This window comes from Streptomyces tuirus, assembly GCF_014701095.1.
GTDB classification, from domain to species: Bacteria; Actinomycetota; Actinomycetes; order Streptomycetales; family Streptomycetaceae; genus Streptomyces; species Streptomyces tuirus.
In genome coordinates, this window is record NZ_AP023439.1 from 2,234,401 (window position 1) to 2,289,796 (window position 55,396).

A 55,396-nucleotide genomic window follows, 5' to 3' on the forward strand; every position below is an offset into this window, starting at 1 on the left:
GCGCACTGGCCGGAGTGGGTGGAGCGGATCACGGGGGTGTCCGTTCCCGAGCTGCGGGAGACCGTACGGCTGTTCTGCGAGCCGGAATCGGCGATGGTGCTCACCGCGCGCGGGCCCGAGCAGCAGTCCAAGGGCACGGACACGGTGGGCGCGTGGATCAACCTGTGCCTGGCGACCGGCCGGGCGGGCCGCCCGCTGTCCGGGTACGGCTGTCTGACCGGGCAGGGCAACGGGCAGGGCGGGCGCGAACACGGGCAGAAGGCCGACCAGTTGCCGGGGTACCGCAAGCTCGACGACCCGGCGGCGCGAGCGCATGTCGCCGAGGTGTGGGGAGTCGACCCGGACAGCCTGCCCGGCCCGGGGCGCAGTGCGTACGAGCTGCTGGACGCGCTGGGCACGGGCATCAGGTCGCTGCTGCTGATGGCGTCCAACCCGGTGGTGTCGGCGCCGCGAGCCGCGCACGTCGAGGAGCGCATCAGGTCACTGGACTTCCTGGCGGTCTGCGACGTGGTGCTGTCGGAGACGGCGGCGCTCGCGGACGTGGTCCTGCCCGTCACCCAGTGGGCCGAGGAGACGGGCACGACGACGAACCTGGAGGGCAGGGTGCTGCTGCGGCGCCGGGCGGTCACCCCGCCGGACGGCATCCGCAGCGACCTGGAGGTGCTGCACGAACTGGCCGCCCGCCTGGGCGTGGAGAAGGGCTTCCCGACCGACCCGGAGGAGGTCTTCGAGGAACTGCGCCGGGCGTCGGCGGGCGGGGCGGCGGACTACTCGGGGATCACGTACCGGAGGCTGGCGGAGGAGGACGGGGTGTTCTGGCCCTGTCCGGCACAAGAGGTGGAAGAGGCGGAAGAGGCGGAAGAGGCGGCGGGTCCGGGAAGTTCGGACGGCCCGGGGAGCCCGTCCGGTGCGGATGGCCCGGGGGGCCGTTCCGCGGTGACGGAGTCCGGGGACCCGGCGCCCGGCCCGGCCGAGCGGCTCCTGGCGGGAGAACCGGCCGAGCCCGAAGACGCGGCGGGTGGCCCTGGCGCGCAAGGGAGCGCGTCGGGCCGCCCGGCCGTCCCGGCGGACGGGCCGGCCCGGGTTCACCCCGGCACGCCCCGCCTGTTCCTCGACCGTTTCGCCACGCCCGACGGCCGCGCCCGCTTCGTCCCCGTCTCCCACCGCGCGACCGCCGAGGAACCGGACGAGGAGTACCCGGTGCTGCTGACCACCGGGCGGGTCGTGGCGCAGTACCAGTCCGGGGCGCAGACCCGGCGGGTGGCGGAGCTGAACGCCGCCGCGCCCGGGCCGTTCGTGGAGCTGCACCCGAGGCTGGCCGCCCGGCTGGGGGCGGCCGAGGGCGATCCGGTGGCCGTCGTGTCGCGGCGGGGCCGGGCGGTGGCGCCCGCGAGGATCACGGACGCCATCCGGCCCGACACCGTCTTCATGCCGTTCCACTGGCCGGGCGAGGGCCGCGCCAACACCCTCACCAACCCCGCGCTCGACCCGGTCTCGCGGATGCCGGAGTTCAAGGCGTGCGCGGTGCGGCTGGAGATCGAGGCGTAGGGGTCAGCTCACGGCGACGGCCTTCCAGGCCGCCGCGACCGCCTTCTGCTCGGTGCTGTCGGCGCCGTAGAGGTCCTTCGCCGCGCTCAGGGTCGCCGTGCGGGCGTCCGCGTACGTCGTCGAGGACGTCATGTAGACCGTCAGCGCGCGGTACCAGATCTTGCCCAGCTTGGCCCGGCCGATGCCGGTCACCGTGGAGCCGTCGCAGGTCGGGGCGTTGTAGGCGACGCCGTTGAGGGACTTGGCGCCGCTGCCCTCCGCGAGCAGGTAGGCGAAGTGGTTGCCGACGCCGGAGGAGTAGTGCACGTCGAGGTCGCCGAGCTTCGCGTTCCAGCAGTCCGCCGACTTGCCGTCCTTGGACGGCTTGTCCATGAAGCGCAGGGCCTCGCGGCCGAGGCCGGAGCGGACGACCTTCTCACCGATGAGCCAGTCGCCCGGGTCCTCGGCGTTGGCCGCGTGGAACTCCACCAGCGTGCCGAAGATGTCCGACGTGGCCTCGTTCAGGCCGCCGGACTCGCCCGAGTAGGTCAGCGCCGCCGTCTTCGACGTCACGCCGTGAGACATCTCGTGCCCGGCGACGTCCAGCGACACCAGCGGGCCCATCAGCGTGCCGTCGCCGTCGCCGTAGGTCATGCAGAAGCAGTTGTCGTCCCAGAAGGCGTTGTTGTAGTCCGTGCCGTAGTGGACGCGGTTGAAGGAGCCCTTGCCATCGCCTGCGATGCCGCTGCGGCCGTGAACGTCCTTGTAGTAGTCCCAGGTGACGTCCGTGCCGTACTGAGCGTCCACCGCCACCGTGGACCGGTCGGCCGTCGCGCCCGTCCCCCACTGGTTGTCGGCGTCCGTGAAAACCGTCGCGGGGGCGCGGGTCAGACAGATGGTCAGCAGGCACTTGTCCGTCTTGTTCTCGGCGTCGCCGGTGTACGTGCCGCCGCGCGTCGCGTCCTTGAGCTGGTACGACGAGCCGGCCGCCGTCGTCTCCAGCGGGACCGTGCCGCCGTAGAGGGACTTGCCGTCGCCCGACGCCGACTCCAGGGAGTCCCAGGCGTCGATCCGGGCGCCGGTCGTCGCGTCGGTCAGGACCGTGCGCCCGACGGGGTTGCCGATCTCGTCGTGGGCCACCGCGTCGGTCTGCCAGGCCAGCTTCGGGGCGCCGTGCAGGGCGTCGACGACCAGCCGCGGCTTGGCGGTCAGCCCCTTCAGGGTCTCGCCGAGGTGGGCCGCGCGCAGCAGGTTCGCCGCGAGGTCGGCGGCCTTGGGGGCGCTCACCTTCGGGGTGACACTCGCCAGGGAGAGCGCCGACTTCGTCGCCCGGCTCGTGCCGCGGTACGTGCCGTCCGGGTTCAGGTGGAGGACGAAGTCCCCGCCGAGGACCGGGAGCCGGTGGTAGGTGCGGTCGTAGCGGACGTGCCGGGTGCCGTCGTCGTCGACGACGACGTCCCGGACCTTCGTCTCCTGGGCCGAGGTGAGGCCCAGGGCTCCGGCCCGGTCCGCGAGCACCGCCTCCGCGTCCTCGATCGCGGCCGACCTGGTCGGCAGGTCAGCCGCTCCGGCGGCCGGGGAGAGGACGGCGGCCAGCAGGGCGGTGGTGCCGGTGACGGCCACACCGGCGAGGGCGAGACGGGAACCGCGGACATGACGTATCCGACTCATCGGTCTCCTCATACGGGCGCACCCGGTCGCGTGGGGTCGACCGGGTGCGGCGTTGATGTTGACCGAGAGTTAAGGCGGCACGGACATGGCATGTCCATAGCGCTGCTGTGGAGGTGTGTGAGGGTGGAGAATCGTTCCTGTGACCCTCCCCTTCTTCGTCTACGGCACCCTGCGTCCCGGGGAGGCCAACCACGACCTCTTCCTGCGCGGCCGCACCCGTTCCGAGGAGCCCGGCAGGCTCGCGGACGCGGTGCTCTACGACGGGCCGGGCTATCCGTACGCGGTCGAGGAGCCGGGCGGCGGCGTGGTCGGCGGGGAGCTGGTCACCGCGCTGCCGGAGGCGTACGAGGGGCTGCTCGCCGAGCTGGACCGGCTGGAGGAGTACGTGCCGGGGGATCCGCGCAGTCTGTACGTGCGCGTCGAGCGGCAGGTCGTACGGGAGGCCGACGGGGTGGCCGTGCCGGCCTGGGTGTATCTGGCCGCGCCCGCCGTCGCCGCGCGGCTGCGGGCCCGGGGGCGGGCGATCGCGGGCGGGGACTGGCGGGCGCGGGTGTGAGAGGCGAGAGGTGAAAGGGGTGCCGAGCCGGCCTCAGCCCCCGTACGGCCGGCTCGCCCGGGCCTCCCGCAACGCCGTTCCCCACCACACCAGTTGGTCCAGCATGGTCTTCGCCGCCGCGTCCGGGCCGGACGGGTCGCGCAGGGCGCCCCGGTCGTCGAAGGCGGCACCGGCGTTGTGGAAGGAGACGGTGTCGCGGACCGTGACGGCGTGGAGCTCGGCGAAGACCTGACGCAGGTGCTCCACCGCGCGCAGGCCACCGGACAGACCGCCGTAGGAGACCAGGCCGACGGGCTTGGTCTGCCATTCGGTGAAGTGCCAGTCGACGAGGTTCTTCAGGCCCGCCGGGAAGGAGTGGTTGTACTCGGGGGTGAGCACCACGAAGGCGTCCGCGCGGGCCAGCTTCGGGGTGATGCCGGACAGCGCGGCGGTCGCCTCCGGGGTCGGTTCGAGGGACATGGGCAGGGCGGCCTCGGCGACGTCCACGACCTCGGCGACCAGGTCGTCCCGGTCCCGGATGCGGTCCAGGAGCCAGTCCGCGACGACGGGGCCGAAGCGTCCGTGCCGGTTGCTGCCCACGACGAGGGTGAGGCGGAGGGGGTCGGCGGCGGCTGGTGCGGTGGTGGTCGGGTTCATGCGGGACAGCCTTGTACCTCAACCAAACTTGAGGTCAAGCGGTGGCGCGTGAACCCGGGTCACCCGTTCACACGCGCACCCCGCGCATTTCCGCACCCCGCCCTCCGAACGCCCGTGACCTGCCGAAACGACCACGAGTGGCCACCGGTGCATCTCGCCCTGACACCCATTCACCCCAATTCTGACGCCCCCTCAGGGGGCGCGGTCGTCCCGCTGCCCGTTACCTCGGAAGGGCAGGCGCACGACCGACCCGCTCGAAGGGGGAGCACCGATGCGACGTACCGCCCGGCCGCTGACCGGCATGGCGCTCGCCGTCGCCGCCGCGGCTCTCGGCGCGGCCCCCGCGTACGGCTCGTCCGCCGGTGGCCTGGAGGTGTCCCCCGCCTCGGTCGTGCCCGGCGGTCAGGTCACGGTGCGCACGGCCGCCTGCGGCGACGGCGGCTCGGCGACGGGTGACGCCAGCGCGGTCGGGGCCGGTTCCCTCAGCCTGGCGCCGGACGCGGCCGGGCAGGACGCGACGGGGCGGTTCAGGGTGCCGCCGAGCGCGCAGCCGGGGACGTACGAGATCACCGCCACCTGCGGCGGCAGCGGCCGGCGGACCACCGGGGACCTGGTGGTCACGCTCACGCCGATGCGCGGGCAGGTGCATCCACGGGGGAGCGTGAAGACGGGGGTCGGCGGCGCACTGGGCCCCGATCCCGTGCAGACCGCGGCCGGCGTGGCGGCCCTCGCCGTCGCCGCCGCGGGCGGTACCTGGCTCCTGCATCGCCGGGCGAGAGGCGACGGGATCTGACGGACACCCTCCGCTGTCCGTCGCCGGTACCGCATGTCCCCTCCCCCTCCGGGTCCGACGCCCCTCGCGGCCCGGAGGGGGGTACGGGGGCCGAAGCCCAGAAAGGGGTGAGTGTGCGCAGGTTCCCCAGGCCCGGCAGCGGCGTCCGCGATCCCGCGAACGCGGCCATGGCGGCCGTCACGGTGTTCGCCCTGTGCTCCGGGGTGTGGCTGCTGCGCGACGGCGCCGTCACCCACGCCCCGCCCCAGCCGTCCGCCGCGCAGGCCCGGGCCGGACTGGACGGCCGCGCCGGGGAGCGGCCCGCCGTGCCCGCGCTGCCGCCCTCGCCGCCCGACCGCATCCGCATCCCGGCGATCGGGGTGAACGCCCCACTGACCGGGCTCGGCCTGACGAGGACCGGCAGCCTCGACGTACCGCCCGCGGCGGACGAGAACCTCGCCGGCTGGTACGAGGCCGGCACCACCCCCGGGGAGCCGGGCACGGCGATCGTCGCCGGCCACGTCGACAACGCCGACGGCCCCGCCGTCTTCTACGACCTGGGCGCCCTGGCCCGGGGCAGCACCATCGAGGTGGACCGGCGGGACGGCGGCGTCGCGGTGTTCACCGTGGACGCCGTGGAGGTCTACGCCGCGAAGGACTTCCCCGACGAGAAGGTCTACGGCCCTGCCCGCCGCCCCGAGCTGCGGGTCATCACCTGCGGCGGCGGGTACTCCCGCGGCACCGGGTACCAGGGGAACGTCGTCGTCTTCGCGCATCTGACCGGCAGCCGGTGACACGCCCAGGACATGGGCCCGCCCCCAGGCCCCCGACAGGCGCTAGGCCGGCCACTGTTCGTACGCCAGGTTCCCGACCAGGGCGAAGACGACCGTCAGCAGGACGACGCGGACGAAGCCGCTGCCCCGCTTGAGGGCGGTGTGGGCACCGAGGGTGCCGCCCGCCAGGTTGAAGACGGCCATCAGGGCGGCCAGTTGCCACAGGACCGCGCCCTGCCAGGCGAAGGTGGCGAGGGCGCCCGCGTTGGTGCAGCAGTTGACGATCTTGGCGGTGGCGGAGGCCGTGACGAGGTCGAGGTGGAGGATCGCGGTGAGCGCGAGAACCAGGAACGTACCGGTGCCGGGGCCTATGAGTCCGTCGTAGAAGCCGATGCCGAGGCCGGCCAGGCCGATCGCCGCGAGGATCCGGCGGCGGGTGGCCGGGCCGGTCGCGGGGGCCGTGCCGAAGGCGGGCCGCAGGATCACGAAGGCGGCGACCCCCAGCAGCACCACCATGATCACCGGCTTCAGGACGGCGGTGCTCATCCCCGCCGCGAAGAACGCCCCGGCCGAGGATCCGGCGAGGGCGGCCAGCCCGATGCGGACGGCGGTGCGGACGTCCACGGGAGCCTTGCGGGCGTACGTCACGGCCGCGCCGGTGGTGCCGACGATGGCGACGGCCTTGTTGGTGCCGAGCGCGTGCGCGGCGGGTGTGTTCCCCGGCAGCCCGAGCAGCAGCACGGGCAGCAGCAGGAGGCCGCCCCCGCCGACCACGGCGTCGATCCAGCCGGCGGCGAGGGCCGCGACGCAGAGCAGGACGATCATGGTCAGCGATATGTCGGGCATGATCGCGACCCTATGCGAGGCCGGCCCGCCGCCTCTGCGACGCCCCTCACAGCCCACGGGCGTCGCGCTGCGGAATCCCTCACAGCCCATGGGCGTGGTGCTGCGGGATCCCTCACAGCCCACGGGGTCGGGCTGCGGGATCCCTCACGGTCCGCCGTCCTCGCACCTCGGGAAGTCTCACACTCCCCGGCTCCGGCCGCTGAGGGCAGCGTTCCCCGCGGGAAACAGAGGTGATGCTGCCGGGTAACACCGGCACCGCACGCTCAAGTACATGACCTCGAACGAGCGTGTGGTGGTGATCGGCACCGGCCTCGCGGGCGTACGGCTCGCCCGGCGGCTCGGTGAGCTCGGCACGCCCGCGCTGCTGATCGGCGAGGAGGAGCACCGGCCCTACAACCGGGTGCTGCTCGCCGAGGTGCTGGCCGGACGGTACAGCCCCGAGGTGATCGCCCTGCCCTCGCCCACGGCACTGACCCGCGGCCGGGTCACCGGAATCGACCGCGAGGCGCGGACCGTGCGGTGCGCGGACGGCTCGGTGGTCGCATACGACACGCTCGTCCTGGCCACCGGATCCAACCCCGTGCTGCCGCCGCTGCGCGGCCTGTTCACCGCGAACCACCAACTGCCCGAGGGCGTGCACGCGTTCCGCACCATGGACGACTGCCTGGGGCTGTCCAAGGCGGTCCGGCCGGGCGCCAAGGCGGTCGTCATCGGCGGCGGGCTCCTCGGCGTCTCCGCCGCCCGCGCCCTCGCGCTGCGCGGCGCGCAGGTCGTACTCGCCCAGCAGTCCGAGCGGCTGATGGAGCGCCAGCTCGACCCGGCCGCCTCGAAGCTGGTCCGGCGTCACCTCACCGGCCTCGGCGTCGAGGTGCACACCGAGCTGCGCGTGCGCGACGTCCGCTGCGTCGGCGGTGCGGTCCGCTCGGTGGAGATGGCCGACGGATACGCCCTCGACGCCGACCTCGTGGTGCTGGCCTGCGGGGTCCACCCGCGGGTGGGTCTGGCGCAGGCGGCCGGCCTGGAGGTGCGCAAGGGCATCGTCGTCGACGACGAGCTGCGCACCTCCGACCCGCACATCCACGCCCTCGGGGACTGCGTCCAGCACCACGGCACGGTGTACGGCCTCGCCACCCCGGCGCTCGAACAGGCCGACGCGCTGGCCGAGTTGCTGGCCGGTGACATCACCGCCCGGTACACCGGCACGCGTTCCCTGACGCGGCTCACGCTCAACGGGCACGACAGCCCCTTCGACCTCGCCGCGTTCGGCGAGACCGAGGCCCTCCCGGGCGACGACGTCGTCCAGCTCGCCGACGCCACCCGCGGCACCTACCGCAAGGTCGTCGTCCGCGACGACCGCCTGGTCGGCGGGGTCCTCGTCGGCGAACTCGGCACCGTCGGCGCACTCGCCCGCGCCTGGGAGGGAGCAGAGCCGCTCCCCTCCGACGGCGGCCCGCTGCTCCACCTGCTCACCAACGATGGAGGCTCCTGATGACCGCCACCCCGGAGGCCACGGAGGCCACCCCCACGATCGTGCTCGTCGGCCACGGCATGGTCGGCCAGCGCTTCCTCGAGGCGCTCGCCGAGCGCGGCCTCACCGCCACCCACCGCGTGGTCGTGCTCTGCGAGGAGCCGCGCCCGGCCTACGACCGCGTCGCCCTCACCTCGTACTTCTCGGGGAAGACCCCCGAGGACCTCTCCATGACGGATCTGGACTTCATCGCCGCGCACGGCATCGAGCTGCGCGTCGGCGACCCGGCGGTGTCCGTCGACCGTGAGGCCCGCGAGGTCACCGCCCGCTCCGGTGAGGTCTTCGCCTACGACACCCTCGTGCTCGCCACCGGCTCCTACCCCTTCGTCCCGCCGGTCCCGGGCAAGGACGCCGAGGGCTGTTTCGTCTACCGCACGATCGAGGACCTGCTCGCGATCGAGGAGTACGCGAAGTCGAAGGCCACGGTGGGTGCCGTGGTCGGCGGCGGTCTGCTCGGGCTGGAGGCCGCCGGGGCGCTGAAGGGCCTCGGACTCACCTCGCACATCGTGGAGTTCGCGCCCCGGCTGATGCCCGTCCAGGTGGACGACGGCGGCGGTGCCGCGCTGCTGCGGACCATCGAGGAGATGGGCCTGAGCGTCCACACGGGCGTGGGCACGCAGGAGATCCTCGTCGACGCCAAGGGTGCCGTCACCGGCATGAAGCTCTCCGACGGTTCCGAACTCGCCGCCGACATGGTGGTGTTCTCCGCCGGTGTGCGCCCCCGCGACCAGCTGGCCCGCGACTGCGGTCTGACGGTCGGGGAGCGCGGCGGCATCACCGTCGACGAGCAGTGCCGTACGGTCGCCGACCCGCACGTCTTCGCGATCGGCGAGTGCGCGCTGGCCTCCGACGGCCGGGTGTACGGCCTGGTGGCCCCGGGCTACGAGCAGGCCGAGACGGCCGCGGCCACGATCGCCTCGGACGAGGCGTCCTTCACCGGCGCCGACCTCTCCACCAAGCTGAAGCTGCTCGGCGTGGACGTGGCGTCCTTCGGTGACGCGCACGGCACCGCCGAGGACTGCCTGGACGTCGTCTACTCCGACTCCCGCGCGGGCCTGTACAAGAAGCTGGTCATCGGCCGGGACGGCACGCTGCTCGGCGGCATCCTGGTCGGCGACGCGGAGGCCTACGGCACGCTGAAGGCGTTCACCGGATCGGTCCCGCCGGTCTCCCCCGAGTCGCTGGTGCTGCCCGCCGGGGCCGGGGAGTCCGTGCAGCTCGGCCCGTCCGCGCTGCCCGACGAGGCGGTCATCTGCTCCTGCCACAACGTCTCCAAGGGCACGATCCGCGGCGCGGTCACCGACCACCAGTGCACGACCGTGCCCGAGGTGAAGAAGTGCACCAAGGCCGGCACCGGCTGCGGCTCCTGCGTCAAGGTCCTCGGCCAGCTCGTCAACGCCGAGCTGGAGGCGAGCGGCGTCGAGGTCGACAAGGGCCTGTGCGGCTGCTTCGGGCAGACCCGCGAGGAGCTCTACGAGATCGTCCACGCCCTGCGCATCACCACCTACCGGGACCTGCTGGACCGGCACGGCCGCGAGGAGGCCCGGGGCGGTGACGGCTGCGAGGTCTGCAAGCCGGCCGTCGGCTCGATCATCGCCTCCCTCGCCCCGACGATCGGCGCGAGCGGCTACGTCCTGGACGGCGAGCAGGCGGCCCTCCAGGACACCAACGACCACTTCCTGGCCAACCTGCAGAAGAACGGCTCGTACTCGGTCGTGCCGCGGATCCCCGGGGGCGAGATCGCCCCGGAGAAGCTGATCGTGATCGGCGAGATCGCCCGGGACTTCGGCCTCTACACGAAGATCACCGGCGGTCAGCGGATCGACATGTTCGGCGCCCGCGTCGAGCAACTGCCGCTGATCTGGGCCCGGCTGGTGGACGCCGGCTTCGAGTCCGGCCACGCCTACGGCAAGTCGCTGCGCACGGTGAAGTCCTGCGTCGGCCAGACCTGGTGCCGCTACGGCGTCCAGGACTCGGTGCGGATGGCGATCGACCTGGAGCTGCGCTACCGGGGGCTCAGGTCGCCGCACAAGCTCAAGTCGGCGGTCTCCGGCTGCCAGCGCGAGTGCGCCGAGGCCCAGTCGAAGGACTTCGGCGTGATCGCCACGGCCAACGGCTGGAACCTCTACGTCGGCGGCAACGGCGGCGCGACCCCGCGGCACGCGGACCTCCTGGCGCAGGACCTGTCGGACGCCGAACTGGTCCGCCTGATCGACCGGTTCCTGATGTTCTACATCCGCACCGCCGACCGGCTGGAGCGCACGTCGACGTGGCTGGAGCGGATCCCCGGCGGCCTCGACCACGTGCGGGACGTCGTCGTCCACGACTCGCTCGGCATCTGCGACGAGCTGGAGCAGCTGATGCGGGCGCATGTCGCGCACTACCGCGACGAGTGGGCCGAGACCGTCAACGACCCCGAGAAGCTCGCCCGGTTCGTGTCCTTCGTGAACGCGCCGGACACCCCGGACCCCGTCGTCGCCTTCGTGCCCGAGCGCGACCAGATGAAGCCCGACCTGCCGCTGCTGTCCATCGGCATGCGACCCGCCGCTGACGTACTGGAAGGAAGCGCCCAGCGATGACCCTGGCACCCGAGACCACCGACCTCAAGATCGAACTCGCCCTGGACGGCGACTGGTTCACGGTCTGCGACCTGGCGGCGCTGCTGCCGGGCCGCGGGGTGGCCGCACTGCTGCCGGACGGCCGGCAGGCCGCGATCTTCCGCGACCGCTCCGGCGAGCTGTTCGCCATCGACAACCGCGACCCCTTCACCGGCGCGGCGGTCCTCTCCCGCGGCCTCACCGGCACCCACCAGGGCCGCCCCTTCGTCGCCTCTCCCCTGCTGAAGCAGCGCTTCGACCTGGCGTCGGGCGAGTGCCTGGACGACGAGACGGTACGGGTGACCGCCTACAAGGTGCGGACGGCGTAACCGCTCGACCGCGGCCGTCCAGGAACAGGAGCACCCCTCGTTCGCGGAGGGGTGCTCTCCGCGTCGCTCACGTCCCGGAGGGGGCTGTCGCCGGGGAGCGGGGGGCGTCGGCGGCGCGTTCGCAGTGGGGCCAGTCGCCGAAGTCGCGGTCCCGGCTCCACAGTTTCCGGGCCGCCCGGATGTTCCACTCCGGGTCCAGGGCCTCGCGCGGTGTGCCGCCCAGCTCACGCAGCCGGGCGTCGGAGATCTGGAACAGGCCCCAGTTCCTGGTGCCGTTGGTGTTGGGGAGGATGTGCAGCGGGTCGAGGAAGGACTGGCAGTCGGCGATGGCCACCGCCTTGTCCGGCACTTCGGGGAACACCTCCCGGACCCGTTTGCGCACCTTCTGCGGCGACCACACGCCCATTCTGACCCGCGAGGTGTACAGCGCCTTCTTCGTGGGCTCCCCGACGACTCCGTTGGGCTGGAGTCCGGCAAGCACCTGGAAGGCCGTGACGCGGCGCAGGGTCTGCGGCCCGAAGTCCCCGTCCACGCCGATGTCCGCGCCCTTGGAGTGCAGCAGGCGCTGCACCTCCCGCACGCACTCGTCGTGCTGTCCCATCGCGATCACGGGCGAGCAGCCGGCCGAGAACAACGGCCGGTCCTCGCCGGTGCCGGTGCCGCGTCCCGCGCCGCCGTCGGACGGTGACCGGCCGTTCGTCAGGGCCCAGGCGGAGACACCGACGGCGGCGACGACCGCGGCGGCGACGACGGAGGTACGCAGTCGGCGCCGCCGGGACGCCCCGGTGGAGCGTGGGCTCGGCCGGCCGCCCGGGCCTGCGTCCCGGCCGGGGACGGCGTCCGTGGCGGGCAGGGTGCCCCGGCCTGGTGTCTGATCCGTGCCGGCCCCGGCGCGGCGGCCGGCTGTCGGATCCGGACTGGTCTCAGCGCGCCGGCCGGCTATCTGATCCGGGCTGGTCTCGGCCCCCCGGCCGGGTGTCCGATTGGGGCTGGGCTCAGCGCCCGGGCCGGCTGTCCGACTGGGGCTGGGCTCAGCGCCCGGGCCGGCTGTCCGACTGGGGCTGGGCTCAGCGCCCGGGCCGGCTGCCTGATCCGTGCCGGTTTCGGCGCGCCGCCCAGCTGTCCGATCCGGGCTGGGCTCGGCCCCCTGGTGCTGGGCCGCCTTCGGGGTGGGAGCGGCGTCGCGGCTCGTTGCCGTATCCGTGGCGGCCTCGGTGCCCCGGCCCCGGTCCGCACCTGTGGTGGTTTCGGCGTTCACGCCCTGAGCCGTATCCGCGCCGGCCTCGGCATCCGGGCCCTGCACCGCACCCGAGGCGGGCTCGCCGCCGCGGTTCTGAGCCGCAGCCGAGGCCGTCTCGGCACCCCGATCCTGGGCCGCACCCGAGGCCGTCTCAGCACCCCGGCCCTGCACCGCACCCGAAGCGGGCTCGGCACCCCGGCCCCGGGCCGCACCCGAGGCCGTGGCGGCGCCCGGGCCCTGGGCCGCACCCGATGCCGTCTCGGCACCCCGGCCCTGCACCGCACCCGAGGCGGGCTCGGCGCCCAGGCCGGGGGGCGCCGGCGTCACGTCGGCGGCCCGGCCGGGGGTCGCGGCCGTCGCGTCGGTGGCCCGGCCTTCGGTCTCGGGTTCCGCTCGGTCGTTCCCCCCTTTCCCGGCGGCAGCCGTCACCGCGGCAGCCGTCGCCGCCCGTGCCGCGTCGGCCAGGGCCCACAGGCGGTGCAGGGTGCGCAATTCGTCCGGGGTCGCGCCGCAGACCGTGGCGAGCCGGTGCACGCTGCCGTAGTCCTGCGGCACCGACGTACCACGGCAGTAGCGGTGCAGGGTCGAGCCCGCCAGGCCGGACTTCCTGGCGAGGGCCTCGTAACTCAGTCCGGACCGGCTCTTGAGTGAACGCAACAGCGCGGCGAACCGCTCCGTTTCAGGGCATGCCGACAACGCCATTCCCCCCTCGGGAATCCCCAACGGACGCTGGTCGGGCGTCTCGTGCCGACACTGTGCCACCAATGGCGTCCCATGGCCGTCCCAACGGTCCCGGAACGCGCCAGGCAGGCGCCGGGACGCCGTCCCGGCATCCCAGACGGCCCCCGCCGCCTTGCCCGGCCCGGTCCTGCCTTGCCAGCGTCGGGCCGTCCGCTCCACCGTCCCCGACCTCCGAGGAGACCAGGCTCATGCGCCTTTCCGTACGCCGGCACTCTCGTACGAACTCGCTGCTCGCGGTTCTCACCGTCAGCGCCGCCGCCGTCACCGCCCTGGCCGTGCCGAGCTCCGCGTCGGCGGCCCCGGCCGCGCCCGCCGCGGTGGACTGCGCGTCCGGGCACATCTGCTTCTGGACCGGAGCCAACTTCACCGGCAGCAAGTGCGCGTGGGACGTGGCCGACCCCGACTGGCAGAGCGGTGCCGTCAGGTGTTCCTGGGCCGCCACGACCAACGTGAAGTCGGTGTGGAACGCCGGCACCAGCAGCTCCACCGGTGTCGCCTACTACCGGGGCGCCGACTACTCCGACCGTGTCGGCTGCACCCGTCAGCAGCACGGCGGCAATCTGGCCGGTACGTACAAGGTCCGCTCCCACCGGTGGATCTCGGGCAGCTGCGGCTGATCCGGCCCCCGGCACGAACGCGGTGGCGTGCACGCCCGCTCGGCGTGCACGCCACCTCGGCAGGTCCCAGGGGGTGGGTCAGCCCACGAGGGGTGAGCGCGCGTACTCCTCCGGGAGGGGCCGGGTATCGAGGTAGAACCACTCGGCGTCCGCGGTGGGCCAGGGCGGTGGTTCCGCCACGGCCTGCTCGGCCGGGGTGACCCGGCGCCTGGGCAACGGCGCCGCCGGCGTCCCGGAGGCGGACGGCGCGGCAGCGGCCGGCTTCGCCTCCCCGGGCATCAGCAGCTCCACCCGCAGCCCCAGCCCCCGCTGCTGGGCGGTGAACTCCTCGACCTGCTGGCGGCAGGCGTGGTCCAGGTGGGTCACGCCGGTCAGGTCGAGCCGGATCCGCGGCTTCCCGGACGCGGCGGCAGCCTCCAGCGCGTCGATCACCTTGGGCAGCCGCAGGAACGTGGCGTTGCCCGCCATGACGACCTTCGCCGTGTCCTGCTCCACGTGCTGGCGGATCACGGTCTGCGACATGCGCAGCGCGGCCAGCACGATCCCCGCGGCGAGACCGAACAGCACGCCCTCCAGCAACGCCGTCGCCACGATGACCAGCATGGTCAGCGTCATCACCGCGAACTCGCCCCGGTCCTGCCGCCACATCTTCGGGAACTCGGCGGGCCCGAAGAGCTTCCAGCCGCTGTGCACGAGGACGCCGGCGAGCACGGAGATCGGGATCAGCGCGAGCACCTGCGGAAGCAGCAGCGCGAACAGGAGCAGCCACAGGCCGTGCAGGGTGCGCGAGAGCCGGGTCTTGGCCCCGGCCTGGACGTTCGCCGAACTGCGCGCCACCACCGCGGTGATGGGGAGCGCGCCGAGGATACCCGCGACGGTGTTGCCCGCGCCCTGGGCGATCAGCTCGGTGTTGTAGCGGGTGCGCGGGCCGCTGTGCATCCGGTCCACGGCAGCGGCCGTGAACAGGCTCTCCGCGGACGCGATGACCGTGAAGGTGAGGATCGCGGTGATGATCGTGCCGTCGGCGAGCGCGGCGAACTGGGAAGCGCCGGGCACCTGCACGGAGTTGAGCAGGTTGCCCACCTGGAGCGTCTTGACGTCCACGCCGGGCAGCGCGGCGACGACCATGCCGATGCCCACGGCGACCAGGGCGGCGGGGATCTTCCCGGCCGGCCCGGGCACCTTCTTCCACACGAAGCTGAGCACGATCGTGGCGACGCCGAGCAGGGTGGCGATCATCGCCTGCGGGTTCGTCAGGACTCCGGCCAGCAGCCCGGGGATGCCGGCCATGTTCTCCAGCGCCGTGCCGGGGGCCTTGGCGTCGGCCATCGGATAGGCCTGGCTGAACATCAGCGGCACACCGATGCCGGCGAGCATGCCCTGGACGACGGCGACGGAGATGGCCTGGAACATCCGGCCGAGCCGGACCAGCCCCAGGATGATCTGGAGGATGCCGGAGAACAGCACGATCACGCCGAGCATCGCCACGCCGACCTCGGCGACGGTCTCGGCGACCAGCGCGGCGAGGCCGGCGGCCGGGCCGCTGACCTGGAGCGTGCTGCCCCGGACCGCGCCCACGACCAGGCCGCCGATCACCCCGGAGATGATCCCCAGTTCGGCGGGGACGCCGGAGGCGACGGCGACACCGATGCACAGCGGCAGGGCGACGAGGAAGACGACGAGGGAGGCGGTGATGTCGGTGGCGAGGTCGCCCCTGGCCCCCGTCCTGCCACCGGCACCCTTGCCGCCGGGCACCTCACCCCGCAGGTCCGTGCCGACGACGCCCTTGCCCCCGGGCCCCTTGCCCCCCAGGCCCTTGGCGCCGCTCATCGCTCCGCGGATCAGCCCGCCCAGGGCACCACCGCCCGCACGGCCTGTGCCCGGGCCGCCAGGAGGGTTCCCGCCCGTTCGGCGGCCCGAGCGCCCCCCTTCTGCCGACCCGCCGCTCCCCCAGCCGCCCACCCCACCGGCCGGGCCCGCCGGGCTTCTCCCGGTGCCGACGCCGGTGCCGACGCCGCGGGTGCCGACGCCGCGGGTGCCGACGCCTCCGATGCCGGCGCCTCCGGTGCCAATGCCGCCGGTGCCGCCACCGGAAAGATCCCCGGAGAATCCCCAGGCATCGCCCCCGGCACCACCCCCTGAACCACCCGGCGCACCCGCCGGCGTCTCGCCCCCCGACCCCCAGATTCCCGCGCCCCCCGCGGGATCACCCGCCGGCCGGCCCCCCGTACCTCCGGCCCCTCCGGCCCCTCCGGCCACTCCGGCCGTCCCCCACCCCCCGGCCCCCTCCAGGGCATCTGGTGGTCCCCAGCCCGCCGTGTCGGCCGTCCCCCAGCCCGCGGTGTCGTGGATCCCCCGGACCGCCGTGCCCTCCGCCGGATGGGCCGGCCTCCCACCCCGTCCCCTCCCCCGCGCATGCGCCCCGCTCACGCGGCGTGCACCCGGAAGTCACCCTCGTCGCCGAGTTCGTGGACGAAGCCGGTGTCGACCTCGTAGTACCAGCCGTGCAGCCGGAGCCGGCCCGAGTCGAGGCGCTGCCGCACCACGGGGTAACTCCGCAGTGCCGCCAGCTGGTTGACGACATTGCCCTGGGCGACCTCCGGCAGGGACGGGTCGTCCGGCGCGGTCTCCAGTACGGAGGCCAGCTCCGGGCGGGCGAGGCGCAGCCAGGCGTCCACGCCGGGCATGGACGAGAGGTCGTCACCGGACTTCAGCGCACCCATCGCACCGCAGTGTGAGTGACCGCACACCACGATGTCCTGAACCCCGAGCACCTCCAGCGCGTACTCGATGGTGGCCGCCTCCCCACAGGCTCCGGGCCACCCGTAGGACGGCACGATATTGCCCGCGTTCCGTAGCTCGAATATCTCCCCGGGCTGTGCGCCCGTGATCATCGCGGGTATGACACGCGAGTCCGAGCAGGTAATGAACAGCACCTCCGGATATTGCCCTTCGGCCAGTTTCCGGTATGCGGCGCTGTCAAAATCTACGCGTGTCCTGAACGTGCGGGCACGATTCAGCAAAGTCTTCAAGGCAACCTCCTGAGCTGGGAGTTCATCTTGCGCACTCCACCGTAGACCGCCGACCTACAGCAGAAGGTTAAGCAAACTCCAGAGCCCGGCCAGCAATTGAACATTCTTTGCCCGGATTCCCAGACGCAGCGTCTTCTTGTAGCGTGTGAACTCCGTGGCAGGGAATGTGAATTCACCTTGTCCGGATTCATGCCGGCTTCACGGAGAGACAGGACCTATGGGCCTACGAGTGCTGCTCATCGAAGACGACGAGACGATCGCCGAGCCGCTCATGGAAGGGCTCGGCAACTTCGGACTGGCGGTCGACCACGTCGCCACCGGCACGGACGGTCTGAGGGGCCCGTACAACGACGTCGTCCTCCTCGACCTGGGGCTGCCGGACATGGACGGCATCGACGTCTGCCGCGGCATCCGGCAGGTCTCGGACGTGCCCATCGTCATCCTCAGCGCGCGCGGCGAGGAGGCCGACCGCGTGCTGGGCCTGGAACTGGGCGCCGACGACTACCTGGCGAAACCATTCAGCGTGCGGGAACTGGTCGCCCGGGTCCGCGCGGTGACCCGCCGCACGCAACGCGCCCACCAGGCGCTCCCCGACGCGACAGGCGCCCGGAACCTCCCCGAGCCGCCGTACGAGCCGGCTACGGCCCAGGCGTACGACCCGGCTCCGGCCCCCGCCCACGAACCGGCTCCCGCCCCCGCGTACGAACCGGCCCCGGCCCTCTCCTACGAACCCCCCGCGACCGCCGCACACGACCCCGCCCCCGAAGCGCCGCACGACCCGGGCCCGCTCGTCGTGGACCGCCGCACCCGCCAGGTCTGGGTCGGCGACGCCCCCGTCCTGCTCACGCCCAAGGAGTTCGACCTGCTGGCGCTGCTCAGCGAGGACCCGGGCGCGGTCTACTCACGGCAGCAGATCCTCGACCGCGTCTGGGACCCGCACTACGACGGCCCGACCAAGACCCTGGACGTCCATGTGGCCGCGCTGCGCCGCAAGTTGGGGCACCCGGCGTGGATCAGGACGCTGCGGGGCGTCGGCTTCCGGCTGGCGGTGCACACGGGGCCGACCGCGCAGGTGGCCTCTCCGTGACCCGCCGGCTGCTGCTCAGCTACCTCAGCCTCGCGGCGCTGGTCCTGCTCTGCCTGGAGATCCCGCTGGGTTTCGTGTACTCGCGCGGTGAGCGGGAGCGGGTCGTCAACGCGGCGAAGGACGAGGCCGAGTCGGTGTCCGCGTACGCCGCGCTGTCCCTCGCGGCGGGGCGGGCCGAGCGGGACCTGCCCGGGCGGGTGGCGCACTGCGCACAGCGCATCGGGGGCAAGGTCGTGATCGTCGACGCCGCGGGCACACTGCTCGCCGCCTCGCACCGGCTGGACCCCGCGATGTCCGGCACCCTGGCCGCCCGGCCGGGCATCGCGGCAGCGCTGCGCGGCACGTCGACGGTGGACGTCCGTACCTCCACGATCGGCGGGGTGGAGTACCTGTCGGTGGCCGCGCCGATCGGCCAGGAGGCGCGGCCGGTGGGCGCGGTGTGGCTGACGGTGCCGACGAGGACGGTCCACGAGCGGGTGCACCATGTCTGGCTGCTGCTCGCGCTGGGCGGGTTCGCGGTGCTGACGGCGGTGGCCGTGCTCGGTTTCGCCTTCGCCCGCTGGGCGAGCCGCCCCATCTGTGAACTGGAGCAGGCCACGCACGACTTGGCCGAGGGCGGCCGGTTCGTGCCGGTGACCATCACGAAGGGGCCGCCCGAAGTACGCAGTCTGGCCGCCGCGTTCAACCACACCGCGGCCCGGTTCGCCCATCTGCTCGCGTCCCAGCGGGCGTTCGCGGGCGAGGCCTCGCACCAGCTGAAGACCCCGCTGGCGGCGCTGCGGCTGCGCCTGGAGAACCTGGAGCCGGACGTCGCCGCCCGGGCCCGGGGCAGCCTCACCGCGGCCGTCACCGAGACGGACCGGCTGGCCCGCATGGTCGAGCACCTGCTGGCCATGGCCCGGCTGGAGGAGCACGCGGCCATCCCCGCCACCGTCGACCTGGGCGCGGTCTGCGCGGAGCGGCACCGCACCTGGCAGCCCCTGTTCGCCCGGGAGGACGTCTCCCTCGTGCTGTTCGCGGGCAGCGTGGGCCCGGTGCTCGCGGTGCCGGGGGCCGTCGAGCAGATCATGGACAACCTGCTGTCCAACGCCCTGCGGGCGTCCCCGGCGGGCAGCACCGTCACGATCGAGCTGCGGCTGCACGCCCCGCTCCGGCGGGCGTTGCGCGACAGCCGGCCCCGCTGGGTCGACCTGCACGTCACCGACGAGGGGCCGGGCATGACCGAGGAGCAGCGGGCCCGGGCCTTCGACCGCTTCTGGCGCGCCCCGGGCGCCCCCAAGGGGGGTACGGGTCTCGGTCTCGCCCTGGTGCAGCGCCTCGCCCACGCCAGCGGCGGCGAGGCGGCGCTGCGCGAGGCGGCGACGGGCGGTCTGGACGTGGTGATCCGGCTGCCGTCCGCGCGACCGCCGGGCGAGAGCACGCCGGGGCCGGGCGGCGACCGCCCGAGGAGGCCGAGACGGCAGGCCCCGGCGCTGCCGGCGTAGGCACGCGCCCTCGCCCTCGGGGCCCAGGCGGTACACAGCATGCCGCCCCACGGCCACGCGTTGTCCACACCCCGTCAATCCGGCACCCCTAGCGTCCTTTCCGCCTCCCCCCCCACGCACGACCCTGCCGCCGACCGGCGGCGGGGCGGTACGGCACCTCTTGGAGCGAGATGGAACGTCGTAGCCTCCTGCGTGCGGCCGTCCTCGGCGGCACATCGGCCGCCCTGGGCGGAACCCTGTGGCGCGGCGCCGCGTACGCGGCCCCGGCCCAGCCCGGCACCGGCCCCTACGGGCCGCTTGGTTCCCCGGACGCCAACGGCATCAGACTCCCCGCCGGCTTCACCAGCCGCGTCATCGCGCGGTCGGGGCAGCGGGTCGGGACCACGTCGTACACCTGGCACAACGCCCCGGACGGCGGCGCCTGTTACGCCGACGGCACGGGCTGGATCTATGTCTCCAACTCCGAGATCAACCCCTCGGGCGGCGCGAGCGCGGTGAAGTTCTCGTCGACGGGCGCGATCACGGCCGCGTACCGCATCCTGTCCAACACCCGCCAGAACTGCGCGGGCGGCAAGACGCCGTGGAACACCTGGCTGTCCTGTGAGGAGGTGTCCCTCGGCTACGTCTACGAGACCGACCCGTGGGGCACGAACGCGGCGGTGCAGCGGGCGGCGATGGGCCGCTTCAAGCACGAGGCGGCGGCCGCCGACCCGGTGCGCAAGGTGATCTACCTGACCGAGGACGAGTCGAACGGCCGCTTCTACCGCTTCGTCGCGACCACCTGGGGCAACCTGTCGTCCGGCACACTCCAGGTGATGGTCGCGGGCAGCGCCACCAGCGGCTCCTTCACCTGGACCGACATTCCCGACCCGGACGGCTCCCCGACGGCCACCCGCTCCCAGGTCTCCGGCTCCAAGTCCTTCAACGGCGCCGAGGGCTGCCACTACGCGAACGACACCGTCTGGTTCACCACCAAGGGCGACAACCGCGTCTGGCAGCTCAACCTCCTCGACAACACCTACGAGCTGGCCTACGACGACTCCCTAGTCAACGGCACGACCCCGCTCACCGGCGTGGACAACATCACCGGCACCACCTCCGGCGACCTCTTCGTCGCCGAGGACGGCGGCACCATGGAAATCTGCGTGATCACCCCGGACGACGTCGTCGCCTCGTTCCTGCGCATCGACGGCCAGTCGGCCTCGGAGATCACCGGCCCGGCCTTCTCCCCGAACGGCACCCGCCTCTACTTCTCCAGCCAACGCGGCACCAGCGGCTCGTCCTCGGGCGGCATCACCTACGAGGTGACGGGCCCGTTCCGCTCGTAGCCGACCATTCCGGCTTCACGTGACCATCACAAGTTGGTCACCTCTCCCTCACGACGGACCGGCCGGTCCTACGGTCATCCCCTCACGTACCAGTCCTGGGGGGATGACCATGACCAACCCGTACACCGGCCCGCACAACGGCCCGTACCCCGCACCGCCGGCGCCGGGGCCCGGCCGACCAGCGCCACGCTGGGCCCGGAAGCGCTACGTGCTGCCCGCCCTCGGGCTCGCCCTGTTCATCGGTATCGGCATGGGCGCGAGCGGCGGGGAGAGCACGGACGACGCGAAACCCGCGTCCGCCGCGCCCCGGCCGACCGTCACGATCACCGCGACGACCACCGCCACCGCGACGCCGTCCGCGAAGGAGCCGGAGCCCGCTCCCACCGTCACCGCCACGAAGACGGTCAGGGTGACCACCACGGTCACCGCACGACCGGCGGCCGGCGGCGGGGCCGACGACGGCGGCTCAGGAGGCGGCGGCAACGTGTACTACGGCAACTGCAGCGAGGTCCGTGCCGCCGGTGCCGCCCCCATCCACCGGGGTGAGCCCGGGTACGCCTCCCACCTGGACCGGGACGGCGACGGGGTCGCCTGCGACACCTGAGCCGGACCCGTCGGTGACCATCGGCGGGTCCGGCCGTTCCACCGTTCGGGGCAGCTCGTTCCGGGCTGCCCAGCCGACGGAAGGAACACCACCGTGGACACGACCGTGCCCGCCCCGAACGCGCCGCGTGTGCTGCCCCGTGCCGAGTGGGTCAAGACGCTGCCGCAGACCGTCGTCGCGTCCTGCGTCCTGCTGCTCGACGCCGAGGACCGGATCCTGCTGCTGCGCTACGCCGGGGGCCAGCCCGCCGCGGGTCTCTGGGGGCTGCCGGGCGGCATGCTCGACCACGGCGAGGACCCCGTCGGGGCCGCGCGCCGGGAGCTGCACGAGGAGACCGGCATCGCCCTCGAAGGGGACCTGCCGTTCATCGGCTACGACCACCGGGCCGACGTGCTGGGCACCGGGCCGGTGATCGACTTCTACTTCCACGGTGGCCGGCTCCCGGCCGGGCAGCCCGTCCGGCGCAGCCCGGAACACGACCACCACGGCCTCTTCGCCCTCGCCGACCTTGAGTCCACCCCGCTGGCCACCGGGCTGCCCACGCTCACCGCCCTGCTGACGGCGGCGCGTACCGGCACGACCGTGTGCCTGCGGGACGGCCTGCCGCGGTGACCGTCGCCGGGCCTTGAAGCGAACGCGCGAGAGCGGGGCGGCACCCCGCACAAGGTGCCGCCCCTATCTGCATGATCAGCCCTGTTACGTCAAGTAGGCCCGTGACCTGCAAGTATGGCCATGGTTACGCCCGGACGCACCCGGTTGGGCCCGATCAAGGTGTGCCCTCGTTGTGCCCTGATGCGGACGACGGGGGCACCTCGCTTTCCGTGACCGCCTTCACGATCCGGCGCACCTGCTGGCGGGTGTAGCCGGTCGCCTCGCAGATGTCCTTCTGAGCGACGCCGTCGACATCCGCCTGCCTGATGGCCGCGGCCAGCTCTTGACGCAGGATCTCGGTTCGCGCCTCGGCGTCTCTGAACCGGCCTGCGAGCTGCGCCAGTGATCGCTTGTCCATGGCACATAGTGTTCCACTCGTCATCATGGAACATGACGTTACCTAGATCGGCGATGAATGACTAGGTCCCTCTCCGTTGACAGGGAACACCATGTTCCCTACGGTTGTCCGTGTCGCCGAAAACGGCGGCGGCCCCGCCCGGTGCGTCAACACCAAACGGGGCCTCACGGATCACCTGCGTACACAGGAGACCGCTGTGCAGAAGTCTGCCATGCCCAAGCCGTCCGTCGACCGTCTGATGGACACCCCGCTGCCCGTGCTCATCAACGAGCTGGGCGTCACCCTCTTCGACTCCTCGATCACCGACGCCGAGTTCTTCGGCGCGGTCGTCGAGCGGAAGACGGGCGAGCTGATCCTGTCGATGCCGACCGGCCGGAGCGAGCTGGAGCACGACACCGTCGCCCGCTACCTCCTCGCCCAGGCGCTCGGCGTGCCGGTGCCGACGATGCCGGCGCCGATCGTCACCCACCGCGTCGACGAGGACGGCGACTCCGGCCAGGCCGACGAGGCGCTGCGCCGGGTCCGGGGTGGTCGGGCGTGAGCGAGCGTGACGAGGACCGGGCGGCGGCGGAGTTCGTCGCCCGGCACTTCCCGGAGACGACCCGGTTCCTCGCCGACGACCGGCGCGGGGAGCTTCCGGTGTTCGGCCCGTTCGAGGTTCAGGGCGGTGTCGACGAGCCGGAGCCGCCGGTGGCGGTGGTGCAGGTGGCGTTCGCGCTGACCCGCACGCAGCTGCTCACCGTGCTGGCCATGTCCTTCGCCGGTCTCGGCGACCGCACGCCGGAGTCCCTGACGGACGACGAGGTGCGCCGCGAGGTCGAGGGCCAGTTGGCCGCTGAGGCGATCATCGAGATCGACCACCTGATGGAGGCCAACGAGCAGGCGGTGTTCCCGCCCGAGCAGCAGCGCGCCATGGACCTGCTCGGTGCCGCCGTCGACCGCGCCTTCCGGGGGGCGTCCCGGTGACCGCCCGCTGGCCTATCCGCCGGCCGACCGAGCACGCCGCCCTGCGCGGCGTCGCCCGGTCGGCGCGGCCGACCCCGTCTATCCCCGCCCTGATGGCCGCGCTCGTCGACAGCATCGAGCGCCGGGACCGTGAGGGCATCTGTTTGGCCGCGCACCGTGTGGTGCGGGCCGCCGCCCCGGAGGTGGGCGAAGCATGAAGACGAACCCGACTCGTGCCCTGGCCATCGCCGCGGGCCTGGTCATCGTGGCGCTGACCGCCGCCGCGTTCTGGCTGTCCTACGCGCACCTTGCCGAGGTGGCCCTGGCACACGGCATGCGCGGCAAGGAGATCCGCGCGTGGGCGTGGCCGGCGACGCTGGATCTGTTCATCGTGGCGGGTGAGCTGCTGATGCTGCGGGCCGCCCTGGCGGGCCGTGTCGACCGCTGGGCGATCGGCCTGACCGTGGTCGGCTCCGGTAGCTCGATCGCCCTGAACGTGGCGGGTGTCGGCTCCGCTGCTGAGCCACTGGACTACGTGGTCGCCGCCGTGCCGCCCACGGCCGCGCTGCTGGCGTTCGGTGCCCTCATGCGGCAGATCCACCAGGCCCTCGCCGGTCAGGTGGCAGGTGCGCAGAATTACGCACCTGATGCACAGCCCGTAACCGAGGTGACCGCCCCGGTGACCGTCGAGCGGGTCGAGGATGACCAGCCGAAGCCCGCGCTGGAGCCTGCCCCGGTGGTCATCCCGGCTGATCGGACCCTGACTGCCGCGCCGTTCATGTGGGACGCGGTGAGCGCCCCCAAGGTGACCGCTGCGGTGCCTGCCGCACAGCCCCGGGAGGTGGTCACCGAGGTGATCGCCCTCAGCCCCGCTGAACTGCGGCGTAAGGCCCGTGCCCTGCACCGGCAGGCGGTCAGGTCGACGTCTCGGCCGGTGACCATCAAGACGCTGCAGGACGAACTCGGGCTGAGTCGCCGTGAGGCGACTGAGCTGCGCCGAGAGGTGGTCACGTCGTGAGCGACCTGGAGAAGGCCGCGCGGGATGCGGTCGAGGCCGCCGACAACACGGAGCTGACCCGGCAGATCGCCGCGATCCTCGCCGCCCAGCAGCTCCTCAACCAGCAGCCGCAGCAGCCGGCGCCGGTCCGGCAGGAGTTCAACGCCACGAAGTGGCTGGTGATCGGCGGCGTGGTCGTCTCGGCTGGTCTGGTCGCCTCTCTGTTCGCCGTGGCCGTCGCCATCGGCGCGACCTGCGCCACCGTCTGCTTGCTGATCCTGCGCGGCCTGTGGGCCGACTTCCGGAAGGGAAAGTGACCATGGCCGATGACCTGAGCCCGAGCGACTTCACGTTCGGGGAGAAGGCCCGCCTGGCCGGCCTGGTCGCCCGGATGGCGAAGCGCGGCGTGGCCGGCATGGACGTCGACATCTCCGACCTGCAACGCAGGGTCGAGCGCATCGAGAACCAGGCCCGCCGCCGCAAGCACAGCAAGTAGCACCCCACACCAGAGGAGTCCAATCTCATGACCGAGACGCTCGAGACCATCCGCTTCACCGCTGACGTCGTCGTCACCACGACCGACGGACACGTCCTGCTGATCGAGCGCGGCTGGGACCCCCACAAGGGTCAGTGGGCGCTGCCCGGCGGGCACGTCGACCCGGGCGAGACGAGCCGTGAGGCCGCCGCCCGCGAGCTCGCCGAAGAGGCTGGCGTGTACGCGATGCTGCGGGAGCTGTCCCTGATTGGGGTGTTCGACGCCCCCGACCGGGACCCGCGCGGCCGGTACGTCACCGTCGCCTACCACCTGACCGTCATCCCCGGCACGCCCGTCGAAGCCGGTGACGACGCCGTGCGGGCCGAATGGTGGCCGCTGGAGGCCCTGCCGCCGCTCGCGTTCGACCACGGCGGCATCATCCGCGCCGCCACGACCAGCAAGTAGCAACGCCCCGGGGCGGCCGTCCGCCTGGCAGCAAGCCGGCCGCCCCGGGCCCACCTGTCCATTTCTGAACACCTGGAGAGATCAGCATGACCGAGACTGCCCCGGAGCGCGTAAACGGGCACGTCAAGCCGCAGGTATCCCTACTCAAGTTCGCGCCCGAGCAGCCTGCCGCGCCGGATGACGAGAAGGGGTACACGTTGACGTGTACCCCTGGCGGTGACCAGCCTCGTCGGCGAGTGCGTATCGACCACCTGCGCAAGGTCGTCGTCGAGGTCCGCACCCACGCCGGCTACCGGGCCGCCGTCCGGCACGGCTCCTACGTCGTCGGCGGCAGCCGCATCCTGGCCCGCCGCGTCTGGGACTCGCGCACCACCGCCCGCCACGAGCGGATGATGCGGGCCGCGGAGGCAGCCGGGCAGGAAGACATCGCCCGCGACTGGGAGCAGCGCGCCTACATCTTCCGCCAGTCCCGCCACCGGCGCCGCATGGAGCTGCTGCAGCTGGCCATCAACGCCCCCAAGGCCGTAGCCATGGGCGCGGCCGGCGGAGCGGGCATCCTGCTGATGCTCGGCATCATGCTGGCCTGGGCCAACCAGGACGTATCCGACGTGCTCACCCCCATCAGGACGGTCGTCGACCTGGTCGCCTGGGCCGCGTTCATCGCTGGTGTCATCTGGGATCCGCTGCTCACCGCCCTGCCGTGGCTGGCCCTCGCAGGGGTGTGGGCGGTCGGCCGGCACCGCCAGGCGGCCCCCGCCTGGGCCCTGCCCGGCGACCCCGAGCAGCGCGACGTCGTACCGGATGAGAACGCCATCCTGCGCGCCCTGGGCAACCTGGGCATCGCCCCGCTGAACAAGGCCATCAAGGACGGGTGGCAGCCCCGTTGGGTGCAGCCCACCACCCGCTCCGGGAACGGCTGGCACACCCAACTGCAGCTGCCCATGGGCGTCACCGTCGAGATGATCGCGGCGAAAAAGAACGTCCTGGCGCACAACCTGCTGCGCAAGCCCGTCGAGACGTGGCCCACCGAGCCGCCTAAGCAGCCCGGCGTGCTCGACCTGTGGGTTGCTGACCAGGGCTCCCTGTCCGGGGAAGTACCGCCGTGGCCGCTCCTGCACGAGGGCACCACCGACTACTTCAGGGGCGTGCCCATCGCCGTGTCGCAGCGCGGCGAGCCGATCATCGGCAAGCTGATGGCCGCGAACTACATGGTCGGCGGCATCATGGGCTCGGGTAAGACGTCCATCGTCATCACCCTGCTGCTCGGCGCGATCCTCGACCCGCTGGTGGTCGTCGAGGCCTACGTCATGGCGTACAACGTCGACTACGACCCGCTCAAGCCGCGCCTGCGGGTGCTGGTCAAGGGCGACGAGGACGACGACCTCAAGGCCGCCCTGGTCGCCCTGCGGAACCTGCGCGACGAAGTGACCGAGCGGGGCAAGCTGCTGGAGTCCCTGGGCGGTGAGGCCACCAAGCTGACACGCGACCTGGCCCTGAAGGACCCGCGGATGCGGCCCAAGGTCGTCGTGTTCGACGAGTGCCACGAGCTGTTCATGCACAAGGAGTACGGCAAGGAGGCCGCTGAGCTGGCCATCAAGGTGATGAAGAAGGCCCGCAAGGTGGGCATCACCCTGATCTGGACCACGGTGTCCCCGACCGCGGAGAGCCTGCCGCGCGACGTTACCCGCAACACCTCCCACCGCCTGGCGTTCGCGGTCGGCGACCACGTCGCCAACGACGGGCTGCTCGGCTCCGGAAAGCACAAGGCCGGCATCACCGCCACCACCCTGATCCCCGGCGAGGACGTCGGCACGGCGGTGAGCGTCGGCTTCAGCAACAAGCCGTTCGAGGTGATCCGCTCCCACTACATCGCCCGGGATCCGGAGAAGGGTGTCGACGAGGTGACGCCGGTCGTCGAGCGGGCGATGGGCATCTTCGAGGGCGGTCCGGCCGACGACGCGCCCGCGTTCGCCCCGGTCGACCACCTCGGCGACATCGCGGCCGTGTTGGGGCACGAGCCGAAGATGCTCACGCAGGACGTGCTGCGCGGCCTGGTCGAGCGCAACCCGGCCGAGTACGAGGGGTGGACGTTCCGGGACCTGCGGCGCGTCCTCGACGACGCCGGGCACGGCGAGTACAAGACCGGCGGGCGTCAGCACGTCAGTCTGGACCGCGTCCTCGAGGCCATCGCGGCGCGCGACGAAGACGAGGGAGCCGACGACGAGTAGGGGAGTTCTCCCTACCAGCCTCCCCGCACCGCCTCCCTCACGGTGACCTGCACAAAGGCCGGTTGAGGGAGGCGAGGGAGGCGCATACGAAGGGGAGCCCCAGGGCCCGGAAACGGGCCTTGAGGCTCCCCTTTCTTGCGTCCCTCCCCGCACGCCATGGCCCCCGCCCTCGGTCCTCGAGGGCGGGGGCCTTTCGCGTTTCTGGGAGGCTACGACCGGCGCGGCCTGCCCCGCTTGTAGTACGTAGCGATGAACTTGGCCTGCGGCTCGCCCCGCCCCTCGTTCCGGGCAGGCTGCTCCGACTGTCCGACCGGCGCCATCCCCGTGTACGAGACGGGGTCCGGCAACGGCCGCTCAGGCGGCAGCAACACCGGCTCACCCGCCAGCCACGCGTCCTTCGCGTCCTGCCAGTCGCCCAGCCCCAGATACCACTGGACGTAGTCCGGATCCGGGTGATCCTCCGGGGCCGGCGGCCTCCACTCCCGCCAGTCGAACCGGCGCAGACACTCCGGCATGTTCTCCTCGCTACGGGTGCGGCGCCTCACGACGGCCACCTCGGCTCAGGAGTGCCGAACGTCAACCGCACCCACGCGAACGGCGGGCGGGGCGTGCCCAGGGTGTCGCGGCCGTCGACATAGCGGCGCACCTGGTGGTCGCGGAACCAGTCGCGGCGCTCCGCCAGATACGCCCGCCACACCGCCATAGCCGCCCCGAACGTGTCATCCGGCTCGTCCTCGAGGTGGCTCACCGCCACATCCCGATAGCGTTCCGGCTGCATCTCCGACACGTGCAGCGGCATCACCACAGGCCCCGGCCGGCGCTTCACGCCGTCCGCCTCACGCCGTAGGAGCCGCGAGACGCACCACGACGCTGCGGCCGGCCGTCCTCCTCACCCGACGGCATCCGCATCGACGCCAACAGGCGGGCCAGGACCAGCGACTGCTGCCGGTGCTCCGTGATCCACGGCGCCGTCACCTGCTCCCCCTTCGCGTTCACCACCGTCAGCTCAGCGCCGTCCGCCCGACGGGCCAGCCGATCCAGCAGATCGGCAGACCGGCACGCCTGCAGCAGCAGCAGCTCCTCGTGCACGTCCAGGTCGTAGTGCTCGACGACCGACTCCCACAGGCGCCGGCCCGACTCACCCAACTCGCGGGGTGTCACGGCTACAGGGCTCTGACCTGCGGCAATGCTCAGACTGGTCATGGGGCATCCTCTCTCTCATCTGACGCACCGTCAGCGTATGCGGCAAACCCGCAGGTCAGCGGGGGTCTAGGGAGCGTTTCAGGTGTCAGCCAGGGTCAGCAGGTATACGGTCCCGATCCCAGCAGCGGCGCCCGGGGGCCTCCCGCCCCAGGTCGCCGCTGCCGTTGGGCCGCGGACCGGCCGACTGCAGGCCCCTGAGAGCCGGCCGGACCGCGGTGTCGACGCTGCTACGCAGGCTCGTCATGCCCGTGACCCACCTGCGGAGCGTCGACGTCTTCATCGGTCAGCCTCGCAGTGCTGACTCGATAGCTGCGATGGACTTGGGTGTTGGTAGTGGTGCGACACCTCGTGCTGCGATGCCCTCGCGCCACTGGTCCCACACCGCGGCGCGCTGCCTCACCTCGTCGGGTGTGGCGAGCTCGATGGTCAGGTGTTCCGACCTGGCCAGTGCGAGCCACCTGGACACGGGCTGCTGCCTGAGGTCTCGCCACTGCGCGACCTCAGGTGAGATGTGGGTGCGCATGCGGTGCTGGACCACGCCCTCGACGGTGGGCTCGGGCAGCTTGGCTACGGCGTACAGCGCGTAGTCTCTGCCGCCTTCGCCTGCGAGGCTGCCGGCCTGTGCCATGTCCTTGCGGTCGTTGACGATCTGGTCGAGTTGGAAGGCGATGCCTTCGGCCTTCTCCCACGGCGTGGTGACGGCCGCGTCGTTCCAGTTGAGGTAGCGGGTGTCGAGGTTGGTCGGGAGCTTCTTCGACTGGGTGCGCAGCTGCTTGATGAGCCCGTTGAATTCGGGCCGCAGAGCGCGGATCCACAGCGGGACCTGGTCGCGGACGAGGGCGTTGAACTTGCGGGCGATCGGCTCGAGGAAGTCATTGCCCACCGCCTGGTGGGCGAGGGCGATCCGCTGCTGGTGCGCCCGCTCCTCGATGAGCGCGGCCAACTCCTCGGGCGTGGCGGGGATGTCGTCGAGGGTGGGCAGCTCCGGGGGCTTCATGTGGGCGGCGTTGGCGACGACGTCGACCATGGCCGCGGTGGCGGGGATCTCGTCGGGGATCGGGAGGCCGCGCCGCTGGGCGGCCTTCACCGCCTTGCGTGCTTTGCCGGTGTCGTTGTCGAAGGTGATCACGCCGCCTCCGGTGCGTCGTTGCCGTACACGGTGAGCTCCGAGTCGGCGAGCGTGTTGACCTGCTGGGGGCTCATGCGGCCGAGCTCCGAGGGCACGGCCGGCGTGACGTAGGTGGCGTCGTCGTAGGTGCCGGGCTCGCGCAGGGAACGCAGCTCCTCAAGGTTGGCGGCGTAGCCGGGGGTAGCGGTGGCGTGCGTCTCGACGAGGGGCCGCCAGGCGTCGCCGAGGATCGGCAGGGCGGCCTGGTCGGCGGCCCACGAGCCGAGCGCCCGCATCATGTCCCGGTCGCCGTCGCGCTCGGCCCGCTTGTACGCGGCGAGCGCCTCGTCGGGGTGCGTGTAGGTGGCGGCCCGCTCCCGGGCGTCACGGGCGCTGAGGGCGTCGGTGCCGGACAGTTCCCGGTTGCCGAAGAGGCGCTTCTCCAGCTGCTCCTTGCGGGTCTCGTACTGCTGCCGGTCGGCGTCCCGGGCGGCAGCGATGCGCGCTGAGGCGTCCCGGTGGGCGCGGGCCATGGCGACCTGCTTGGCCTGCGGGGTGAGGTCCTGCCGGTTGCGGATCTTCTCCACCTGGCGGCCGTAGGCCTCGCGGATCTGCTCGGGGGTCATGAGGGGTTCCCTTCGTGCTGGTGGATGTCGAGGTGTCGGGGGTCGACGATCCATTCGGTTTCGTCGGGGTTGGCGAGCACGGCGTCGTTGATGGCGAGGACGTGCTGCGGCTGGACGGTGGTGGTGTAGATGCGGTCGGCGCCGGGCTGGTGGTGGCCTTCACCGGCCGCGTAGGCGTGGGCTACCCGCAGGGACGGCGTCCAGGACATGCGGCGGGTGTGCTCGGGCAGGCAGGCCCGGTAGAGCCGTGTCGGCTTGTCAGGCCGGTCGGCCGGCTCTCCGTCGATGCGGAACCCGACCGCGCCGAACAGGGTCAGCCACCGCTGCTGGGTGAGGAGTTCACCGGGGCGTGCGCAGTGCGCGAACGCCATGCCGAGGTGTTCGCCGATGGTGTCGGTCGGGACGACGCGGCGCCGCCAGGCGTGCCACACGATGGCGGGCAGCTGCTCGGGCGCGGTCCGGTCGAGGATGACCGCGAACACGTCCGGCCGCATCGGGCGGGCCTGCCGGGTGATGTACCGGTCGATGTCGCGCTGCAGCTGTCGGTCGTCCCACATGGCGGGGTCGAAGTCGGTTGTGACGGCGTCGGGCAGCATCATCGGCGGCCCCCGATCAGGATGGCGACCTGGTGCCAGGTGTCGGCGAAGTCGGGGTGCAGGGCCAGGCCGACGACCTGGCCGGGGGTGAACCAGTCGGCCCGGCTGCCTTCTCCGTCACCGCGGCCCGGAGTGAACTCCTTGAGGGCGTCCGCAATCACGGTGTGATACGCCCAGCCGCCGTGGTCGCTGGTGTGTACGGCGTGGTGCCCGATCCGGGGCAGGCCGCCGAGTTCTTCGGACGCTTCGCGGTGGGCGCCACGGCGCGGCGTCTCGCCCTGGTGGAGGGCGCCACCGGGCAGGCTCCATGTGCCGCCGTGGTGGACGTGCGGGGCGCGCTGCTGTAGCAGGACGCGGGACCCGTGGCGGAGGAGGAGGCCGGCGGCGCCATACGGGCCCCAGTGGCGGCAGCCACGCCCGCAGACGACGTAGCCGCGGGACGTGTCGACGGTGAGCGTCACGGCGCCCCCTCGTAGCCCGGGGGGAGGGCCCTGAAGGAGTCGGGGATCGATGAGACGGCACCCACCTGCACGGGGCATCCGTCGTCGTGGCGGAAGTAGCCGTGCCAGAGGTTGCCGTCTCCCCGGACGAGTTCCATCGTGTCGCCTGAGCAGTGGCCGCACTTGTAGTTGCGGGCGAACTCCATCACCTCGGCGGGCGGCTGATCGCTCACGGCGCCACCTCCACGGCCGTGCACTGCTCGACGTGGGAGGCCATCAGGCGCTCCACAGGCGGGAGAAGTTGGGCAGGGTGGTGGGGTCCTTCTGCTGGCCGTGGTGGTCGATGCAGATGGGGCGGACGGTTCCGTCGGCGTAGACGAGCCATCCGACGAGCGGCAGGTTGTAGTCGACGCCTTCCTCCACCCGGATGCCGGCGGACCAGCCATCGGCGGGGAGAGCGGCAACGACAGGGTTGGTAGTCGGGGTCATGGTCAGTTCCCTTCGGGGAGTTCGAGGTGCGGGCATTGCCCGCCGTGTACGTCGGAGCATTGGGGCTGGCGGACTGCCCGGCACAGTCGTGCGCCGCAGCCGCGAATGCAGGGCCGCCCGCGGCCGGCCTTCAACGGCCGGTCGCAGACAGCACAGCGGAGGCGGGCTCGGGTCATGGGTGCCTCACACCGCGATGAACAGCTGGGGGAGGTCGGCGACGAGATTCCACTCGCTGGGCGGGGCAGTCTCGCTGATCCACGGGCGTCCTTCGAGACTGACGTCGGGGTCGAACTTGCCGGCCCAGACCGTGGCCCGTCGCAGTTCGTCGCCGAGCTGCCAGACGACGTGAGCGTGTTCGGGCCAGGCCCACCAGACGGTTGTGTCGGGCGGAGGCGTACACCTGCCGGGGTGGAAGTTGACCCGGCCCCACGGCCGCCCGCGCATGGTGCCGTCTGGGGCGTACAGCCGCTCTTCGGGTAGCTGCTTGAAGACGGACTGGGTGACCTGCTTACCGCTGATCGTGAGGGCCTTCACCTCAACGACGGCCGTCGTGATCACAGCGTTCTGGGTAGTGAGCTGACTCGGCACGGCTACTCCTTGTAGTCGAGGGGGTCGGGAGAGGACTTGGCTACGAAGTAAGGCGAAAGAACTAAAGAAGCTGGTCAGCGGTCCTTCTGGGGTGGGGCTTATTTCGTAGCCACGAATTAAGCCCCTTCACGTCACCGCAGGTCAGACCCTTAATTCCTTACTTCGGCTTAATTCGTCGGACCCCCTTCACCGGCCGTCCGGCCGTGGGCTTGGTGAACTCTGCGTAACCGTTGATCTTGAGGAGTTCGACCACCAGCGCCTCAACCTCCGACGCCTTCTTGTTCCGGCCGAAGCACTTCGCGTTGATGTCGGTACGGGTCACGCCCTCCTCGCCGCCCTCGTCGACGAACGTCCGCAGACGGTCGAGATCGGGGTTCCCGGAACCTCCGCCGAAGACGTACCAAGCGGTGTCCTCGGCGTAGTCCCACATCGCTTCCGCCGCCTCGAGGTGCGGCAGATCGATGTAGTCGAACCCGTCCAGGAGTGCGGCCGTGACGGACAGCCGCAGCACCTGGGGGGCCGCTCGGGCGACGACCTGAGCGACAGGGCCGTCACCGGCATGGTCGGCGGCTAGACGGTCGTACAACTCCCGCCAGTGCTTCGCCGCGTCGGTGCTGCGTCGCATCTGGCCGATCGTCTGCGCCTTGTCGATGACGGCCCGCAGTTCGGCGCCGAGCGCCTTCACGTCCGCCTCGGCGAGGTCGCCCCCGTCCGGCAGCAGCTTCGAGCGCTTGGACAGGACCGGCAGGAACCGGTTCATCGTTCCGCCGGCCCGCTCTGCCTCGTTGAGCTTCATCCGCAGCTCGGTCGGCGTGATGTGTCCGACGATCCCGATGTGAGGTTCCGTCGCAATCTTCGGCTTCACCGTCATCGTGCGGAGCGTTCCGCCATCCCACGCCTGCCGGATGAGCGGCAGCAGGGTGTTCCCCTCCCGCTTCCCTTGGGCGAGGACGGAGGCGAACTCCGACTCGATGACCAACAGGCGCTTGTCCTCGACGCCCTCGTCGTAGCTGTCTGAGTCGGGGTCGCCGCTCGGGTCCCGCACCTGAATGATCAGGCCCTCTGCGGACGACAGACCGCCCATGACTCGGTCGTGAACGAACCCCTCGTCTGTGACGGTCAGGACGCGGCGGATCTCCGCGGCTGACGTTCCCTTCATGCCGCCTGCCGTCCGCCCGATGATGAGCGACCAGATGCGGGCGCCGTGGTGAACGCCACCGGTGAGGATGTGCGGGCCCTTCCCGATCAGGGCTCCCGCGGCGCTGTAGAGCGTGAACAGCATGGCCGCGGGGTCGGCCTCGGTGTGCGGTTCGATCGTGGTCACGATGCGACCGGCGAGGCCATGGAAAGCCTTCTCGCCGAGCACTGGCCAGGGGCGGCCGGTGGGCGAGACTTCAGGCTCCTCGGCTTCGCTCACGCGTGCACCCCCCGCCCGGCAGAGGCGATCGTGCGCCGTGCTTCGGCCTCGCCCAATCCGATCTGGGTAGCCGCCCCGATCAGCTCGGCCTCAACGTCGCCGGCCGCGAGATGCCCGTCGGCCACATGCGCCCACGCTTTGCTGGCAGCCCAGAACAGGCGGTCGTTCCTTGTGCCTTGGGCGGACGACAGGACGACGTTCACGAGTCCCGTGAGGGTCCGCCCCGCAGCGTCGGGCGCGGTGGTGACGCGACGCTGGGGGCGGACGACGGGGGGCGGAGGCAGCATCAGGGCGAGCAGGGCGGCAGGCGCGGGCTGGGGCTCCGTGTAGCCGGTCTTCGGGTGGAACGTGTACTCCCCGGCGCGGCCGGTGCTGCCAGGTCCGACCAGGTAGCCGCCGGTTCCGCGGACGTCGAGGCCCGGACCGAGGCGGCCGACCGAGTTCGGCACGGTGACGCCCTCGGGGACGGTGAGCCACACGTGGGCGCCACCGGACGGGGTGAACACGGTGGTCGTGATCCGGGGGATCTCGAACCCGTGCTTCCGTCCCAGCTCGGCGAGCGTTTCGTAGCCGTTGACGCCGTTCTTCACGTCGATGTCCAAGCCGACCAGGCGGCCACGGCAGGCGATCAGGTAGCCGACAGCTTTCGGGGCCAGACCGAACAGACGTCGTACATCAGCCGTGTTGGTGGTGGCGTCGTACACGCCGTGTCCGGGCTGCCCGCACTGCCCCTTGCAGTTGTGCCCCTTGGCGTGCGGGGACGGGATGGCGGGCGTCTTGTTGATGGTGGTGGGCGCCACGGCGTAGCCCTGGGCTGCGGCCCGGAGGGCGTTGTCGAGTGCCTTCTCGTGGTTGCTCACGCCGCCCCCTTGGAGGTGAGCCGAGCGCGCAGCCGTTCGCTGTGGTGGCACTGGTCGGAGTCGTTGACCGGCCAGTCACTGAAGTCGCCGGCCGTGAGCTGTCGCCCGAGACGGGCCTCGAGGCACCCGACACACAGGACCGCGCACTGGCACGTTCCGGCAGCTGCCCACACGTGATCGTGGACCATGTAGAACTCGCCTGCCGTGCAGACGTCCATGCCGCAGCCGCAGCAAGGCGGGTTGAGGTCCGTCACCATTCCCAGATGAAGGCGTCCGGCACGATCCCATCGGAGGAGATCGTCGTTCATGCCGCCCCCTTGAACTCGAGCCGGTAGTGCGCACCGCAGGGTGCGTCTTTCTCGCCCAAGCTGACGTGTCGGTGCCAGGTGCGGCACTCGGGGCAGCGTGCGGCGAACTCGAGCCGGCCGGACGTCTGGACGGGTACGGGCCGGGCGATCGGCAGGGCCGGGTCGGCGGGGAACAGGGCGTCGCCCTGGTGCGCGTCGTCAGTCGCCTGTGGCACGATGGCAGCAGACGAAGCGCCCACAGCGGAGTCTTCACGAAGCGCCCCGGCCATCATCCGGGGCGTTTCTGCGTTCGTGGTCATGCGGCGGCGCCTCCAGCCTGGTCGGCGTCGTACTGGTCGATGTCGTCCCAGCGGGCGCGGAGGTACTTGCCGACACGGAACATCAGGCAACCGGGGCCGGTCTGCGTCTGGTGCCAATAGCGAACGGTCTTCAGGGGGACCCCGTAGTGCTCGGCGATGTCGGGCACGGTGGCGAGCGGGCGGCGATTGGCGCCTGCCGACTTGGGGAGCGTCACGCGGGGGAGGGTGGCCCGTCCCATGCTTCTCCTTTAGGTGAAATGGTTACACGTTCAGGTGTAACCGGGCATCGAGTTGCGGCCAATCGTGCCTCACTGTTGCCGGTGATGCAAGTGCTCTATAAGGTGAAACTGGATCACCTAGGAGTGGAGTGGACTTGCCAGAACGAGGAATCGGCCCCGTGCAGACTGTGGCCTTCAGGGTCGGTGAACTGCGGAAACGAAAGGGCCTCACAGCAGCCGAAGTTGGCCAGCTAATGCAGGCAGAAGGCTTCAAGTGGGACCGCTTCACCGTCTCCAATCTCGAGAAGGGGAAGCGGCAGAACGTGAGCCTGACGGAGTGGCTAGGGCTCGCCCACGTCCTCGACGTGTCCCCTCTGCACCTTCTCGTGCCGCTCGAGGACGTCGAGTACAACGTGACGCCCGAGACCGTGGCGCCGGCGGCCCGCGTGCGGGCTTGGGTGCGTGGCGTGGAGCCACTGCCCGGGACGGATCAGCGGATCTTCTACACGGAAGTGCCGTTGAACGAGGTGCGAAGGCGGGAAGCTAAGCGCGAGCTCTTCGAGCAGTTGGGCGAGTGGGGCGCGGTCGACGTCGAGGCGGAGAAACGGCGCGACCCCGGAACCTGGGAGAACGACAGTGGCGAAGGTGTATGACCGCTGGCATCTGAGCCGGCCGCCAGCTGATGCAGAGCCGTGCGAGGAGCACAGCACCCGCACGAAACCCGTGTACGCGAGCCGCGACCACGGGATCGGGAAGCGCTGGCAGGTCCGCTACCGGGACCCGGCCGGCGAGCAGAAGAAGGAGAACTTCGCCAAGCGGACCGCGGCCGATGCTCGGGCCGCCGAGGTACAGAACGAACTCGACAAAGGCGAGTACGTCGACCGCGTCACGCGCCGCCAGACCTTCCGGGACTACGCGGAGGAGTGGCGCGCCTCGGCCACGCACAGGCAGCGGACCGAGTCCAACGTCGAGCGAGGCCTACGACTGCACGTCTATCCGCTGCTCGGCAACCACCAGATAGCCGGCATTAAGCGATCAGACATCCGGGCCTGGCTGAAGGATCGGTCCGCGGTCCTCGCCCCTTCCAGCCTCCGCACCCCCTGGAACGCCCTCTTCGGCGTCATGGCGGCGGCCCACTACGACGGCATCGTCCGCTCGAACCCCTGCCATGGCGTCGACCTCCCGGACATTCGACAGCCCGAGGTAGTGCCGCTCGAGCCAGCGGTCGTCCGCGCGCTGCTGGCCGCCGCCTCTCCCCGCTATCGGGCGCTCATGCGCCTGGCAGCGACGACGGGGCTCCGGCAGGGCGAGCTGTTCGGCCTGGAGGTCGAGCACGTCGACTTGCGGGCCGGGACGCTGGAGGTCGAGCAGCAGCTGGTGGGCCCCGACAAGGGCGTGCCGTATCTGGGCGAGCCGAAGACCGAGAAGAGTTACCGCACCGTCCCGCTGTCGGCGTCCGCCACGGCTGCTGTCGAGGAGCACCTCAAGGCGTACCCGCCCGTCGAGATCGAGATTGAGGACCGGACTGATCCGCGTAAGCCGTGTACGCGCAAGGCTCGGCTGCTGTTCGTGAGCGAGACGGGGGATCCGATCCGGCGCGGGTCGTGGTCGAAGGTGTGGGCCCGCATGGTGAAGCGCGCCGACAAGGATCTAGCAGCTGCAGGGTCGCCGTTGCGTGTGCCGGACGGGACGACGACGCACGACTGCCGCCACTTCTATGCCTCGGTGCTGATCAAGCATGGGGCGAGTGTGAAGAAGGTGCAGCGGCGCCTCGGTCACGCTAAGCCATCGACGACCCTGGACCTGTACGTCCATCTGTACGAGGACGGGGAGGACACGACGGCCGCGCTCATCGATGAGGCCCTGAGTGATGTGCCCTGATAGTGCCCTGCCGGGGCGCTTTTCGAGAGAGTTCCCAGCTCACAGCAGAAGGGGCGGCACCCCGCACAAGGTGCCGCCCCGCTCTTCTTCGTGCGCCGGAGCCGCCGCGATCGGTGAGGGTCGGGGACCGCCGACGGCTCCGGGTTCTACCCCGGGTCAGCGGTGGTCGCTGCCCTCGGACTGGACCGCCGCCCGGCCCGCTTCCAGGCGTGCCACGGGGATACGGAACGGGGAGCAGGAGACGTAGTCGAGTCCCACCTCGTGGAAGAAGTGGACCGACTCGGGGTCGCCGCCGTGCTCGCCGCAGACGCCGAGCTTGAGGTCGGGCCGGGTCTCGCGGCCGGCCTTGGCGGCCAGCTTCACCAGGGAGCCGACACCGTCCTTGTCGATCGTCTCGAACGGGGAGACACCGAAGATGCCCTTCTCCAGGTACGCCGTGAAGAAGCTCGCCTCCACGTCGTCCCGGCTGAAGCCCCACACCGTCTGGGTGAGGTCGTTCGTGCCGAAGGAGAAGAACTGGGCCGCCTCGGCGATCTGACCGGCGGTCAGCGCGGCGCGCGGCAGCTCGATCATCGTGCCGATGGACAGCTTCAGCTGCGTGCCCGAGGCCGCCTCGACCTCGGCGATGACCGCGTCGGCCTCCTCGCGCACGATCTCCAGCTCCTGCACCGTGCCCACGAGCGGGATCATGATCTCGGCGCGCGGGTCGCCCTTGGCGGCCTTGCGCTCGGCCGCGGCCTCGGCGATCGCCCGGACCTGCATGGTGAACAGGCCGGGGATGACCAGGCCGAGACGCACACCGCGCAGGCCCAGCATCGGGTTCTGCTCGTGCAGCCGGTGGACGGCCTGGAGCAGGCGCAGTTCGTTCTCGTGCGGCTCCTGGCGGGATTCCGCCAGGGCCACGCGGACCGAGAGTTCCGTGATGTCGGGCAGGAACTCGTGCAGCGGCGGGTCCAGGAGGCGGACGGTGACCGGGAGGCCGTCCATCGACTCGAAGAGCTGGACGAAGTCCTGCTTCTGGAGCGGGAGCAGCTGCTTGAGGGACTCCTCGCGCTCGGCGTCCGTGTCGGCCAGGATCAGCCGCTCCACCAGCTCGCGCCGGTCGCCGAGGAACATGTGCTCGGTGCGGCACAGGCCGATCCCCTGGGCGCCGAACCGGCGGGCGCGCAGCGCGTCCTCGGCGTTGTCGGCGTTGGCGCGCACCCGCAGGCGGCGCTTGCGGTCGGCGAAGGCCATCATCCGGTGGACGGCCTCGACGAGCTCGTCGGCGTCGTCGGCGCCCGGGTGCATCCGGCCCTCGAAGTACTCCACGACCGGCGACGGCACGACGGGTACCTCACCGAGGTAGACCTTGCCGGAGGAGCCGTCGATGGAGACGACGTCGCCCTCCTCGACGACGTGCCCGCCCGGCACGGTCATCCGGCGGCGCTTGGTGTCGACCTCCAGCTCCTCGGCGCCGCAGACACAGGTCTTGCCCATGCCGCGCGCGACGACGGCCGCGTGGGAGGTCTTGCCGCCGCGCGAGGTCAGGATGCCCTCGGCGGCGATCATGCCGTCCAGGTCGTCGGGGTTGGTCTCACGGCGGATCAGGATGACCTTCTCGCCGGACCGCGACCACTTCACGGCCGTGTAGGAGTCGAAGACGGCCTTGCCGACGGCCGCGCCCGGGGAGGCGGCGATGCCGCGCCCGACCTGCTCGACCTTGGCGCTCTCGTCGAAGCGCGGGAACATCAGCTGCGCCAGCTGGGCGCCGTTGACGCGGGTGAGCGCCTCGGCCTCGTCGATCAGGCCCTGGTCCACCAGCTGGGTCGCGATGCGGAAGGCCGCGCCCGCGGTGCGCTTGCCGACGCGGGTCTGGAGCATCCACAGCACACCGCGCTCGATGGTGAACTCGATGTCGCAGAGGTCCTTGTAATGGTTCTCCAGCGTCTCCATGATCTGCATCAGCTGGTCGTAGGACTTCTTGTCGATCTGCTCCAGCTCGGCGAGCGGCACGGTGTTGCGGATGCCCGCGACGACGTCCTCGCCCTGCGCGTTCTGGAGGTAGTCGCCGTACACGCCCTGGTGGCCGGAGGCGGGGTCGCGGGTGAAGGCGACGCCGGTGCCGGAGTCGGGGCCGAGGTTGCCGAAGACCATGGAACAGACGTTGACCGCGGTGCCGAGGTCGCCGGGGATGCGCTCCTGGCGGCGGTAGAGCTTGGCCCGGTCGGTGTTCCAGGAGTCGAAGACCGCGTGGATGGCGAGGTCCATCTGCTCGCGCGGGTCCTGCGGGAAGTCCCGGCCGGCCTCGGTCTTGACGATCTTCTTGAACTTGGTGACGAGCTTCTTGAGGTCGGCGGCCTCCAGCTCGGTGTCGACCGTGACCTTCTTGGCCGCCTTGGCCGCGTCCAGCGCGTCCTCGAACAGCTCGCCGTCGACGCCCAGGACGGTCTTGCCGAACATCTGGATGAGGCGGCGGTAGGAGTCCCAGGCGAACCGGTCGTCGCCGGCCTGCTTGGCCAGGCCCTGCACCGACTTGTCGGAGAGGCCGATGTTGAGGACGGTGTCCATCATGCCGGGCATGGAGAACTTGGCGCCCGAGCGCACCGACACCAGCAGCGGGTCGTCGGCCTGGCCGAGCTTCTTGCCCATGCGGGCCTCGAGCGCGTCGAGGTGGGCGGTCACCTCGTCACGCAGTGCCGCGGGCTCCTCGCCGCTTTCCAGGTAGACCTTGCAGGCCTCGGTGGTGATGGTGAAGCCGGGAGGGACCGGAAGGCCCAGGTTCGTCATCTCCGCGAGGTTCGCGCCCTTGCCACCGAGGAGGTCCTTGAGGTCCTTGTTGCCCTCGGTGAAGTCATAGACGAACTTCACGCCCTCAACGCTCGCGGCCTGCTCGGCTACCGGGAGATCTTTGTTTTCCGACACGGGTCTCGACTCCTCGAGGACGCGGTGGCTGCCCTGACGGGCAGGAACATACCCAGATCAAAGGCGTCTGGGTACGTCCACTCGTGCGTCATACGCCTGTAACCACTCGTCCGCCAGCGGATCGAAAGTCAAGGCTGAGCAAGCGATCGCAGCCGCATGTTTTCACTTCTTGAACGCAAGATCCTTCCTGAGCCCCTCTGAGCGCTCATGTGAGCGAGGTTTCCGCACATTTGATTTCGCTCGATGAACGATCAAAGGGTGGCACTCAGTGCCACCCTTTGGAGAAGTGCAGTCGCTCAAGATCCGCTCATCTGAGCGCAACCCTTATCAGGGGTGGCGAGAATCACGCTGCCACAGCCGCCGGGATTTCACCATGCGGACGTGCCCCGGAACGGAAACACGGCCGTCACACCCCGAGCGCGCGCAGCCGCTCCTCGACCCGCTCGGGCGCGTAGAGGTGCTCCACGACCATCGCACCGGCTCCCACCAGCGCGGCCCGCTCACCCAGCCGCGCGGTGACCACCTCCAGGTGGGCGGTGGAGCGGGGCAGCGCCCGCTGGTACAGCAGTTCGCGGACCCCTGTCACGAAGGGAGTTCCGGCCAGATCCCCGGCGATCATCAGCACGCCGGGGTTGAGCAGCGTCACGACCGTCGCGAGGACGTCCCCGACCCGGCGCCCGGCCTCCCGGGCGAGCCCGACCGCCTCCGGGTGCCCGGACGCCAGCAGATCCCGTACGTCCGAGCCGGAGGCGGCCGGCACCCCGGTCTCCGCCAGCCGCCGCGCCACCGCACCACCGCTCGCGACGGCGGCCAGACAGCCGTAGGAACCGCACCGGCACAGCGCCTCGGCGCCCTCCGGGACCCGGATGTGCCCGATGTCGCCGGCGCCGCCGTCGATGCCCCGGAACACGGCGCCGTCCACCACGACCCCGGCGCCGATGCCGGTGGAGACCTTCACCAGGACGAAGGCGGAGCAGCCCGGGTAGGCGGTGCGCTGTTCGCCGTAGGCCATCAGGTTGGCGTCGTTGTCCACCAGCACCGGAACCGCGGCGGCGCCCGCGTGCTCGGCGAGCGCCCGGGCCATCCGGCCCCGTATGTCGTAGCCGTCCCAGCCGGGCATGATCGGCGGCTGGACGACGCGGCCGGTCTCGGTGTCGACCGGGCCCGGCACCGCGAGACCGACCCCGCAGACCGTCTCGGCCCCGCGCCCGGTCTTGACCAGCAACTCGGCGAACCAGCGGCCGAGTTCGCCGAGGACGGCGTCCGGTCCGTCCTCGATGACGAGGGTGCCGGAGTGCTCGGCGAGGATCTCGCCGCTCAGCGACAGCACGGCGGACCGGGCGTGCCGGGTGTCGAGGTCGGCGGCCAGGACCACCGCGTGCTCGTCGTCGAACTCCAGGGTGACGGAGGGCCGCCCGCCCAGCGGGGAGTCCACCGGCCCCCCGGCGCCCTCGCGCAGCCAGCCCGCGCGGAAGAGCCGGTCCAGGCGCTGCCCGACGGTGGCCCGGGACAGTCCGGTCGCCTGTTGCAGGGCACCCCGGGTCACGGCGCGTCGGCTGCGCACCAGTTCGAGCAGATCGCCGGCGCTCGCCTGCCCCGCGCCTCGTCCGGTTCTCCCGGGCTGTCCGGTCATGCACACCCCCTTGTGTTTCCCAACCTTGCCTTACATAGTGGGTTTTGCGTGTTAAATAGACGTAACCCCACGGTAGCCGCAGCCGAACCGGCCGGCCGGACGTCTTTCCGGAGAGCCCCGAGTGGACCGCACCGCCCAACGCCCCCCGCGTCCCCCGGGACGCACCGTTGCATACGAACCGCCCGGCACCGCGCCTCCCCTGCACAAGAGGGCAGCCGCCGTGCTGGAGGCCGGCTGGACGGGGACGTCCACGGTGCCCTCGCGCGGCCTGTACCCGCACCAGTGGTCGTGGGACTCGGCGTTCATCGCGATCGGCCTCAGGCACCTGTCGCCGTTACGGGCCCAGACGGAGCTGGAGACGCTGCTGGCGGCCCAGTGGGCGGACGGGCGGATCCCGCACATCGTCTTCAACCCCTCCGTCCCCCTCGACGCCTACTTCCCGAGCCCCGACTTCTGGTGCTCCTCGACCGCCGGGCGCTCCGCCGGCGCCCCGCGCACCGTACAGACCTCCGGGATCGTGCAGCCACCGGTCCACGCCCTGGCCGCGTGGCTGGTGCACCTGGCCGACCCGGGCCTGTCCCGGGCGCGCGGCTTCCTCACCCGTGCGTACCCCCGGCTGGCCGCCTGGCACGACTACCTCCTGCACCGGCGCGACCTCGGCGGGGGCGGGCTGGTGTCCGTGGTGCACCCCTGGGAACAGGGTATGGACAACAGCCCCTGCTGGGACCGCCCGCTGTCCCGGGTCACCCCGGCCCCGGCCCGCTCCTTCCGCCGCGCCGACCTCGACCACGGCGCCCCCGAGGACCGGCCGACGGATCTGGACTACGGGCGGTACGTACGGCTGGCCGCCGACTACCGGGACCGCGGATACGCCGACGGGCCCGGGGACTTCGCCGTGGAGGACCCGGCGTTCAACGCGCTGCTCGCCGCCTCCGAGTACGCCCTGGACCGGATCGCCCACGAGCTCGGCGTGACCGGCTCGGCACGGCGGGCCCGCGCGGAGCGGCTGACGGCGGCCCTGGTGGAGCGGCTGTGGGAACCGGCGGCGGGCATGTTCCTGTGCCGGGACGTACGCGCCGGGGAACCGGTCCCGGAGCTCGGTGTGTCCGGGCTGATCCCCCTGCTGCTGCCGGCCCTGCCCGGCGACCTCGCGGCCACCCTGGTCCGCACGATGTGCGGCCCGCACTTCGGCCTCGGCGGCGCGACCCGCCTGGTGCCGAGCTACGACCTGCTCGGCGAGGCCTTCGATCCGCATCGCTACTGGCGCGGCCCGGCCTGGTTCAACACCAACTGGCTGCTGGAGCGCGGCCTGCGGCGGCACGGCGAGCGCGGCCGGGCCGACGCCCTGCGCAAGGGCATGCTGCACACCGCCGGCGCCTCCGGCTTCGCGGAGTACGTCGACCCGTACACGGCACAGGCCTGCGGCGTCACCGGCTTCGGCTGGACCGCCGCGCTCACGCTCGACCTGCTGCACGACCGGCCCGCACGGGGCAGGAACGGCCTCACGGCGATCAAGGGAGAGGACCCGGCATGACGGACCGGCATCATCTGCTCGTGCACGGCCGGACGTTCGCCGCCGTCGGCGATCGCGGCGACATCAGCGGCTACCGGGGCGGCAGCGCCCCGGACGGCCTGTTCGTACGGGACGCCCGGCACTTGAGCCGGTGGCAGCTCACCGTCGACGGGGCGGTGCCCGACACACTGACACCGGTGGCCGACGGGGACACCGCGCGCTGTGTGCTCGTCCCGCGCGGCGGCCGCGACGAACCGCCCGCGTGCACGCTCTTCCGCGAACAGGCCGTCGGGGACTCCTCGTTCGTGGAGTCGCTGCGCGTCACCAGCAACCGGCCGGTGCCGACGACGGTCCACCTCGCGGTCACCGCAGACGCCGACTTCACCGACCAGTTCGAACTGCGCTCCGACCACCGCACCTACACCAAGGCCGGGGCCGTCCGCTCCCGCCACACGCTCACCCATGGCGTGGAGTTCGCCTACCGGCGCGGCGAGTGGCACTCCGTCACGACCGTGACGGCCGACCCCCGGCCGGACGCCGTGGAGGAGACCGGCACCGGCGCCCGCCGGCTGTCGTGGACCCTGGACCTCGAACCGCACGGCACCGCCGAGCTGACCCTGCGGGTCATGGCCCGCCCGCACGGCGACCGGCGCGCCCTGCGCGTGCCGCGCTCCCCCGCCGCGGCGCGAGGCCGACTGCGCGCCCGGGAGGCCGAGTTCATCAAGGACGTGGCCTTCCCGGAGGGGTGGCCCGAGCTGGCCGCGGCCTGTTCCCGTGGGCTCGCCGACCTCGCCGCCCTCCAGGTCCCGGCGACCGGCCCGGACGGCGAGGAACTGCGCGTCCCGGCCGCCGGCGCCCCCTGGTTCCTGACGTTGCTGGGCCGGGACGCCCTGCTGACCTCGCTGTTCGCCCTGCCCTACCGGCCGCGGCTTGCCGCCGCCACCCTGCCCGCGCTCGCCGCGACCCAGGCCACCCGGACCGGGCCCGACGGGATCGCCCAGCCCGGCAAGATCGTGCACGAGGTACGCCACGGAGAACTGGCCCACTTCGGCCAGGTCCCCTACGGCCGCTACTACGGCTCGGTCGACGCCACCCCGCTGTTCCTCGTCCTGCTCGGCGCGTACACCGAGCACACCGGCGACACGGGCCCGGCCCGCCGCCTCGAAGCCCACGCCCGGGCCGCCGTCACCTGGATGCTCGACCACGGAGGCCTCACCTCGCGCGGTTACCTCGTCTACCGCGCCGACCAGGGCGGCCTCGCCAACCAGAACTGGAAGGACTCCCCCGGCGCCATCTGCTCCGCCGAAGGCACCCGCCCGCACGGCCCGGTGACGGCCGCCGGCGCCCAGGGCTACGCCTACGACGCCCTGCGCCGCACGGCGAACCTCGCCCGCACGGTGTGGCGGGACACCACGTACGCCCACCTGCTGGAGCAGACGGCCGGGGACCTGCGCGACCGTTTCCAGCGGGACTTCTGGATGCCGGAGCACTCCTTCCCCGCCCTCGCGCTGGACGGCCGGGGCACGCAGGTCGACGCGCTGGCCTCCGACGCCGGGCACCTGCTCTGGTCGGGGCTGCTGGACAAGGAGTACGGCGAACTCGTCGGACGGCGGCTCCTCGAACCCGACTTCTTCTCCGGCTGGGGCGTGCGCACCCTGGCCGCGGGGCAGCCGGCGTACCACCCGCTCTCCTACCACCGCGGCTCGGTCTGGCCGCACGACAACGCGCTGATCGCGCTGGGCCTGGCCCGCTACGGGCTGCACGACGAGGCCCGTGCGATCGCCCGCGGCCTGGTCGACGCGGCGGGCGCGACCGGCCACCGGCTCCCGGAGGTCCTGGCGGGCTACGGCCGTGACACACACCCGGAGCCGGTGCCGTACCCGTACGCGTGCGTGCGTGAATCCCGTTCCGCGTCCGCCCCGCTGGCGCTGCTCACGGCGGTCGGGGTGGTCTGAGGGCCGGTTGGCCGGCCGTTTGCCGGGTGTTTGCCGAGCGCTGGTCGGGCGGGCTGAACGCACCTGGTGGACGCACCGTAGGGAACAGTGGCGGACCCGTACCCCCACCCGGGTCCGCCACCTCACCGGTTCCGTACGGGAAGGACCTTCGGGTGCCTGTCTTCACACGCTTCAGCGAGCCGCCACAGCCGGGTGACGGCATATCAGAGGCCGAGAAGGCGGAGGGCGGGGAGAGCGGGGAGGACGAGAGAGAGCGGGCGGCGGGACCCGGTCCGGTCCCGGTCACCCCCGCGCCCCGCTTCACTCGTCTGCGCACCTGGCGCACCCGCCACCCCCGGACCGCACGCGCCCTCCGCCTGGCCACCACCGCCCTCGCCGCCGCCCTGGTCCTCGGGGCCCTGCTCCTGCCCAACACCCTCCCCGCCCTCACCCCGGCCGGCTTCGCGCGGATCCCGGCCGAGGCGGTCATCGGGGCCGTCGTCGTGCTCGCGCTGCCGCGCCGGCCCCGGCTCGTGGCGGCGGTGCTGTACGGGCTCGGACTCACCGCCCTGACCACGGTGAACCTGCTCGACATGGGGTTCAACGAGTACCTCGGCCGGGGCTTCAACGCCGCGCTCGACTGGGATCTGCTGCCCGACGCGCAGGCCTACGTCGAGGACACGCTGGGCGGGGGCGTCGCGACCGCCGTCACCGTCGGCGCGGTGGTGCTCGTGCTGCTGCTGGCGGCCGTCATGGTCGCGGCGACGCTCCGGCTCGCGCAGGTGCTGGCCCGGCACCGGGTGCGGGCGACGCAGGGCGCCCTGATCGCCGGCACCGTCTGGGTCACCTGCGCCGCGCTGGGCCTGACCCTGTTCGGCGGGCCGATCGCCTCCGAGCGCGGGGCCGGTGCCCTCCGGGTGCACGCGCAGCGGACGGTGGAGTCGCTGCGGGACGAGGCCGCGTTCGCGGAACAGTCGAAGGCGGACACCTTCGGGAACACCCCGCCCGGCGAACTGCTCCCGGACCTGCGCGGCAAGGACGTGATCTTCACGTTCATCGAGAGTTACGGCCGCAGCGCCATCGAGGACCCGGTCATGGCACCCGGCGTCGGCCGGACCCTGGACGCGGGCACCGCCGCCCTGGAGAAGGCCGGGTTCGCCGCCCGCAGCGGCTGGCTGACGTCGGCGACGTACGGCGGCAGCAGCTGGCTCGGCCACTCCACGACCATGTCCGGCCTGTGGATCGACAACCAGCGGCGCTACCGCACGGTCAGCGCCGGCGACCACCTCACCCTCACCAAGGCCTTCCAGAAGACCGGCGCCTGGGACACGGTCGGTGTCATGCCGGGCGTGCAGAAGGGCTGGCCGGAGGAGAAGTGGTACGGCCTGGACAAGCTCTACGACGCCTTCGACCTGGGCTACCGGGGGCCGAAGTTCAGCTGGTCGACCATGCCCGACCAGTACGCGCTGGAGGAGTTCCAGAAGCGGGTGCACGGCAGGAAGCGGGACAAGCCGCTGATGTCGTTCGTCATCCTCACCTCCAGCCACCAGCCCTGGGCGCCCATCCCGAAGATGGTCGGCTGGGACGAGCTCGGCGACGGCTCGGTCTTCGACGCGATCCAGAAGGCCGGCAACAAGGCCTCGGATGTCATCACCGACACCACCAAGTCCCGTGAGGAGTACGGCAAGTCCATCCAGTACTCGGTCACCAGCCTCACCCGGTGGCTGGAGCGCTATGGCACCGACGACACCGTCCTGGTCTTCCTCGGCGACCACCAGCCCATCGCCCGGGTCAGCGGAAACCACGCCTCCCGGGACGTGCCGGTGTCGATCGTCGCGAAGGACCCGAAGGTCCTGGACAGGGTCGCCGGGTGGAACTGGACGGAGGGCCTCAAGCCCGGCCGGGACGCGCCGGTGTGGAAGATGAGCTCCTTCCGCGACCGCTTCCTGAAGGCGTTCGGCTCCACACCGCACCCCTCCAGGGGCTGATCAGCCGCCCGAGGTGTCGAGCTCGGCGTCCTCGCCGACCCCGGCGCAGTCGTAGGGGTCCTTCAGCCAGCCGTCGGGCAGCACCACGCGGTTGTTGCCGGACGTACGGCCGCGGGGGCCGTCGGCGCCGGTGGGCCAGGGCTGGTCGAGGTCCAGCTCGTCCAGGCCGGAGCGCAGCTCCTCCAGGGACGAGGTGATCGCGAGGCGCCCCCGCATCTCGGAGCCGACCGCGAAGCCCTTCAGGTACCAGGCGACGTGCTTGCGGAAGTCGATCACGCCCCGGGCCTCGTCGCCGATCCACTCCCCGAGCAGGGTGGCGTGCCGGACCATGACGTCGGCGACCTCGCGCAGAGCGGGGCGGGCGATGTCCTCGGTGCGGCCCTCGAAGGCGGCGACCAGGTCGGAGAAGAGCCAGGGCCGCCCCAGGCAGCCGCGGCCGACGACCACGCCGTCGCAGCCGGTCTCCCGCACCATCCGCAGGGCGTCCTCGGCCGACCAGATGTCGCCGTTGCCGAGCACCGGGATCTCCGGCACGTGCTCCTTCAGCCGGGCGATGGCGTCCCAGTCGGCGGTGCCGCCGTAGTGCTGGGCGGCGGTGCGGCCGTGCAGGGCGATGGCGGTGACGCCCTCCTCGACGGCGATCCGGCCGGCGTCGAGGAAGGTGATGTGGTCGTCGTCGATGCCCTTGCGCATCTTCATCGTCACGGGCAGGTCGCCGGCGCCGCTGACGGCCTCGCGCAGGATGGCCCGCAGCAGGTTCCGCTTGTACGGCAGCGCGGAGCCGCCGCCCTTGCGGGTGACCTTGGGCACCGGGCAGCCGAAGTTCAGGTCGATGTGGTCGGCGAGGTCCTCCTCCGCGATCATGCGGACGGCCTTGCCGACGGTGGCGGGGTCCACGCCGTACAGCTGGATGGAGCGGGGGCGCTCACTCGCATCGAAGTGAATGAGCTGCATGGTCTTCTCGTTGCGCTCGACCAGCGCCCTGGTCGTGATCATCTCGCTGACGAACAGGCCCTTGCCGGCGCTGAACTCTCTGCACAGGGTGCGGAAGGGCGCGTTGGTGATCCCGGCCATGGGGGCCAGGACGACGGGGGGCCGGACGGTGTGCGGACCGATCTGGAGGGGCGTGGACATGCGTCCATTGTGCCGTGCAATGAGATGGCAAACTTCATTAGTTAGCCACACTATTGAAACCGGCGTACGATGGAGCGCATGCCCGAGCTCAGTCACCGCCGCCGCATGCTGGTGCTCGCGATCTGCTGCATGAGCCTGCTGATCGTGAGCCTCGACAACACGGTCCTGAACGTGGCCCTGCCGTCCATGCAGCAGGACCTGCACGCGAGTACGTCGGGTCTGCAGTGGACGATCGACGCCTACACCCTGGTCCTGGCCTCGCTGCTGATGCTCGCGGGTTCCACGGCCGACCGGATCGGCCGCAAGCGGGTCTTCATGGCGGGCCTGGTCGTCTTCACCCTCGGCTCGGTCCTGTGCTCCCTCGCGCCGAACCTGGAGGCGCTGATCGCGTTCCGGATGGTGCAGGCGGTGGGCGGCTCGATGCTGAACCCGGTCGCCATGTCGATCATCACCAACACCTTCACCGACCCGCGCGAGCGGGCCCGGGCCATCGGCGTCTGGGGCGCGGTCGTCGGCATATCGATGGCCGCCGGCCCGCTGGTCGGCGGGCTCCTGGTCGACTCCGTCGGCTGGCGCTCCATCTTCTGGATCAACCTGCCGGTGGGCCTCGCGGCCCTGCTGCTCACCCTGCGCTTCGTCCCCGAGTCCCGCGCGCCGCGCGCCCGCCGGCCCGATCCCGTCGGGCAGGTGCTGGTGATCGCGCTGTTCGGCTCGCTCACGTACGCGATCATCGAGGCGCCGAGCACCCCGTTCGGGTCGATCGCGCCGCTGGCCGCCGTCGCCCTCGCCGCCCTGGTGGGACTGCTCCTCTACGAGCCGCGTCGCAAGGAGCCGCTGATCGATCTGCGGTTCTTCCGGTCGGCGCCGTTCAGCGGGGCCACGGTGATCGCGATCAGCGCGTTCGCCGCGCTCGGCGGCTTCCTGTTCCTGTCGACGCTGTACCTGCAGAACGTCCGCGGTCTGACCGCCCTGGAGGCGGGCCTGTGGATGCTGCCGATGGCGGTGCCGACGTTCCTGTGCGCGCCGCTGTCGGGCCGCCTGGTGGGCTCGTACGGCCCGCGCCCGCCGCTGCTCATCGCGGGCTTCGCGATGACGACGAGCGGCGTCCTGTTCGCCGCGTTCGACGCCGAGACCTCCAATGTCACGCTCTTCGCCGGCTACGTCCTGTTCGGCATCGGCTTCGGTTTCGTCAACGCGCCCATCACCAACACGGCCGTGTCCGGCATGCCGCGCGCCCAGGCGGGCGTGGCCGCGGCGGTCGCCTCCACGAGCCGGCAGCTCGGGCAGACGCTGGGGGTGGCCGTGGTGGGCGCGGTCCTCGCCTCGGGTGTCGGCTCCTCCTCCTACCGGGAGGTGTTCGTGTCCGCGGCCCGGCCCGGGTGGTGGATCCTCGCCGTGTGCGGGTTCGCGGTGCTGGTGCTGGGGGCGGTGACGAACGGGCGGTGGGCCCGGGGGACCGCCGAGCGGGCCGCGCGCCGCCTGGAGCCGGCTCAGGTGCGGGACGTGGTGGTGACCGCGGACCGCTGATTGTCGGTGCCGTGCGCTTCACTGTCCGCCATGAAGCTCACGCAAGCGACCGTCAACGACCTGCTGGACCGGCTCGGACCGGGGAGCGGCCACCTCTATCTGCCGCTCGACCTGGACCCGCAGGCCCTGATCGACCTGCTCGACGGCCGCTACGGCACGCCGCGCACGCTCGTCCTCGACGGCTTCACCGACCCGACGGCCGACGAGTCCCGGGGCGCGGCCCTTCTCGCCCCTCTCGAGAACCGGGCGGTGACCATACGGGCGTGGGCCTACGGGGACCGGTGGGTCGGCGCGGGCACGGCGCGGGACGGTGCGGGGATCGAGCGGCCGGTGCTGGTCGTCGCCCACCGGGAGGTGCCGGAGCCCCTTGCGCCCGCCGGGGACGGGGACGCCGGCGTCGACGTCGACTGGATGGAGCGGCTCACCCGCATCACCGGCTGGAACGAGCCCGCCCGGCGGCCCGACGTGGACTGGCCGGAGACGGAGGCACGCCTGGGCACCGCCCTGCCCGGCGACTACAAGCGCATGGTGGAGACGTTCGGCGAGGGCGCCTTCGACGGCTACCTGGACCTGCACCAGGAGCCGTGGACCCACTACCGGGACGAGGGCCTGCTCATCTGGGCGGGCACGGAGCACGAGGACCTGTACTGCTGGCGGACCGACGGCGACGACCCCGACCGGTGGCCCGTCGTGGTGCGCTCCTTCGACGGCGAGGACGTCCCCTTCGCCTACCGGACCGCGGAGTTCGTCTGCCGCATCCTCACCGAGCCGCACCACCGGTTCACCATGACCCGCTACTTCGACACCCACTGGTTCATGAACTACCGGGAGAGAGGCTGATGCTGCGGCTGCCCCGCACGGTCGACCGAGGTCTCTCACGGCCTGATAACTCATCTCCGGGGAAGCCCTGTTGATGTAGGTCTTGCTGCACACTCCTTGCTGCGAGCAGACCGGAACGCCGGATTTCTCGACGCGGGAGGGGCCATGACACAGATCGACACGAGCAAGGTCAGCCGGTGGGACCAGCACGGCCGGGAGCACGTGGTGCGAGTGCACCGGACGGGCATCCAGCGCACGATCAGATGCGACACCTGCGGCTGGCACAGAGGCGCCCAGTTCCTGCCCTGGCTGAAGGCGGAGGAACACCTGGCGGAGGCCCACCAGGCCACGGTGGACCCGACGGCGGCATGAGCCCCCCGCGCGGCTCGGGCCGCCGTCGCCCCGTGGGGAGGTACGGCGCCGCCGTCCCCCGGCACGATCCCGAGCGTGCAGCCGACGGCCAAATCGGTCAGGGGGACGCGGGACCAGTCCCCCGTCCCTCAGTGACCTCAAGGGCCCCAGCGTTAGACACACTTCACACCCGCTCGGACAATGGGAAGTGCCGGTGAGCGGTCTCCCGGCGGCGCCCGCCCACCGGTCGCGCGGAACTCCGCGCCGCCCGAGGGAGCGCGCCATGACGATCCGTATCGCCACCTTCAACACCGAGAACCTCTTCCGCCGCCCCCTGGTCTTCCGACTCCCGGGCGACAAGCAGCGCCGCGAGGTCCTCGACGACCACGCCGAGCTGATCTCCCTCCTGGAGAAGGAGACCTACGACGCCGACACCAAGAGCCGCGTCGCCGCGCTCCTCAAGAAGCACCGCGTGCACGACCCGCGCCGGGACAGGCCGTTCTTCGTCAACGAGACGCGCGGCCAGGGCACGCTCTTCAAGACGAAGGGCAGCGGCGAGAACGTCACCTTCGAGATCGTGGCCAAGGGCCGCTCGGGGTGGACGGGCTGGGTGGAGCTGGTCCGTGACGACCTCGACTGGGAGGCCGTGCACAACACCGGCCGGGTGATCGCCGAGGTCGACGCCGACATCCTGCTCACGGTGGAGGTGGAGGACCGCACGACCCTGAGCCGCTTCAACGAGCAGGTGCTGGGCGCCGGCCTGAAGAAGACGCCGTACCCGTACGCCATGGTGATCGACGGCAACGACCCACGGGGCATCGACGTCGGCGTCCTCAGCCGCCACCCGATCACGTCCCTGCGGTCCCACGTCTTCGACCCGGACCCGGACCGCCCCGGCGAGCGCCTCTTCAGCCGGGACTGCCCCGAGTACGAGCTCCAGACCGGCGCCACCCCGCTGTGGCTGCTGGGCAACCACCTCAAGAGCCAGAGCGGCGACAACCCGGAACTGCGCGTCGCCCAGGCCCGGCGCGTGGCGTCGGTCTACCAGACGGCGCTGGAGCGTTCCCCGTACGTGGTGGTCGCCGGCGACCTCAACGACGAGCCGTCCAGCGAGGCGATCGGGGCGCTGCTGGGCACGGGCCTGCGGGACGTGATGAGTCACCCGTCCTACCGCGGCACGCCGGGCACCCACGGCACGGGCACCTCCGAGAGCCAGAAGCTCGACTACGTGATGCTGCCGCCGCCGCTGTGGGAGCAGGTGCAGCACGTGGAGGTGGAACGGCGCGGCGTCTGGGCGCCGTCCACCATCAAGTCCTTCGACACCGTCACCTCCAAGTGGAACCGCGCCTCGGACCACGCGGCGGTCTACGTCGACCTGGACCTGTGAAACGCGGCGGTGCCGGGCCCCTCCGCGGAGGAACCCGGCACCGTGGCGCGGCGGACGGCGGTCAGCTGCCGATCAGGCGGGAGGCCAGGTAGCCCTCGATCTGGTCGAGGGAGACGCGCTCCTGCTTCATCGTGTCGCGCTCGCGGACGGTCACCGCGTTGTCCTCGAGCGTGTCGAAGTCGACGGTCACGCAGTACGGCGTACCGATCTCGTCCTGGCGGCGGTAGCGGCGGCCGATGGCGCCGGCGTCGTCGAACTCGATGTTCCAGTGCTGCCGGAGCGCCTGGGCGAGGCCCTTGGCCTTCGGGGACAGCTCCGGGTTGCGGGACAGCGGCAGCACCGCGACCTTCACCGGGGCGAGGCGGTGGTCGAGGCGCAGCACGGTGCGCTTCTCCATCTTGCCCTTGGCGTTGGGGGCCTCGTCCTCGACGTAGGCGTCCAGCAGGAACGCCAGCATCGCGCGGCCGACACCGGCCGCGGGCTCGATGACGTACGGCGTCCAGCGCTCGCCGGCCTCCTGGTCGAAGTAGGTGAGGTCCTGGCCGGAGGCCTTGGAGTGGGCGCCGAGGTCGTAGTCGGTGCGGTTGGCCACACCCTCCAGCTCACCCCACTCGCTGCCGCCGAACTGGAAGCGGTACTCGATGTCGGCGGTGCGCTTGGAGTAGTGGGAGAGCTTCTCCTTCGGGTGCTCGTACCACCGCATGTTCTCCTCGCGCAGGCCCAGGCCGGTGTACCAGTTCCAGCGCTGCTCCATCCAGTACTCCTGCCACTTCTCGTCCTCGCCCGGCTTGACGAAGAACTCCATCTCCATCTGCTCGAACTCGCGGGTGCGGAAGATGAAGTTGCCGGGCGTGATCTCGTTGCGGAAGGACTTGCCCATCTGGGCGATGCCGAACGGCGGCTTGCGGCGCGAGGTGGTCTGCACCTGCGAGAAGTTGGTGAAGATGCCCTGCGCGGTCTCGGGGCGCAGGTAGGCGACGGAGCCGGAGTCCTGCGTCGGGCCGAGGTGCGTGGACAGCAGGCCCGAGAACTGCTTGGGCTCGGTGAACTGGCCCTTGTTGCCGCAGTTGGGGCAGTTGACGTCGGCCAGGCCGTTCTCCGGCAGGCGCTTGTGCTTGGCCTCGTAGGCCTCCTCCAGGTGGTCCGCGCGGAACCGCTTGTGGCAGGAGGTGCACTCGGTCAGCGGGTCCGTGAAGGTGGCGACGTGACCGGAGGCGACCCAGACCTCGGGGGCCAGGATCACGGACGAGTCGATGCCCACGACGTCCTCGCGCGACGTCACCATGTAGCGCCACCACTGGCGCTTGAGGTTCTCCTTGAGCTCGACACCCAGGGGGCCGTAGTCCCAAGCGGCGCGCTGGCCGCCGTAGATCTCACTACAGGGGAATACGAAGCCACGGCGCTTGCTCAGGCTGACGATGGTGTCGATCTTGTCGGCGGCCACGGTGCTCTCTTCATTACGACGACGGGCGACGAAGCGGAGACGCTTCCAGCGAATGCTTCAGGTTACCGGCGGGGGCGCCCCCTCAATCAAATCGCTCCCCCTGCGGCGCCCTCAAGGTCCCGGGGACAGAGATTGTTGACAACGGTTTCCATATTTGTTGAAAATGAGTGTCATGAACGTACGACGACGCCTCATACCCGCCGCCGCGGCCGCCTCTCTCGGCCTCGGCGCCCTCACCGCCTGCTCCAGCGACAGCGCGGCCACGGGCAACACGGACAAGTTCGACGTCGTCGCGTCGTTCTACCCGATGGCGTTCCTCGCCGAGCAGATCGGCGGCGCCCACGCGAACGTCACCAGCCTGACCGAGCCCGGCCAGGAGCCCCACGACCTGGAGATCAGCACCCAGCAGCGCGCGCAGCTGGAGGAGGCCGACGCGGCGCTCTACCTCAAGGGCCTCCAGCCCGCCGTCGACGAGGCCGTCGGCCAGACCGGCATCAAGACCAAGATCGACGCGGCCACCCTGACCCACCTCGAGGACCACGGCACCGGCGGCCACAGCCACGAGGGCGAGGAAAGTCACTCCGAGGAGGACGAGGGCGGGCGCGACCCGCACGTCTGGCTCGACCCGGTGAAGTACGCCGAGATCGCCCAGGGCGTCGGCAAGGCCTTCGAGAAGGCCGACCCGGACCACGCGGCCGACTACAAGAAGAACACCGAAGCCCTGGTCACGAAGCTGAAGGGCCTCGACGGCGACTTCGAGAACGGCCTGAAGAACACCAGGTCCAAGGTCTTCTTCACCAACCACGCCGCCTTCGGCTACCTCGCCGAGCGCTACGGCCTCACCCAGGAGGCCATCTCCGGCGTCGACCCCGACAGCGAGCCCAGCGGCGCCCGTGTCCGGGAACTCCAGCAGGAGGCGAAGGCCGACGGCGTCACCACCGTCTTCTACGAGACACTGGTCTCCGACAAGACCGCGAAGACCCTGGCCCGCGACGCGCATCTGAGGACCGACGTCCTCGACCCGATCGAGGGCATCACGGACAGGTCCCGCGGCGACGACTACTTCCAGGTCATGGAAGCCAACCTCAAGGCCCTGCAGACGGCCCTGGGAGCCAAGTGATCGACCCATCGGAGGACGGCATGACCGAGCCCGTCGTATCCCTGCGCGGCGTCCGCGCGGACCTGGGCTCGCGCCCCGTGCTGCGCGGCATCGACCTCACCGTGCACCGCGGCGAGGTCGTC

General features: G+C 71.7%; 57 protein-coding genes (2 of these 57 running past the window's edge). 31 read left to right on the forward strand and 26 right to left on the reverse strand.

What is annotated here, in order from left to right:
* Nucleotides 1-1,548, forward strand: partial view of a molybdopterin oxidoreductase family protein gene (locus tag IGS69_RS10345; protein ID WP_190898476.1) — the 3' portion only. 774 nt of this gene lie to the left of the window's left edge; the window shows 1,548 of its 2,322 coding nt (coding positions 775-2,322); its start codon lies off the left edge, out of view; the stop codon is at nt 1,546-1,548.
* Between the two features lie 3 nt (nt 1,549-1,551).
* Here IGS69_RS10345 and IGS69_RS10350 read toward each other — a convergent pair whose 3' ends face one another.
* Nucleotides 1,552-3,198, reverse strand: coding sequence for a M4 family metallopeptidase (locus IGS69_RS10350; protein WP_190898477.1), 1,647 nt, complete (start codon nt 3,196-3,198; stop codon nt 1,552-1,554).
* A gap of 139 nt (nt 3,199-3,337) precedes the next feature.
* Between IGS69_RS10350 and IGS69_RS10355 the strand changes: the two genes are divergently transcribed.
* Nucleotides 3,338-3,754 (forward strand): gamma-glutamylcyclotransferase family protein, encoded by a 417-nt coding sequence (locus tag IGS69_RS10355; RefSeq protein WP_190898478.1) that lies wholly within the window; start codon nt 3,338-3,340, stop codon nt 3,752-3,754.
* A gap of 33 nt (nt 3,755-3,787) precedes the next feature.
* On the opposite strand, the gene IGS69_RS10360 is transcribed toward IGS69_RS10355, so the two are convergent.
* Nucleotides 3,788-4,390, reverse strand: coding sequence for an NADPH-dependent FMN reductase (locus IGS69_RS10360; RefSeq protein ID WP_190898479.1), 603 nt, complete (start codon nt 4,388-4,390; stop codon nt 3,788-3,790).
* Between the two features lie 271 nt (nt 4,391-4,661).
* On the opposite strand from IGS69_RS10360, the gene IGS69_RS10365 reads away from it, so the two are divergent.
* Nucleotides 4,662-5,183, forward strand: a complete 522-nt coding sequence (locus tag IGS69_RS10365) for a hypothetical protein (protein ID WP_190898481.1) — start codon at nt 4,662-4,664, stop codon at nt 5,181-5,183.
* 167 nt (nt 5,184-5,350) lie between these two features.
* Nucleotides 5,351-5,956 carry a class F sortase gene (locus IGS69_RS10370; protein ID WP_190904447.1) on the forward strand — a complete coding sequence of 202 codons (606 nt, stop codon included), beginning with the start codon at nt 5,351-5,353 and terminating at the stop codon, nt 5,954-5,956.
* A gap of 42 nt (nt 5,957-5,998) precedes the next feature.
* Here the strand turns inward: IGS69_RS10370 and IGS69_RS10375 are convergent, their stop codons facing one another.
* Nucleotides 5,999-6,781, reverse strand: a complete 783-nt coding sequence (locus IGS69_RS10375; RefSeq protein ID WP_190898482.1) for a sulfite exporter TauE/SafE family protein — start codon at nt 6,779-6,781, stop codon at nt 5,999-6,001.
* A 271-nt stretch (nt 6,782-7,052) separates the two neighbouring features.
* Here IGS69_RS10375 and IGS69_RS10380 point away from each other — a divergent pair, with 271 nt between their 5' ends.
* The 3 genes from IGS69_RS10380 to nirD are packed head-to-tail and all read left to right on the forward strand — an operon-like array spanning nt 7,053 to nt 11,235.
* Nucleotides 7,053-8,270 (forward strand): NAD(P)/FAD-dependent oxidoreductase, encoded by a 1,218-nt coding sequence (locus tag IGS69_RS10380; protein ID WP_190898484.1) that lies wholly within the window; start codon nt 7,053-7,055, stop codon nt 8,268-8,270.
* Entirely contained in the window at nt 8,270-10,888 is a 2,619-nt protein-coding gene (gene nirB / locus IGS69_RS10385) for a nitrite reductase large subunit NirB (RefSeq protein WP_190898485.1), read from the forward strand. Before IGS69_RS10380 ends, nirB begins: the two co-directional genes overlap by 1 nt.
* Complete coding sequence (gene nirD / locus IGS69_RS10390) at nt 10,885-11,235, forward strand: nitrite reductase small subunit NirD (RefSeq protein ID WP_190898486.1); 351 nt, start codon at nt 10,885-10,887, stop codon at nt 11,233-11,235. Before nirB ends, nirD begins: the two co-directional genes overlap by 4 nt.
* Before the next feature lie 67 nt (nt 11,236-11,302).
* Here the strand turns inward: nirD and IGS69_RS34580 are convergent, their stop codons facing one another.
* Nucleotides 11,303-13,177 (reverse strand): helix-turn-helix domain-containing protein, encoded by a 1,875-nt coding sequence (locus tag IGS69_RS34580; protein ID WP_269783159.1) that lies wholly within the window; start codon nt 13,175-13,177, stop codon nt 11,303-11,305.
* 227 nt (nt 13,178-13,404) lie between these two features.
* On the opposite strand from IGS69_RS34580, the gene IGS69_RS10405 reads away from it, so the two are divergent.
* Nucleotides 13,405-13,833, forward strand: a complete 429-nt coding sequence (locus tag IGS69_RS10405; RefSeq protein WP_190898489.1) for a peptidase inhibitor family I36 protein — start codon at nt 13,405-13,407, stop codon at nt 13,831-13,833.
* 78 nt (nt 13,834-13,911) lie between these two features.
* Here IGS69_RS10405 and IGS69_RS10410 read toward each other — a convergent pair whose 3' ends face one another.
* Nucleotides 13,912-15,663 carry a SulP family inorganic anion transporter gene (locus tag IGS69_RS10410; RefSeq protein WP_232543753.1) on the reverse strand — a complete coding sequence of 584 codons (1,752 nt, stop codon included), beginning with the start codon at nt 15,661-15,663 and terminating at the stop codon, nt 13,912-13,914.
* A gap of 596 nt (nt 15,664-16,259) precedes the next feature.
* Complete coding sequence (locus IGS69_RS10415) at nt 16,260-16,865, reverse strand: carbonic anhydrase (protein WP_190898491.1); 606 nt, start codon at nt 16,863-16,865, stop codon at nt 16,260-16,262.
* 217 nt (nt 16,866-17,082) lie between these two features.
* On the opposite strand from IGS69_RS10415, the gene IGS69_RS10420 reads away from it, so the two are divergent.
* The 5 genes from IGS69_RS10420 to IGS69_RS10440 all read left to right on the forward strand — a co-directional run bounded on the left by IGS69_RS10420 (nt 17,083) and on the right by IGS69_RS10440 (nt 21,980).
* Entirely contained in the window at nt 17,083-17,952 is an 870-nt protein-coding gene (locus tag IGS69_RS10420) for a response regulator transcription factor (RefSeq protein WP_190898493.1), read from the forward strand.
* Nucleotides 17,949-19,436: a sensor histidine kinase gene (locus IGS69_RS10425; RefSeq protein WP_190898494.1), complete on the forward strand. Its 1,488-nt coding sequence runs from the start codon at nt 17,949-17,951 to the stop codon at nt 19,434-19,436. Before IGS69_RS10420 ends, IGS69_RS10425 begins: the two co-directional genes overlap by 4 nt.
* A 170-nt stretch (nt 19,437-19,606) precedes the next feature.
* On the forward strand, nt 19,607-20,764 hold the full coding sequence (locus tag IGS69_RS10430) for an alkaline phosphatase PhoX (protein WP_190898495.1): 1,158 nt from the start codon (nt 19,607-19,609) through the stop codon (nt 20,762-20,764).
* A gap of 109 nt (nt 20,765-20,873) precedes the next feature.
* Entirely contained in the window at nt 20,874-21,368 is a 495-nt protein-coding gene (locus IGS69_RS10435) for an excalibur calcium-binding domain-containing protein (RefSeq protein WP_190898496.1), read from the forward strand.
* A gap of 93 nt (nt 21,369-21,461) precedes the next feature.
* Nucleotides 21,462-21,980, forward strand: coding sequence for an NUDIX hydrolase (locus IGS69_RS10440; protein ID WP_190898497.1), 519 nt, complete (start codon nt 21,462-21,464; stop codon nt 21,978-21,980).
* Nucleotides 21,981-22,134: 154 nt separating this feature from the next.
* Here the strand turns inward: IGS69_RS10440 and IGS69_RS10445 are convergent, their stop codons facing one another.
* Nucleotides 22,135-22,377 carry a helix-turn-helix domain-containing protein gene (locus IGS69_RS10445; protein WP_190898498.1) on the reverse strand — a complete coding sequence of 81 codons (243 nt, stop codon included), beginning with the start codon at nt 22,375-22,377 and terminating at the stop codon, nt 22,135-22,137.
* Between the two features lie 196 nt (nt 22,378-22,573).
* Between IGS69_RS10445 and IGS69_RS10450 the strand changes: the two genes are divergently transcribed.
* The 7 genes from IGS69_RS10450 to IGS69_RS10485 all read left to right on the forward strand — a co-directional run bounded on the left by IGS69_RS10450 (nt 22,574) and on the right by IGS69_RS10485 (nt 27,487).
* A complete protein-coding gene (locus IGS69_RS10450; protein ID WP_190898499.1) occupies nt 22,574-22,918 on the forward strand; it encodes a hypothetical protein in 345 nt (114 codons plus the stop codon).
* A complete protein-coding gene (locus tag IGS69_RS10455) occupies nt 22,915-23,343 on the forward strand; it encodes a hypothetical protein (RefSeq protein ID WP_190898500.1) in 429 nt (142 codons plus the stop codon). Before IGS69_RS10450 ends, IGS69_RS10455 begins: the two co-directional genes overlap by 4 nt.
* Nucleotides 23,344-23,536: 193 nt before the next feature.
* A complete protein-coding gene (locus IGS69_RS10465; RefSeq protein ID WP_190898502.1) occupies nt 23,537-24,340 on the forward strand; it encodes a DUF2637 domain-containing protein in 804 nt (267 codons plus the stop codon).
* Entirely contained in the window at nt 24,337-24,636 is a 300-nt protein-coding gene (locus IGS69_RS10470; protein ID WP_190898504.1) for a hypothetical protein, read from the forward strand. The genes IGS69_RS10465 and IGS69_RS10470 overlap by 4 nt, the downstream gene beginning before the upstream one ends.
* Before the next feature lie 2 nt (nt 24,637-24,638).
* The gene (locus IGS69_RS10475; RefSeq protein WP_190898505.1) at nt 24,639-24,815 is read left to right on the forward strand and encodes a DUF6257 family protein; all 177 of its coding nucleotides are present in this window, start codon (nt 24,639-24,641) and stop codon (nt 24,813-24,815) included.
* A 27-nt stretch (nt 24,816-24,842) separates the two neighbouring features.
* Entirely contained in the window at nt 24,843-25,259 is a 417-nt protein-coding gene (locus tag IGS69_RS10480; protein WP_190898506.1) for an NUDIX domain-containing protein, read from the forward strand.
* An 86-nt stretch (nt 25,260-25,345) separates the two neighbouring features.
* On the forward strand, nt 25,346-27,487 hold the full coding sequence (locus tag IGS69_RS10485) for a cell division protein FtsK (protein ID WP_190898507.1): 2,142 nt from the start codon (nt 25,346-25,348) through the stop codon (nt 27,485-27,487).
* 209 nt (nt 27,488-27,696) lie between these two features.
* On the opposite strand, the gene IGS69_RS10490 is transcribed toward IGS69_RS10485, so the two are convergent.
* From IGS69_RS10490 to IGS69_RS10560, 15 genes are all read right to left on the reverse strand, one after another.
* Nucleotides 27,697-28,032, reverse strand: coding sequence for a hypothetical protein (locus IGS69_RS10490; RefSeq protein ID WP_190898508.1), 336 nt, complete (start codon nt 28,030-28,032; stop codon nt 27,697-27,699).
* Nucleotides 28,029-28,313: a hypothetical protein gene (locus IGS69_RS10495; protein WP_190898510.1), complete on the reverse strand. Its 285-nt coding sequence runs from the start codon at nt 28,311-28,313 to the stop codon at nt 28,029-28,031. The genes IGS69_RS10490 and IGS69_RS10495 overlap by 4 nt, the downstream gene beginning before the upstream one ends.
* Nucleotides 28,310-28,690 carry a hypothetical protein gene (locus IGS69_RS10500; RefSeq protein ID WP_190898512.1) on the reverse strand — a complete coding sequence of 127 codons (381 nt, stop codon included), beginning with the start codon at nt 28,688-28,690 and terminating at the stop codon, nt 28,310-28,312. The genes IGS69_RS10495 and IGS69_RS10500 overlap by 4 nt, the downstream gene beginning before the upstream one ends.
* 283 nt (nt 28,691-28,973) lie before the next feature.
* Nucleotides 28,974-29,819, reverse strand: a complete 846-nt coding sequence (locus tag IGS69_RS10505) for a hypothetical protein (protein WP_190898513.1) — start codon at nt 29,817-29,819, stop codon at nt 28,974-28,976.
* The gene (locus IGS69_RS10510; RefSeq protein ID WP_190898515.1) at nt 29,816-30,424 is read right to left on the reverse strand and encodes a hypothetical protein; all 609 of its coding nucleotides are present in this window, start codon (nt 30,422-30,424) and stop codon (nt 29,816-29,818) included. The genes IGS69_RS10505 and IGS69_RS10510 overlap by 4 nt, the downstream gene beginning before the upstream one ends.
* On the reverse strand, nt 30,421-31,023 hold the full coding sequence (locus tag IGS69_RS10515; protein WP_190898516.1) for a hypothetical protein: 603 nt from the start codon (nt 31,021-31,023) through the stop codon (nt 30,421-30,423). Before IGS69_RS10515 ends, IGS69_RS10510 begins: the two co-directional genes overlap by 4 nt.
* The gene (locus IGS69_RS10520) at nt 31,020-31,481 is read right to left on the reverse strand and encodes an NUDIX domain-containing protein (RefSeq protein ID WP_190898518.1); all 462 of its coding nucleotides are present in this window, start codon (nt 31,479-31,481) and stop codon (nt 31,020-31,022) included. The genes IGS69_RS10515 and IGS69_RS10520 overlap by 4 nt, the downstream gene beginning before the upstream one ends.
* Nucleotides 31,478-31,693 (reverse strand): hypothetical protein, encoded by a 216-nt coding sequence (locus IGS69_RS10525; RefSeq protein ID WP_190898519.1) that lies wholly within the window; start codon nt 31,691-31,693, stop codon nt 31,478-31,480. The genes IGS69_RS10520 and IGS69_RS10525 overlap by 4 nt, the downstream gene beginning before the upstream one ends.
* 43 nt (nt 31,694-31,736) lie before the next feature.
* Nucleotides 31,737-31,949, reverse strand: a complete 213-nt coding sequence (locus IGS69_RS10530) for a hypothetical protein (protein WP_190898520.1) — start codon at nt 31,947-31,949, stop codon at nt 31,737-31,739.
* A gap of 183 nt (nt 31,950-32,132) precedes the next feature.
* The gene (locus tag IGS69_RS10535; protein ID WP_190898521.1) at nt 32,133-32,507 is read right to left on the reverse strand and encodes a hypothetical protein; all 375 of its coding nucleotides are present in this window, start codon (nt 32,505-32,507) and stop codon (nt 32,133-32,135) included.
* A gap of 187 nt (nt 32,508-32,694) precedes the next feature.
* Complete coding sequence (locus IGS69_RS10540; RefSeq protein WP_190898523.1) at nt 32,695-33,954, reverse strand: DUF3987 domain-containing protein; 1,260 nt, start codon at nt 33,952-33,954, stop codon at nt 32,695-32,697.
* Complete coding sequence (locus IGS69_RS10545; protein ID WP_190898524.1) at nt 33,951-34,814, reverse strand: bifunctional DNA primase/polymerase; 864 nt, start codon at nt 34,812-34,814, stop codon at nt 33,951-33,953. Before IGS69_RS10545 ends, IGS69_RS10540 begins: the two co-directional genes overlap by 4 nt.
* Entirely contained in the window at nt 34,811-35,122 is a 312-nt protein-coding gene (locus tag IGS69_RS10550; protein ID WP_190898526.1) for a hypothetical protein, read from the reverse strand. Before IGS69_RS10550 ends, IGS69_RS10545 begins: the two co-directional genes overlap by 4 nt.
* Nucleotides 35,119-35,421 (reverse strand): hypothetical protein, encoded by a 303-nt coding sequence (locus tag IGS69_RS10555; protein WP_190898527.1) that lies wholly within the window; start codon nt 35,419-35,421, stop codon nt 35,119-35,121. The genes IGS69_RS10550 and IGS69_RS10555 overlap by 4 nt, the downstream gene beginning before the upstream one ends.
* On the reverse strand, nt 35,418-35,660 hold the full coding sequence (locus tag IGS69_RS10560; RefSeq protein ID WP_190898529.1) for a DNA-binding protein: 243 nt from the start codon (nt 35,658-35,660) through the stop codon (nt 35,418-35,420). The genes IGS69_RS10555 and IGS69_RS10560 overlap by 4 nt, the downstream gene beginning before the upstream one ends.
* 158 nt (nt 35,661-35,818) lie before the next feature.
* On the opposite strand from IGS69_RS10560, the gene IGS69_RS10565 reads away from it, so the two are divergent.
* Together IGS69_RS10565 and IGS69_RS10570 are read left to right on the forward strand one after the other, a co-directional pair.
* Entirely contained in the window at nt 35,819-36,292 is a 474-nt protein-coding gene (locus IGS69_RS10565) for a helix-turn-helix domain-containing protein (protein WP_190898530.1), read from the forward strand.
* Nucleotides 36,276-37,520 carry a site-specific integrase gene (locus IGS69_RS10570; RefSeq protein ID WP_190898531.1) on the forward strand — a complete coding sequence of 415 codons (1,245 nt, stop codon included), beginning with the start codon at nt 36,276-36,278 and terminating at the stop codon, nt 37,518-37,520. The genes IGS69_RS10565 and IGS69_RS10570 overlap by 17 nt, the downstream gene beginning before the upstream one ends.
* A 156-nt stretch (nt 37,521-37,676) precedes the next feature.
* Here IGS69_RS10570 and ppdK read toward each other — a convergent pair whose 3' ends face one another.
* Entirely contained in the window at nt 37,677-40,424 is a 2,748-nt protein-coding gene (gene ppdK, locus IGS69_RS10575) for a pyruvate, phosphate dikinase (protein WP_385862128.1), read from the reverse strand.
* A gap of 406 nt (nt 40,425-40,830) precedes the next feature.
* Nucleotides 40,831-42,057, reverse strand: coding sequence for an ROK family transcriptional regulator (locus IGS69_RS10580; RefSeq protein ID WP_190898532.1), 1,227 nt, complete (start codon nt 42,055-42,057; stop codon nt 40,831-40,833).
* Nucleotides 42,058-42,178: 121 nt separating this feature from the next.
* Here IGS69_RS10580 and IGS69_RS10585 point away from each other — a divergent pair, with 121 nt between their 5' ends.
* The 3 genes from IGS69_RS10585 to IGS69_RS10595 all read left to right on the forward strand — a co-directional run bounded on the left by IGS69_RS10585 (nt 42,179) and on the right by IGS69_RS10595 (nt 47,492).
* Entirely contained in the window at nt 42,179-43,591 is a 1,413-nt protein-coding gene (locus IGS69_RS10585; RefSeq protein ID WP_190898534.1) for an MGH1-like glycoside hydrolase domain-containing protein, read from the forward strand.
* On the forward strand, nt 43,588-45,525 hold the full coding sequence (locus IGS69_RS10590; RefSeq protein WP_190898535.1) for an amylo-alpha-1,6-glucosidase: 1,938 nt from the start codon (nt 43,588-43,590) through the stop codon (nt 45,523-45,525). The genes IGS69_RS10585 and IGS69_RS10590 overlap by 4 nt, the downstream gene beginning before the upstream one ends.
* 152 nt (nt 45,526-45,677) lie before the next feature.
* Complete coding sequence (locus IGS69_RS10595) at nt 45,678-47,492, forward strand: alkaline phosphatase family protein (RefSeq protein ID WP_190898536.1); 1,815 nt, start codon at nt 45,678-45,680, stop codon at nt 47,490-47,492.
* Here IGS69_RS10595 and dusB read toward each other — a convergent pair whose 3' ends face one another.
* A complete protein-coding gene (gene dusB / locus IGS69_RS10600; RefSeq protein WP_190898537.1) occupies nt 47,493-48,626 on the reverse strand; it encodes a tRNA dihydrouridine synthase DusB in 1,134 nt (377 codons plus the stop codon).
* 78 nt (nt 48,627-48,704) lie between these two features.
* On the opposite strand from dusB, the gene IGS69_RS10605 reads away from it, so the two are divergent.
* The 4 genes from IGS69_RS10605 (at nt 48,705) to IGS69_RS10620 (ending at nt 52,710) form a co-directional block, all read left to right on the forward strand.
* Nucleotides 48,705-50,153, forward strand: coding sequence for an MFS transporter (locus IGS69_RS10605; protein WP_190898538.1), 1,449 nt, complete (start codon nt 48,705-48,707; stop codon nt 50,151-50,153).
* Between the two features lie 30 nt (nt 50,154-50,183).
* Complete coding sequence (locus IGS69_RS10610) at nt 50,184-50,993, forward strand: hypothetical protein (RefSeq protein ID WP_190898539.1); 810 nt, start codon at nt 50,184-50,186, stop codon at nt 50,991-50,993.
* Nucleotides 50,994-51,137: 144 nt separating this feature from the next.
* Nucleotides 51,138-51,344 carry a hypothetical protein gene (locus IGS69_RS10615; protein ID WP_190898540.1) on the forward strand — a complete coding sequence of 69 codons (207 nt, stop codon included), beginning with the start codon at nt 51,138-51,140 and terminating at the stop codon, nt 51,342-51,344.
* A gap of 262 nt (nt 51,345-51,606) precedes the next feature.
* Nucleotides 51,607-52,710 (forward strand): endonuclease/exonuclease/phosphatase family protein, encoded by a 1,104-nt coding sequence (locus tag IGS69_RS10620; protein WP_190898541.1) that lies wholly within the window; start codon nt 51,607-51,609, stop codon nt 52,708-52,710.
* A gap of 61 nt (nt 52,711-52,771) precedes the next feature.
* Here IGS69_RS10620 and IGS69_RS10625 read toward each other — a convergent pair whose 3' ends face one another.
* On the reverse strand, nt 52,772-54,154 hold the full coding sequence (locus tag IGS69_RS10625; RefSeq protein WP_190898542.1) for a glycine--tRNA ligase: 1,383 nt from the start codon (nt 54,152-54,154) through the stop codon (nt 52,772-52,774).
* A gap of 172 nt (nt 54,155-54,326) precedes the next feature.
* On the opposite strand from IGS69_RS10625, the gene IGS69_RS10630 reads away from it, so the two are divergent.
* Both IGS69_RS10630 and IGS69_RS10635 read left to right on the forward strand, forming a co-directional pair.
* Nucleotides 54,327-55,274, forward strand: coding sequence for a metal ABC transporter substrate-binding protein (locus tag IGS69_RS10630; protein WP_190898543.1), 948 nt, complete (start codon nt 54,327-54,329; stop codon nt 55,272-55,274).
* Nucleotides 55,275-55,294: 20 nt separating this feature from the next.
* Nucleotides 55,295-55,396, forward strand: the 5' end (the start) of a protein-coding gene (locus IGS69_RS10635; protein ID WP_190898544.1) for a metal ABC transporter ATP-binding protein. The gene runs 666 nt beyond the window's last position; only the first 102 of its 768 coding nucleotides appear in the window; its start codon is at nt 55,295-55,297; the stop codon falls past the right edge of the window.

What these genes read in the sequence shown, in the direction of transcription:
- IGS69_RS10350 (WP_190898477.1), bottom strand. Translation starts at nt 3,198, where the DNA reads ATGAGTCGGATACGTCATGTCCGCGGTTCCCGTCTCGCCCTCGCCGGT.
- IGS69_RS10360 (WP_190898479.1), bottom strand. Translation starts at nt 4,390, where the DNA reads ATGAACCCGACCACCACCGCACCAGCCGCCGCCGACCCCCTCCGCCTC.
- IGS69_RS10365 (WP_190898481.1), top strand. Translation starts at nt 4,662, where the DNA reads ATGCGACGTACCGCCCGGCCGCTGACCGGCATGGCGCTCGCCGTCGCC.
- IGS69_RS10370 (WP_190904447.1), top strand. Translation starts at nt 5,351, where the DNA reads ATGGCGGCCGTCACGGTGTTCGCCCTGTGCTCCGGGGTGTGGCTGCTG.
- IGS69_RS10375 (WP_190898482.1), bottom strand. Translation starts at nt 6,781, where the DNA reads ATGCCCGACATATCGCTGACCATGATCGTCCTGCTCTGCGTCGCGGCC.
- IGS69_RS10380 (WP_190898484.1), top strand. Translation starts at nt 7,053, where the DNA reads ATGACCTCGAACGAGCGTGTGGTGGTGATCGGCACCGGCCTCGCGGGC.
- nirB (WP_190898485.1), top strand. Translation starts at nt 8,270, where the DNA reads ATGACCGCCACCCCGGAGGCCACGGAGGCCACCCCCACGATCGTGCTC.
- nirD (WP_190898486.1), top strand. Translation starts at nt 10,885, where the DNA reads ATGACCCTGGCACCCGAGACCACCGACCTCAAGATCGAACTCGCCCTG.
- IGS69_RS34580 (WP_269783159.1), bottom strand. Translation starts at nt 13,177, where the DNA reads ATGGCGTTGTCGGCATGCCCTGAAACGGAGCGGTTCGCCGCGCTGTTG.
- IGS69_RS10405 (WP_190898489.1), top strand. Translation starts at nt 13,405, where the DNA reads ATGCGCCTTTCCGTACGCCGGCACTCTCGTACGAACTCGCTGCTCGCG.
- IGS69_RS10410 (WP_232543753.1), bottom strand. Translation starts at nt 15,663, where the DNA reads ATGAGCGGCGCCAAGGGCCTGGGGGGCAAGGGGCCCGGGGGCAAGGGC.
- IGS69_RS10420 (WP_190898493.1), top strand. Translation starts at nt 17,083, where the DNA reads ATGGGCCTACGAGTGCTGCTCATCGAAGACGACGAGACGATCGCCGAG.
- IGS69_RS10430 (WP_190898495.1), top strand. Translation starts at nt 19,607, where the DNA reads ATGGAACGTCGTAGCCTCCTGCGTGCGGCCGTCCTCGGCGGCACATCG.
- IGS69_RS10435 (WP_190898496.1), top strand. Translation starts at nt 20,874, where the DNA reads ATGACCAACCCGTACACCGGCCCGCACAACGGCCCGTACCCCGCACCG.
- IGS69_RS10445 (WP_190898498.1), bottom strand. Translation starts at nt 22,377, where the DNA reads ATGGACAAGCGATCACTGGCGCAGCTCGCAGGCCGGTTCAGAGACGCC.
- IGS69_RS10465 (WP_190898502.1), top strand. Translation starts at nt 23,537, where the DNA reads ATGAAGACGAACCCGACTCGTGCCCTGGCCATCGCCGCGGGCCTGGTC.
- IGS69_RS10475 (WP_190898505.1), top strand. Translation starts at nt 24,639, where the DNA reads ATGGCCGATGACCTGAGCCCGAGCGACTTCACGTTCGGGGAGAAGGCC.
- IGS69_RS10480 (WP_190898506.1), top strand. Translation starts at nt 24,843, where the DNA reads ATGACCGAGACGCTCGAGACCATCCGCTTCACCGCTGACGTCGTCGTC.
- IGS69_RS10485 (WP_190898507.1), top strand. Translation starts at nt 25,346, where the DNA reads ATGACCGAGACTGCCCCGGAGCGCGTAAACGGGCACGTCAAGCCGCAG.
- IGS69_RS10500 (WP_190898512.1), bottom strand. Translation starts at nt 28,690, where the DNA reads ATGACCAGTCTGAGCATTGCCGCAGGTCAGAGCCCTGTAGCCGTGACA.
- IGS69_RS10510 (WP_190898515.1), bottom strand. Translation starts at nt 30,424, where the DNA reads ATGACCCCCGAGCAGATCCGCGAGGCCTACGGCCGCCAGGTGGAGAAG.
- IGS69_RS10515 (WP_190898516.1), bottom strand. Translation starts at nt 31,023, where the DNA reads ATGATGCTGCCCGACGCCGTCACAACCGACTTCGACCCCGCCATGTGG.
- IGS69_RS10530 (WP_190898520.1), bottom strand. Translation starts at nt 31,949, where the DNA reads ATGACCCCGACTACCAACCCTGTCGTTGCCGCTCTCCCCGCCGATGGC.
- IGS69_RS10550 (WP_190898526.1), bottom strand. Translation starts at nt 35,122, where the DNA reads ATGAACGACGATCTCCTCCGATGGGATCGTGCCGGACGCCTTCATCTG.
- IGS69_RS10555 (WP_190898527.1), bottom strand. Translation starts at nt 35,421, where the DNA reads ATGACCACGAACGCAGAAACGCCCCGGATGATGGCCGGGGCGCTTCGT.
- IGS69_RS10560 (WP_190898529.1), bottom strand. Translation starts at nt 35,660, where the DNA reads ATGGGACGGGCCACCCTCCCCCGCGTGACGCTCCCCAAGTCGGCAGGC.
- IGS69_RS10580 (WP_190898532.1), bottom strand. Translation starts at nt 42,057, where the DNA reads ATGACCGGACAGCCCGGGAGAACCGGACGAGGCGCGGGGCAGGCGAGC.
- IGS69_RS10590 (WP_190898535.1), top strand. Translation starts at nt 43,588, where the DNA reads ATGACGGACCGGCATCATCTGCTCGTGCACGGCCGGACGTTCGCCGCC.
- dusB (WP_190898537.1), bottom strand. Translation starts at nt 48,626, where the DNA reads ATGTCCACGCCCCTCCAGATCGGTCCGCACACCGTCCGGCCCCCCGTC.
- IGS69_RS10605 (WP_190898538.1), top strand. Translation starts at nt 48,705, where the DNA reads ATGCCCGAGCTCAGTCACCGCCGCCGCATGCTGGTGCTCGCGATCTGC.
- IGS69_RS10610 (WP_190898539.1), top strand. Translation starts at nt 50,184, where the DNA reads ATGAAGCTCACGCAAGCGACCGTCAACGACCTGCTGGACCGGCTCGGA.
- IGS69_RS10615 (WP_190898540.1), top strand. Translation starts at nt 51,138, where the DNA reads ATGACACAGATCGACACGAGCAAGGTCAGCCGGTGGGACCAGCACGGC.
- IGS69_RS10620 (WP_190898541.1), top strand. Translation starts at nt 51,607, where the DNA reads ATGACGATCCGTATCGCCACCTTCAACACCGAGAACCTCTTCCGCCGC.
- IGS69_RS10630 (WP_190898543.1), top strand. Translation starts at nt 54,327, where the DNA reads ATGAACGTACGACGACGCCTCATACCCGCCGCCGCGGCCGCCTCTCTC.